General features: G+C 63.6%; 51 protein-coding genes and 1 pseudogene (1 of these 52 cut by a window edge). 14 read left to right on the top strand and 38 right to left on the bottom strand.

Annotated features, from left to right (window positions below):
- From dnaE to AC066Y_RS05165, 3 genes are all read right to left on the bottom strand, one after another.
- A protein-coding gene (gene dnaE / locus AC066Y_RS05175; RefSeq protein ID WP_478272930.1) for a DNA polymerase III subunit alpha crosses the window boundary here: on the bottom strand, positions 1-989 show its 5' end (the start). The gene continues 2,536 nt to the left of window position 1, outside the view; the window shows 989 of its 3,525 coding nt (coding positions 1-989); it begins with the start codon at positions 987-989; its stop codon lies beyond the left edge, outside the window.
- A 682-nt stretch (positions 990-1,671) separates the two neighbouring features.
- The gene (locus tag AC066Y_RS05170) at positions 1,672-1,929 is read right to left on the bottom strand and encodes a hypothetical protein (RefSeq protein ID WP_176531041.1); all 258 of its coding nucleotides are present in this window, start codon (positions 1,927-1,929) and stop codon (positions 1,672-1,674) included.
- 94 nt (positions 1,930-2,023) lie between these two features.
- Entirely contained in the window at positions 2,024-3,046 is a 1,023-nt protein-coding gene (locus tag AC066Y_RS05165; protein WP_478272929.1) for an IS1 family transposase, read from the bottom strand.
- Between the two features lie 84 nt (positions 3,047-3,130).
- Here AC066Y_RS05165 and AC066Y_RS05160 point away from each other — a divergent pair, with 84 nt between their 5' ends.
- Both AC066Y_RS05160 and AC066Y_RS05155 read left to right on the top strand, forming a co-directional pair.
- Entirely contained in the window at positions 3,131-4,267 is a 1,137-nt protein-coding gene (locus AC066Y_RS05160; protein WP_478272928.1) for a helix-turn-helix domain-containing protein, read from the top strand.
- A 19-nt stretch (positions 4,268-4,286) separates the two neighbouring features.
- Entirely contained in the window at positions 4,287-4,769 is a 483-nt protein-coding gene (locus AC066Y_RS05155; protein ID WP_478272927.1) for a hypothetical protein, read from the top strand.
- A 670-nt stretch (positions 4,770-5,439) separates the two neighbouring features.
- Here the strand turns inward: AC066Y_RS05155 and AC066Y_RS05150 are convergent.
- Positions 5,440-5,577, bottom strand: a complete 138-nt coding sequence (locus AC066Y_RS05150) for a hypothetical protein (protein ID WP_478272926.1) — start codon at positions 5,575-5,577, stop codon at positions 5,440-5,442.
- 188 nt (positions 5,578-5,765) lie between these two features.
- Positions 5,766-6,500, bottom strand: a complete 735-nt coding sequence (locus AC066Y_RS05145; protein ID WP_478272925.1) for an outer membrane protein — start codon at positions 6,498-6,500, stop codon at positions 5,766-5,768.
- A gap of 294 nt (positions 6,501-6,794) precedes the next feature.
- Here AC066Y_RS05145 and AC066Y_RS05140 point away from each other — a divergent pair, with 294 nt between their 5' ends.
- On the top strand, positions 6,795-7,091 hold the full coding sequence (locus tag AC066Y_RS05140; RefSeq protein ID WP_478272924.1) for a DUF3551 domain-containing protein: 297 nt from the start codon (positions 6,795-6,797) through the stop codon (positions 7,089-7,091).
- Positions 7,092-7,207: 116 nt separating this feature from the next.
- On the top strand, positions 7,208-7,489 hold the full coding sequence (locus AC066Y_RS05135; protein ID WP_478272923.1) for a DUF3551 domain-containing protein: 282 nt from the start codon (positions 7,208-7,210) through the stop codon (positions 7,487-7,489).
- A gap of 109 nt (positions 7,490-7,598) precedes the next feature.
- Here AC066Y_RS05135 and AC066Y_RS05130 read toward each other — a convergent pair whose 3' ends face one another.
- The 10 genes from AC066Y_RS05130 to AC066Y_RS05085 form a co-directional block, all read right to left on the bottom strand.
- A complete protein-coding gene (locus AC066Y_RS05130; RefSeq protein ID WP_478272922.1) occupies positions 7,599-8,297 on the bottom strand; it encodes an ABC transporter ATP-binding protein in 699 nt (232 codons plus the stop codon).
- 9 nt (positions 8,298-8,306) lie between these two features.
- Positions 8,307-9,587, bottom strand: coding sequence for a lipoprotein-releasing ABC transporter permease subunit (locus AC066Y_RS05125; RefSeq protein ID WP_092114619.1), 1,281 nt, complete (start codon positions 9,585-9,587; stop codon positions 8,307-8,309).
- A 72-nt stretch (positions 9,588-9,659) separates the two neighbouring features.
- Positions 9,660-10,979 (bottom strand): proline--tRNA ligase, encoded by a 1,320-nt coding sequence (gene proS, locus AC066Y_RS05120; RefSeq protein WP_478272921.1) that lies wholly within the window; start codon positions 10,977-10,979, stop codon positions 9,660-9,662.
- Between the two features lie 164 nt (positions 10,980-11,143).
- On the bottom strand, positions 11,144-12,721 hold the full coding sequence (locus tag AC066Y_RS05115; protein WP_478272920.1) for a copper resistance CopC/CopD family protein: 1,578 nt from the start codon (positions 12,719-12,721) through the stop codon (positions 11,144-11,146).
- Positions 12,722-12,724: 3 nt separating this feature from the next.
- Positions 12,725-13,252, bottom strand: a complete 528-nt coding sequence (locus AC066Y_RS05110; RefSeq protein ID WP_478272919.1) for a YcnI family copper-binding membrane protein — start codon at positions 13,250-13,252, stop codon at positions 12,725-12,727.
- Positions 13,253-13,259: 7 nt separating this feature from the next.
- Entirely contained in the window at positions 13,260-13,787 is a 528-nt protein-coding gene (locus AC066Y_RS05105; RefSeq protein ID WP_478272918.1) for a copper chaperone PCu(A)C, read from the bottom strand.
- 34 nt (positions 13,788-13,821) lie between these two features.
- Positions 13,822-14,319, bottom strand: a complete 498-nt coding sequence (locus tag AC066Y_RS05100) for a TlpA family protein disulfide reductase (protein WP_478272917.1) — start codon at positions 14,317-14,319, stop codon at positions 13,822-13,824.
- Positions 14,316-15,542 (bottom strand): sialidase family protein, encoded by a 1,227-nt coding sequence (locus AC066Y_RS05095; protein ID WP_478272916.1) that lies wholly within the window; start codon positions 15,540-15,542, stop codon positions 14,316-14,318. Before AC066Y_RS05095 ends, AC066Y_RS05100 begins: the two co-directional genes overlap by 4 nt.
- Before the next feature lie 11 nt (positions 15,543-15,553).
- Complete coding sequence (locus AC066Y_RS05090; protein ID WP_478272915.1) at positions 15,554-17,881, bottom strand: TonB-dependent receptor family protein; 2,328 nt, start codon at positions 17,879-17,881, stop codon at positions 15,554-15,556.
- Positions 17,882-18,025: 144 nt separating this feature from the next.
- Positions 18,026-18,646 carry a DUF2946 domain-containing protein gene (locus tag AC066Y_RS05085; protein ID WP_478272914.1) on the bottom strand — a complete coding sequence of 207 codons (621 nt, stop codon included), beginning with the start codon at positions 18,644-18,646 and terminating at the stop codon, positions 18,026-18,028.
- A 209-nt stretch (positions 18,647-18,855) separates the two neighbouring features.
- On the opposite strand from AC066Y_RS05085, the gene AC066Y_RS05080 reads away from it, so the two are divergent.
- The 7 genes from AC066Y_RS05080 to AC066Y_RS05050 all read left to right on the top strand — a co-directional run bounded on the left by AC066Y_RS05080 (position 18,856) and on the right by AC066Y_RS05050 (position 27,591).
- Complete coding sequence (locus AC066Y_RS05080) at positions 18,856-19,281, top strand: globin (RefSeq protein WP_478272913.1); 426 nt, start codon at positions 18,856-18,858, stop codon at positions 19,279-19,281.
- Positions 19,282-19,369: 88 nt separating this feature from the next.
- Positions 19,370-20,404 carry a sugar ABC transporter substrate-binding protein gene (locus tag AC066Y_RS05075; protein ID WP_478272912.1) on the top strand — a complete coding sequence of 345 codons (1,035 nt, stop codon included), beginning with the start codon at positions 19,370-19,372 and terminating at the stop codon, positions 20,402-20,404.
- 9 nt (positions 20,405-20,413) lie between these two features.
- Complete coding sequence (locus AC066Y_RS05070; RefSeq protein ID WP_478272911.1) at positions 20,414-21,916, top strand: sugar ABC transporter ATP-binding protein; 1,503 nt, start codon at positions 20,414-20,416, stop codon at positions 21,914-21,916.
- Between the two features lie 12 nt (positions 21,917-21,928).
- Positions 21,929-22,963: an ABC transporter permease gene (locus tag AC066Y_RS05065; protein WP_092125653.1), complete on the top strand. Its 1,035-nt coding sequence runs from the start codon at positions 21,929-21,931 to the stop codon at positions 22,961-22,963.
- A gap of 574 nt (positions 22,964-23,537) precedes the next feature.
- Complete coding sequence (locus AC066Y_RS05060) at positions 23,538-25,271, top strand: adenylate/guanylate cyclase domain-containing protein (RefSeq protein ID WP_478272910.1); 1,734 nt, start codon at positions 23,538-23,540, stop codon at positions 25,269-25,271.
- Positions 25,272-25,311: 40 nt separating this feature from the next.
- A complete protein-coding gene (locus AC066Y_RS05055; protein ID WP_478272909.1) occupies positions 25,312-26,139 on the top strand; it encodes a phosphatase PAP2 family protein in 828 nt (275 codons plus the stop codon).
- Positions 26,140-26,181: 42 nt separating this feature from the next.
- Positions 26,182-27,591, top strand: coding sequence for a S8 family peptidase (locus AC066Y_RS05050; protein ID WP_478272908.1), 1,410 nt, complete (start codon positions 26,182-26,184; stop codon positions 27,589-27,591).
- A 770-nt stretch (positions 27,592-28,361) separates the two neighbouring features.
- On the opposite strand, the gene mtnK is transcribed toward AC066Y_RS05050, so the two are convergent.
- Positions 28,362-29,666 carry an S-methyl-5-thioribose kinase gene (gene mtnK, locus AC066Y_RS05045; RefSeq protein WP_478272907.1) on the bottom strand — a complete coding sequence of 435 codons (1,305 nt, stop codon included), beginning with the start codon at positions 29,664-29,666 and terminating at the stop codon, positions 28,362-28,364.
- Between the two features lie 223 nt (positions 29,667-29,889).
- Here mtnK and AC066Y_RS05040 point away from each other — a divergent pair, with 223 nt between their 5' ends.
- A complete protein-coding gene (locus AC066Y_RS05040) occupies positions 29,890-31,182 on the top strand; it encodes a hypothetical protein (RefSeq protein WP_478272906.1) in 1,293 nt (430 codons plus the stop codon).
- 24 nt (positions 31,183-31,206) lie between these two features.
- Here the strand turns inward: AC066Y_RS05040 and AC066Y_RS05035 are convergent, their stop codons facing one another.
- The 20 genes from AC066Y_RS05035 to AC066Y_RS04940 all read right to left on the bottom strand — a co-directional run bounded on the left by AC066Y_RS05035 (position 31,207) and on the right by AC066Y_RS04940 (position 49,943).
- The gene (locus AC066Y_RS05035; protein ID WP_478272905.1) at positions 31,207-31,482 is read right to left on the bottom strand and encodes a DUF1467 family protein; all 276 of its coding nucleotides are present in this window, start codon (positions 31,480-31,482) and stop codon (positions 31,207-31,209) included.
- Between the two features lie 6 nt (positions 31,483-31,488).
- Positions 31,489-31,893 carry a methylmalonyl-CoA epimerase gene (gene mce, locus AC066Y_RS05030; protein WP_478272904.1) on the bottom strand — a complete coding sequence of 135 codons (405 nt, stop codon included), beginning with the start codon at positions 31,891-31,893 and terminating at the stop codon, positions 31,489-31,491.
- Between the two features lie 42 nt (positions 31,894-31,935).
- Entirely contained in the window at positions 31,936-33,606 is a 1,671-nt protein-coding gene (locus AC066Y_RS05025; RefSeq protein ID WP_478272903.1) for a ribonuclease J, read from the bottom strand.
- Positions 33,606-34,412: a biotin--[acetyl-CoA-carboxylase] ligase gene (locus AC066Y_RS05020; RefSeq protein ID WP_478272902.1), complete on the bottom strand. Its 807-nt coding sequence runs from the start codon at positions 34,410-34,412 to the stop codon at positions 33,606-33,608. The genes AC066Y_RS05025 and AC066Y_RS05020 overlap by 1 nt, the downstream gene beginning before the upstream one ends.
- Positions 34,413-34,557: 145 nt before the next feature.
- Positions 34,558-35,994 carry an NADH-quinone oxidoreductase subunit NuoN gene (gene nuoN, locus AC066Y_RS05015; RefSeq protein ID WP_478272901.1) on the bottom strand — a complete coding sequence of 479 codons (1,437 nt, stop codon included), beginning with the start codon at positions 35,992-35,994 and terminating at the stop codon, positions 34,558-34,560.
- A gap of 11 nt (positions 35,995-36,005) precedes the next feature.
- The gene (locus AC066Y_RS05010) at positions 36,006-37,520 is read right to left on the bottom strand and encodes an NADH-quinone oxidoreductase subunit M (protein ID WP_478272900.1); all 1,515 of its coding nucleotides are present in this window, start codon (positions 37,518-37,520) and stop codon (positions 36,006-36,008) included.
- A complete protein-coding gene (nuoL, locus tag AC066Y_RS05005; RefSeq protein WP_478272899.1) occupies positions 37,521-39,593 on the bottom strand; it encodes an NADH-quinone oxidoreductase subunit L in 2,073 nt (690 codons plus the stop codon).
- 7 nt (positions 39,594-39,600) lie between these two features.
- Positions 39,601-39,909 (bottom strand): NADH-quinone oxidoreductase subunit NuoK, encoded by a 309-nt coding sequence (gene nuoK, locus AC066Y_RS05000; RefSeq protein WP_027537255.1) that lies wholly within the window; start codon positions 39,907-39,909, stop codon positions 39,601-39,603.
- Positions 39,906-40,544 (bottom strand): NADH-quinone oxidoreductase subunit J, encoded by a 639-nt coding sequence (locus AC066Y_RS04995; RefSeq protein WP_478272898.1) that lies wholly within the window; start codon positions 40,542-40,544, stop codon positions 39,906-39,908. The genes nuoK and AC066Y_RS04995 overlap by 4 nt, the downstream gene beginning before the upstream one ends.
- A 9-nt stretch (positions 40,545-40,553) precedes the next feature.
- Positions 40,554-41,048, bottom strand: a complete 495-nt coding sequence (nuoI, locus tag AC066Y_RS04990) for an NADH-quinone oxidoreductase subunit NuoI (RefSeq protein ID WP_212314863.1) — start codon at positions 41,046-41,048, stop codon at positions 40,554-40,556.
- Positions 41,049-41,055: 7 nt separating this feature from the next.
- Complete coding sequence (gene nuoH / locus AC066Y_RS04985; RefSeq protein ID WP_478272897.1) at positions 41,056-42,126, bottom strand: NADH-quinone oxidoreductase subunit NuoH; 1,071 nt, start codon at positions 42,124-42,126, stop codon at positions 41,056-41,058.
- A 10-nt stretch (positions 42,127-42,136) separates the two neighbouring features.
- Positions 42,137-44,212, bottom strand: coding sequence for an NADH-quinone oxidoreductase subunit NuoG (nuoG, locus tag AC066Y_RS04980; protein WP_478272896.1), 2,076 nt, complete (start codon positions 44,210-44,212; stop codon positions 42,137-42,139).
- A gap of 9 nt (positions 44,213-44,221) precedes the next feature.
- Positions 44,222-45,547, bottom strand: coding sequence for an NADH-quinone oxidoreductase subunit NuoF (gene nuoF / locus AC066Y_RS04975; protein ID WP_223967242.1), 1,326 nt, complete (start codon positions 45,545-45,547; stop codon positions 44,222-44,224).
- Between the two features lie 19 nt (positions 45,548-45,566).
- Positions 45,567-45,791 carry a hypothetical protein gene (locus AC066Y_RS04970; protein ID WP_478272895.1) on the bottom strand — a complete coding sequence of 75 codons (225 nt, stop codon included), beginning with the start codon at positions 45,789-45,791 and terminating at the stop codon, positions 45,567-45,569.
- Positions 45,791-46,402, bottom strand: coding sequence for an NADH-quinone oxidoreductase subunit NuoE (nuoE, locus tag AC066Y_RS04965; protein WP_029080758.1), 612 nt, complete (start codon positions 46,400-46,402; stop codon positions 45,791-45,793). The genes AC066Y_RS04970 and nuoE overlap by 1 nt, the downstream gene beginning before the upstream one ends.
- 43 nt (positions 46,403-46,445) lie before the next feature.
- Positions 46,446-47,636 carry an NADH-quinone oxidoreductase subunit D gene (locus tag AC066Y_RS04960; RefSeq protein WP_478272894.1) on the bottom strand — a complete coding sequence of 397 codons (1,191 nt, stop codon included), beginning with the start codon at positions 47,634-47,636 and terminating at the stop codon, positions 46,446-46,448.
- A 2-nt stretch (positions 47,637-47,638) separates the two neighbouring features.
- Complete coding sequence (locus tag AC066Y_RS04955) at positions 47,639-48,256, bottom strand: NADH-quinone oxidoreductase subunit C (protein ID WP_092114646.1); 618 nt, start codon at positions 48,254-48,256, stop codon at positions 47,639-47,641.
- A 10-nt stretch (positions 48,257-48,266) separates the two neighbouring features.
- Positions 48,267-48,857, bottom strand: coding sequence for a NuoB/complex I 20 kDa subunit family protein (locus tag AC066Y_RS04950; protein ID WP_050402390.1), 591 nt, complete (start codon positions 48,855-48,857; stop codon positions 48,267-48,269).
- Positions 48,848-49,213, bottom strand: coding sequence for an NADH-quinone oxidoreductase subunit A (locus AC066Y_RS04945; RefSeq protein ID WP_018271860.1), 366 nt, complete (start codon positions 49,211-49,213; stop codon positions 48,848-48,850). Before AC066Y_RS04945 ends, AC066Y_RS04950 begins: the two co-directional genes overlap by 10 nt.
- Positions 49,214-49,427: 214 nt before the next feature.
- The gene (locus tag AC066Y_RS04940) at positions 49,428-49,943 is read right to left on the bottom strand and encodes a MarR family winged helix-turn-helix transcriptional regulator (protein ID WP_478272893.1); all 516 of its coding nucleotides are present in this window, start codon (positions 49,941-49,943) and stop codon (positions 49,428-49,430) included.
- Positions 49,944-50,075: 132 nt separating this feature from the next.
- On the opposite strand from AC066Y_RS04940, the gene AC066Y_RS04935 reads away from it, so the two are divergent.
- Entirely contained in the window at positions 50,076-51,266 is a 1,191-nt protein-coding gene (locus AC066Y_RS04935; RefSeq protein WP_478272892.1) for a Rieske 2Fe-2S domain-containing protein, read from the top strand.
- Between the two features lie 51 nt (positions 51,267-51,317).
- Positions 51,318-52,612, top strand: a pseudogene (locus tag AC066Y_RS04930) (spinster family MFS transporter).
- Here the strand turns inward: AC066Y_RS04930 and AC066Y_RS04925 are convergent.
- Together AC066Y_RS04925 and AC066Y_RS04920 are read right to left on the bottom strand one after the other, a co-directional pair.
- Entirely contained in the window at positions 52,609-53,427 is an 819-nt protein-coding gene (locus tag AC066Y_RS04925; protein WP_478272891.1) for an alpha/beta fold hydrolase, read from the bottom strand. The pseudogene AC066Y_RS04930 and the gene AC066Y_RS04925 overlap by 4 nt on opposite strands.
- 139 nt (positions 53,428-53,566) lie before the next feature.
- On the bottom strand, positions 53,567-57,058 hold the full coding sequence (locus AC066Y_RS04920; RefSeq protein ID WP_478272890.1) for an autotransporter family protein: 3,492 nt from the start codon (positions 57,056-57,058) through the stop codon (positions 53,567-53,569).
- Positions 57,059-57,418 lie beyond the last annotated feature (360 nt).

Below are 57,418 nucleotides of genomic sequence, written 5' to 3'. Positions count from 1 at the left end.
TCGGTCATGCCCGGCGAGAGACCGTGCACCCGCAGGCGGTTGGCGAGCCCCTCCTCGGCCTGGCGCTTCAGTTCGGCAGCCTCGTCGGCGGCCGCATCGGCACTGGCGGAGCCGCCGACCGTGAAGAACGGCAGGATCGGCTTGCGGGTCTTCGGCCGGAACGAGCAGCGCTCGGCGATCTCCACCGTCGAGGCCAGCGCCTCAGGAATATCGGCAAACAGCACCGCCATTTCCGCGCGGGTCTTGAAGCGGTGATCCGGGGTCAATTGCTCGCGGTTGGTCTCGGCGATCAAGTGGCCGCCGGCGATGCACAGCAGCGCATCATGCGATTCGTAGTCGTCACTGCTGGCGAAATACGGCTCGTTGGTCGCAACCAGCGGCAGGCCCTTGCTGTAGGCGAGATCGATCAGGCCGCCCTCGGTGCGGCGCTCCTTGTCGATGCCGTGGCGTTGCAATTCGATGTAGAGACGATCGCCGAACAGGCTCGCCAGGCGTTCGCAGCGGGTCGCGGCCAGTGCGGCCTGCTCGGCACGCAGCGCCAGCGCGATCGGCCCGTCGGGCCCCCCGGTCAGCGCGATCAGATCCTCGGCGTCGTCGGTGAGCCAGTCGAGCTTGATGTGCGGGGTCTGGTTGACCGGTGTCTCCAGGAACGCCCGCGAGTTCAGCCGCATCAGGCTGCGGTAGCCGCGCTCGCGGGCCGCCAGCAGCACGATTCGCGTCGGCCCCGTCGTCGCCAGGATGCTCCGCGTATTGGGGTCGACATCGCCGAAATCCACCGCCAGCTCGCAGCCGACGATCGGCTGGATGCCATAGCCGGCCATCTTGTCGGAGAATTCCAGCGCCCCGAACATGTTGTCGGTGTCGGTGAGCGCCAGCGCCGGCTGGCGGTCGGCCTTGGCGAGTTCGCCGAGCTTGGCGATCTTGATCGAGCCCTTCAGCAGCGAATAGGCGGAATGAACGTGAAGATGAACGAATCCGGCATTCGGCATGGCAGCTCGGGGGTCTCTTGAAGGCAGGGATGGCGCGAGGGCCCAAGTCGGAGCTCGAAAGCATCAGACCCGACTCGCATCCCCATCGTGGGGCCTCGGCCCTGCCAAGTCCACGCCGAACGCGGCGTGGCGCCAGGTCGTCCTGCTTTTCCCCAGAAGCAACCTATGCCCCTGTCCCTGCGGGCACATTTCAGAACTGGGTGATCAGCTGGGCCCAAACCGCGATCATCCCGACGAACAGCGTGATCGATGCCAGCGCTGCAGCTTCCTGCACGAAAATCTTCAACATGGCCGCTCTCCCTGAACTGGAACGTATGCAGAACATTGTTCCTTTTTTGTTCTCGGAGTCAAGCGGAGGTAGTGGGTCAGTTTGGAAACTGACCCCGAAAAAAAGTCCTTGGTTAATTGAGGAAACGGGGAGTGCTTAAACGGCGAACCAAGGTGACTTGACGCCTAAGCGGCGGTCCAAATATCCGACCGTCGATGCCGTCAAGAATTCACTTTGGCTCAGCCCGACTACTACGACGGACTTCGCGCCCACCGACAATTTCGTGAGCGTGTGGACTTTGCCCTTGCTGTCAGTGCTATACCCGCTCTGCGCCGTCCCCTGATGGGTGTCCCTTAGCCAAGCCATATAGGCTGCAAGGGTTGGGTGACCGCCAAACGGGTATGCCATTTCAAATTATGCGCAGAGAGCCATTTCGTATTCGAAACCGTCGCTCTTGCCCGATTTGTTGAAATCAGACTTCCGGTCCCAAAGTTCGAAAAAATGGGCAGGCGCAGCCGGGAGGCGCTCCAGCGGGGATTCTGCCTCAAGCGCAACTTCAATCCGTGAGCGAAGCGTATCCAAGTCATTCGCCTGCGCGCACACGTCATGCTCAAGGCATTGAGCAACCCAGAAGTCGCCATCCTTGAAAGTAACTATACGCAGCGTGCTCATTTTGTAGCTCCCGATGAGCGTCATTCATTTCAGAGCGCTCATAACACGTCAACCGGCGTTAAGTTTCTATAAATAGACAGTAAACCTGACCCAATCAACCGCTCTTCTTGTGATTTATGAGCCATTCTTGTGATTTCTCTTTGATCCAAGTCATTGCATCAGCCTCACTTTCGAAGCCGAAAACGGTATCGATATCGCCGCCACGCCATACGACGCTCACAGAATACCCTTTCCCGATGGCGTATCGACGCACGACGAATTGATACTCCGGCTTGAAGTTCGCCAGCTCCCACTGTTCCAGCATTGCAACAAGGTCGCCCATCTCCCAAAGCTTGTTGGTTACGCCAGCGGCCATTGCCGGCGTCACCTTGAGGGTCTGATGGATGCGCACGAAATTGTAGTACATCGTATGCAGCGCAATCGCTGCGGCGTGGTTCTCGACCTTCTTTGAGAAGGCGTTCGTCAATCGCGTGAACCGGCGCATGTGCATGCGCATGGTGAGGTTGCTGCGCTCAGCGTAGGACGTGCTGATGTGCTTCCATTCCGGGTTGCCGCTCTTAGGCTCTTTGCGAGCGCCAATGCACTTGGCGGGGCTGTAGCGGACTTCCGCCTCCGGGGCAGCGCCGTACAGCTTGATGAGCATGGCGTAGTCCACCTCGCCGCTAAACGCAGCGTCAACGGCTTGCAGGTAAGGCGCGTGCCCATCGCTCGTGATCTGGACGCGGTTGGCCAGCCTGCTTTCGAGATCGTGGGTGAACGTCATAGCGGCGTCCAGATCGCGAGCGCCGAGCAGCCAGCTCACAATCAGCTTCGTGTCGGCATCGATGGCGGTCCACGTCCAAACGTCTCCAGCGCTCGCTGGAGCGGCCTTGGCGCCCTTCACGTTCGCCGCCTTGGCGTAAACGAAGCTCCAGATTTCATCCATCTGGACGCGCTTGCAGGTCAGGTTCCGAAGCGTCTTATCCTGATAGGCGGCGCAGGCATGGCCCGCATCAACCAGAAGCTTGGCAACCGTGTTCTTGCTGGCCCCGGTCAGGCGGGTAATGGCGCGGATCGACTGCCCTTCGCACAGGAGGTGCAGGATTTGGGCGCGCGCCTTTCGGTCCAGCTTGTTCATAACCGGATATTACTCCGGCAGGAACTTTAGTCAAGCATAAAAGGTCAGTTTGCGATTTTTCGCAGGTTGGCATATGGTGGCTAAATGAGTCCTGATCCCAAGAATTTCCGCTCACCCGGCCAGTTCCTCCAGTCGCTGTTGATCCACCGAGGTTGGACACAGCGAACCCTTTCGGTGGTGCTCGATATTGGCGAAACGACCGTCAATAAGATCGCCAGCAACAAGCAGCCGATTGACGCTGACTTAGCCCTGATTCTCGAAGAGGTTTTTCGGGTTCCAGCCGAGGAATTTCTGGCACTCCAAAAGAATTTCGACCTCGCGCAGGCACGGATCGTTGCGAACCCGGACCCGGCTCGGGCGGTCCGCGCCATGCTGCTTGGCGACCTTCCTGTTGCTGAAATGATTAAGCGCGGTTGGATTGCGGCCGAGAACGTCAGAGATACCAAAAACGTCGAGGCCGGGCTGGTCCGGTTCTTTGGAGTGAACCGGATCGACGACATCGAAATACTGCCTCACGCCGCGAAGAAAACCGAAGTCAACACTCCTGCGACGCCCGCACAACTGGCTTGGCTATATCGGGTCAAGCAGATTGCTAGTGACATGCTGGTCGCCCCCTACTCTCCGCAGGCGCTTGTCGCAGCACTCGGCAAGTTACGAAAATTAATGATCGCAGCCGAAGAAATAGCGCGCGTTCCACGCATCATGATGGAGTGCGGAGTGCGGTTCGTTATTGTCGAGTCGCTCGCTTCGGCAAAGATCGATGGCGTTTGCTTTTGGCTGAATGAACGGTCTCCAGTCATCGCCATGTCGCTCCGCTATGATCGCATCGACAATTTTTGGTTCGTCCTTCGACATGAGATTGAGCATGTCCTCCAGGTACACGGAACAATGATTGATGCCGAACTGGAAGGTGAGCGCGCTGGCACAGGTGAAGGCGTTGCTGAGGAGGAGCGAGTTGCGAACGCCGCCGCGCAGGAGTTCTGCGTTCCAGCGAAATCCATGCACGATTTTGTAGTCCGGAAAGCCCCGTTCTTTGCAGAGCGAGACCTAATTGCCTTCGCACGTATATTGAAAATCCATCCCGGCATTGTGGCCGGGCAACTCCAACGCAAGACGGGCAGATATGATCGCTTCCGCGATCATCTCGTAAAAGTCCGCTCCATCATCTCGCCGAACGCAATCAAAGACGGCTGGGGCGATGTTGCTCCAGTTGGCATCTAACAGGACGGAACAGGACACTATGAGTAAGAGACAGGAACGTCAGCGTTTCCTCCGCCACTATAAAGAAGTGACGGGCGAGCAAGAAATCGACATGCATAAAGTGGCCGCTTTCGCCAAGGGCCACGGATGGAAGATGCCAACCCCTCCGTCCGACGTGGAAATGCTGGCAAAACTATTCGCCGATGATGCCCAAGCAGAGCGCAAGTACGACAAGCAAACCGGGAAGCCATATCGCGCGTATCAGGCCATTCCCGTACCCAGCGGACAGCTCAATCTCTTTGTCTATGTGGACACGGATGAGGCGACACGCTCCCAGATGATGAAATCAACAAATCATCGTCGAGAGCAGATAGTGACCGACGCTTATTCGTTGACGCTCGATCTGGATCACTGGCACAGCATCAACCCCGACGAAGAACAGATTGAACTCCCCCTCGATCTGACGTTTGACGTCGAACTCAGGAAGGCCGCCGACGACGAGGGCTCCGAAGAAACCGGCTAGCTTTTCTTCCAGCGAGCCTCTGCCGCCGCCCTTGCAATCTCGGCGCGTTGTTCCGGAGTAAGGGCGGCAGAGCGCGCAGGGCCGCCCTTTCGGCCGCCCGCCTTCGCGCGCTTTGTCAGGCCGCTTTCCGGGGCTGCCTCAACGTTCCCGGTCGCGATATCAATGATCCGCTTAGCGAGCTGGTTGGGGTCTCTAGGGCGTTTGGGGTGCTTCTCAGCGGTCATTTTCCTAACCTACTAAACCATCTGGCCATGCTTTCGTCCCAGACCCGCTTATGAGCCGCGAAGCATTCATCGGCCTTAGCTTGGTCGCCGGGATGGGCCTGTTCGCACGCAGCCCGCTCTTTGGCCTCGTCCCATTGGGAGCAGCCTCCGAGGGCGATTAGTACAACCAGCGGGAGCAGTTTTCGCATGTTCGCAATATGCGCCCGGAATCCCCCGCATACCAGTGGTCGACCCTGCCACAATCAAACTGACCCACTACCCAAGCGGAGGGTAGCGGGTCAGCTTGAAAGCTGACCGCGAAAGAAAGGGCTTGGTTAATCGAGGAAGGAGAGACCCGCTCAACCGCAGCGGGGTCTTTACCCCTTCCTCTGGCGTAGGATCACGGTCGGGCGTTTCGCCTGTGGCGATATCAATGATCCGCTTGGGGTCTCCAGGGCCCCTAGGGGTCATTTGTGCGACTTTTTGTGCGCCACGGCGATTTGGACGACATCATCGTCATCAGCATCGAAGGTCAAGTAACCAATGGCCATCCATCCGGCGCACACGCTGAAAATGATCAAAGCAGCTTTTAGCCACTGTCCCATGGGAGCAAATATGCTCCCAGAGCCGGTTATTTTCCATCCCCGCCGAACGACAATCAAACTGACCCACTACCCAAGCGAGCCCGGCAGAGCCCGTGCCGCCTTCACGGCCGATGGTTAATCCGCCAGGCCAACAAAAAACCCCGGGCCGAAGCCCGGGGTTTTCGATGCCGCTTGGATTAAGCGAGCGATCAGTAACGCGCGATGATCGGGCCACCGAACTTGTAGTTCAGACGGCCGAGGACCATGTCGGTGTCGCCACCGGTGTGGAAACCGGTCACGCCGACGCCAGCCGGGGTCACGAAGGTCGCACCGTGCGTGTCTTCGAAGATGTGGTTGTATTCGACGCCGAGCGACCAGCCCTGCGAGAAGGCGAATTCGAGGCCAACACCAACCGTCGGGCTCCAACGGGTGTCGTAGCCGGTCGAGGACGCCAGCGCGCCGCCGGGTGCCAGGAACTGATAGTTGCGATCGGTGACCGCAGCACCGCCCTTGGCGTACAGCAGGACGTTGTTCCAGGCGTAGCCGATCTGACCGGTGAACAGGCCGAACGCATCGGTCTTCGAGCGAACGGTGCCGCCCGGGACGAGCAGGTTGCCGGTGCTGCCGGAGAAGTCAGCCCAGTTGCCCTGAGCTTCCAGACCGAACACCCAGCCGCCGGTCTGCCAGCGGTAGCCGACCTGACCACCGACGGTGCCGCCGTTGGCATCGTAGCTGCCGGCCTGGCCGAAGCCGTCGACCGAACGGTTGTCGTGGCTCTGGCCCCAACCACCGTTGATACCGATGTAGAAGCCGGTCCAATCATACACAGCGGCAACCATGGGCGGCGGAGCCTTCGTGTAAGGGCGAGCCGCGAGGTCAGCCGCAGAGGCAGCGGTCGCGCTGAGCGCGAGCAGGCTGGCGGTGACAAGCAAAATCTTTTTCATTTTCCCGTTCCAACTTTTTCTACAGGCCCCCAAGGCCGCGAGACACCGTCATAGCAGTCCCCGTCGGAATTGCTGTAACTTCGCTGCAACAGGCAGGCCCAAACGACTTCGCTCAAATTTGAAGTTAATACTGCGTTACAAGCACTTCTTGGAACTTTTGCCACATAACTGCCGCACAATCTTCACAATTCAAAACTGCGTGCGCGGCTTCGCGCAACATCGTGTTGACCGGAACCGGCTTGTCCGATTTGGATCGTCGCCGAGATCGAATCTTCGCAGCGATAAGGAATGCACATGCGGACGATGATTCTTGCTGCTGCGGCGTCTGTGGTCGCGCTCGCTACGCTAGGTACGGCGCCCTCCCATGCCGTCGGCGTGCGCTACCCGTTCTGCATCCAGGGCGACCGCTATCCAGGTCTCAGCAACTGCTCCTATCCGTCCTATGAGGCGTGCCTCGCCACCGCCTCGGGCATCGGACAGAACTGCATCGCCAACCCCTATTATGCCGGCGACAACGACCCGCGCTCCTATTTGCACGTCGCCCCGCGCGACCGCCGTGAGGGCAATTTCTTCGACCTGTTCTTCCACTGACGCCCGCCCGGCGTCGCCGCCGCGGGAATGTGAGTTGATCGCTCCCGCACGCGGGGGACTGTTCGCACGGACGTTCGGCGCTAGCGTTGCCGGCGCCAGATCGATTGGAGCTTCTGATGCGAAACCTGATTCTGGCACTGTTTCCGGCGCTCTTGGCGCTGGGTACGATCGCAAGCACGCCAGCCAATGCCCAGAAATACGATTCGACATCGCCGGTCTGCAAGACGAACTACCGATGGGGCGGCGAGGATACCGACTGCGGCTACACGTCGCTGGAGCAGTGCCGCGCCTCGGCGTCCGGCCTCGCCGCGATGTGCATTACCAATCCGTATTATGCCGGGCCGCCGATCGATCGTCGGCCGAGCCAGTCTGGCAGACGGCTTCGCCCCGCTTATTGAGGGCTCAAAAGCCCTCTCCATTCCGACTGAAGCAGAGCGGAAAAAGCCCTAGAATCCTGTGCTTAGCGTATGTTCTTCACACGAACCGCGACCCACTTCGCGCGAAACGCTATTCGAGTTCGATGACCTGCCCGTTCGACAGTGACACCCGGCGATCCATCCGTGCGGCGAGATCCATGTTGTGGGTCGCGATCAGCATCGCGACCCGGGTCGCCTTCACGAGTTGCATCAGCGCGTTGAAGACGTGGTCGGCCGTCCCAGGATCCAGATTGCCGGTCGGCTCGTCCGCAAACAGCACCCGCGGTGCGTTCGCAACCGCGCGCGCGATCGCCACGCGTTGCTGCTCGCCGCCCGAGAGTTCGGCCGGACGATGGGTAATGCGGTCACCGAGCCCGAGATAGGCCAGGATCTCGGTCGCGCGTTTCACGGTTTCGGAGCGCTTGAGGCCACGAATCATCTGCGGCAGCATGACGTTCTCGAGCGCCGAGAACTCCGGCAGCAGCCGGTGCGACTGATAGACGAAGCCGATGTCGGAGCGGCGAATCTGCGTGCGGTCGACGTCGGACATCTGCGAGGTCGGCGTGCCCGCGACATAGACCTCGCCCTCATCGGGACTCTCCAGCAGGCCCGCGATGTGCAGCAGCGTCGACTTGCCGGATCCCGACGGCGCCACCAGCGCCACCGATTGACCGGGCCACAGCGCCAGCTTGGCGCCGTTCAGGACCGTCAGCGTCGCTTCGCCCTGCCTGTATTCCCGCTTGATATCATGAAGATAGACGACCGGTACGTCTTCCGCCCCCTCTGCCATGTGCGCTCCCTATTCGTACCGGAGCGCTTCGACCGGATCGAGGCGCGCGGCGCGCCACGACGGGTAGAGCGTCGCAAGGAAGGACAGCGTCAGCGCCATGATCACGACGGCGAGCGTCTCGCCGAAATCGACCTCAGCCGGCAGCTTGGAGAGGAAATACAATTCTGGCGAGAACAGCTCGGTGTTGGTGAGCCACGACAGGAACTGCCTGATCGATTCGATGTTCAGGCAGATCAGCATGCCGACCGCAAAGCCGGTCAGCGTTCCCACCACACCGATCGAGGCGCCGGTGATCAGGAAGATCCGCATGATCGAGCCTTGCGAGGCGCCCATCGTGCGCAGGATCGCGATGTCCTGGCCCTTGTCCTTCACCAGCATGATCAGCCCGGAGACGATGTTGAGCGCCGCGACCAGCACGATCATGGTCAGGATCAGGAACATCACGTTGCGTTCGACCTGCAGCGCGTTGAAGAACGTCGAGTTGCGCTGCCGCCAGTCGACCAGGAAGACCGGCCGGCCGGCCGCCTCCGTCACCAGCTTGCGGTAGGTGTCGATCTTGTCCGGATTGGTGGTGAACACCTCGATCGAGGACACGTCGTTGTTGCGGTTGAAATAGGCCTGCGCCTCCGCCAGCGGCATGAACACGAAAGTCGAATCGTATTCCGACATGCCGATCTCGAACACCGCCGTGATCTTGTAGGGCTTGATACGCGGCGTCGTGCCCATCGGCGTCACCGCGCCTTTCGGCGAAACCAGCGTGATCATGTCACCGGCATGCAGCGAGAGCTGATCGGCAAGCCGGCGGCCGATCGCAACCCCCTGCCCCTCGTCGAAGCCTTCGAGCGTGCCCTGCTTGATGTTCTTGGCGATCGAGGTGAGGTTGTTGAGATCGTCGGCGCGAATACCGCGGATGAAGACGCCGGCCGCGTTGAACGGCGATGAACCGAGCCCCTGTCCGTCCACGACGGGCGCGGCCAGACGGATGCCCTGCACCTGGCTGATGCGGTCGGCGACGTCCTTCCAGTCGGTCAGCGGCGATTCCAGTGGCTGCACCAGAAGGTGGCCGTTGAGGCCGAGGATCTTGTCGAGCAGCTCCTTGCGGAAGCCGTTCATGACGGCCATCACCACGATCAGCGTGGCAACGCCGAGCATGATGCCGAGGAACGAGAAGCCGGCGATGACCGAGATGAAGCCTTCCTTGCGGCGCGCGCGCAGATAGCGTCCGGACAGCAGCCATTCGAATGGCGCAAAGGGCGGGGTACGGACTGGCTCGTTCATGGTCTCATCCATCTCTCGATAATCCCATGATTCGGGTCAAATGTGGCCGGATTACCCCGCCGATAGATTCGGCGTGAATAAACTTTAACCCGCGAGCTTCGCGACCACGTCCGCGGGGCTCATGTTCTCGCGTGAACCGTCGCTGCGGCGCTTCACCTCGACCTTGCCTTCCGCGAGCCCCTTGGGCCCAACGAGAATCTGCCAGGGGATACCGATCAGATCGGCCGCGGCGAACTTGGCGCCGGCGCGCTGATCGGTGTCGTCGTAGAGCACATCGACGCCCTTCGCCGAGAGCTCGCGATAGAGCTGCTCGCAGGCACCGTCGACCGCGGCATCGCCCTGCTTGAGGTTGAGGATCGCGGCGCGGAACGGCGCGACCGCCTCGGGCCACTTGATGCCGGCATCATCGTGACAGGCCTCGATGATCGCGCCGACCAGGCGCGACACGCCGACACCGTAGGAGCCGCCATGGATCGGCACGTCGACGCCGTCAGGACCCGCCACCATCGCCTTCATGGTGTCGGAATATTTGGTGCCGAAATAGAAGATCTGGCCGACCTCGATGCCGCGGGTGTTCAGCCGCTTGGCTTCCGGCACCTCCTCCTCGAAGCGCGCAGCCTCGTGGACGTCCTCGGTCGCAGCATAGACCGAGGTCCACTGCTTGATGATGGGCGTCAGATCGCCGTCATAGTCGACGTCCTCGCCCGGCACCGGCAGGTCCAGCACATCGCGGTTGATGTAGACGCCGGATTCGCCGGTCTCCGCCAGCACGATGAATTCGTGGCTGAGGTCGCCGCCGATCGGACCGGTCTCGGCCCGCATCGGGATCGCCTTCAGGCCCATCCGCGCAAAGGTGCGCAAATAGGCCACGAACATCTTGTTGTAGGAGCGCCGCGCGCCGGCCTCGTCGAGGTCGAACGAATAGGCGTCCTTCATCAGGAATTCGCGGCCGCGCATCACGCCGAAGCGCGGACGCTGCTCGTCGCGGAACTTCCACTGGATGTGGTAGAGGTTGAGCGGCAGGTTCTTGTAGGACTTGACGTAGGAGCGGAAGATCTCCGTGATCATTTCCTCATTGGTCGGTCCGTACAACAGCTCTCGCTTGTGACGATCGAGGATGCGCAGCATCTCGGGGCCATAGGCGTCGTAGCGGCCGCTTTCACGCCAGAGATCGGCAAGCTGCAGCGTCGGCATCAAAAGCTCGAGCGCACCGGCGCGGTCCTGCTCCTCGCGAACGATCTGCTCGATCTTCTTCAGCACCCGGAAGCCGAGCGGCAGCCAGGCATAGATGCCGGCCGCCTCCTGCCGCATCATGCCCGCGCGCAGCATCAGCCGATGCGAGACGATCTCCGCCTCTTTCGGGTTTTCTTTCAGGATGGGCAGGAAAAACCGCGACAATCGCATGGCGTTACTCGGGAATCAGGAAAGCGTGGGAAGCGCAGCAGTGAAACCGGATCGGCTGTGAAAACACAAGGCCGCCAAATGACAAAAGCCCTTCAAATCAGGCTATTTTCCGCCATTTGAGCGATTTGCGTCCCTCCGGCGTGCCCGGCGCGCTGATCGTGCGTTTACCTGACCTCGAAATCGTCTTCCAGCGTCACTTTCCTGAAATCGGTCACCAGGGCGTCGATCTGCATGTGCCAGCGGCCCGGGACCGGCAACGGCACCTTCTTCACGTGCCAATAGCCGTCGGGACCCAGCGCGGCACTGCGTTCCAACGGCTCGATGCCGCGATCCGGCAGGCTCAGCGTCAGCATCGCCTCCTTGGCCGCGAACGGGCTCGCATCGCCGTTCATCAGCTGCAGCACGAAGTCATTCTGCCCGACCTTGCCCGGCGCGATCAGCACCTGGAACATCGCGGCATCGGTGTGGATGTGCACCGCGAGCGGAACGTCGTCCGACATTGCCAGCACGCGGGGCGGCGGCGTGAAGCGCCAGAGCGCGACGAGACCGAAGATCGCGATCATCAGCACGAACTCGAGCGCGATCGAGCGCTGCAGCGGCCGCGTGCGGTGAAATTCGCGCGCGATCGCCGGCGTGAACACCAGCCGGTTCAGCGCAGCGAGCGCGAGCAACAGCGATACCAGCACAAGTTTCGCCAGGAGGATGTTGCCGTATCCAGTGTCGATCAGTGCGCCAAAGCTTTCGAGCTGAACGACAGCGAGTGCCAGGCCGGACAAGGCGATCAACGCGACGACCGGTACCGCAAGCGTTGAAAAGCGCCCGAGCACCCGCAGCAGCGAATCCTTGCGCTGCCAGGCCAGCACGGCCACCGGCCCGAGCGCACCCATCCAGAAGGCGAGGCCAACGCCATGGATGAACAGCGCGGTCCGCGTCAGCCATTGCGGAGACGCGGTAGCGGCGTGGCCGCTGACCGAAAGCGACAGCCCGACACAGATCATTGCGACCGCGGTGGGGATCCAGGCCGCGCTGAACGACGGACTGCGCCAGGCGGTCGCCGCGATCAACATCGCAGCGATCGCGAGCAGCAGTGCAGGAAACAGGCTGGTGCCGGCGGCGCTGGCCCACGCCGCCCAGGTCAGGACGCCCGTGATCGGCAGGTTCAGCAGGTCGACGCCCTGCAAGCCAAGCGAGGCGACCGCGCCGATGAGGCCGATTGCCAGCGACCACATGATCAGCCGTTCGCCGGCCGGGCCCTGCCCGATCCAGGCGGCAAAGAACACGCCGCCGACGCCGGCAAACAGCCCGAGATAGAGCCCGAGCCGCGCCAGCCAGATCAGCACATGGAGCACGCCGTCGCCAGACGGCACCGCCGAGCCGGTGACGACGCCGATCGAGAACAAGAGCGAACCCGCAACCGGATGGCCGTCCTGCGACACCACGCGATAGCTGACCACCTGCGTGCCCTGAGGCAGGTCGGCCGGCAGGGTCACCATGACCGATTGATCGACGGCGCGGATCGCGACGTCGCGCGGCTTGCCCGCAGCGTCGAGCAGGCTGACCGCCGTTGGCGCCACCGCTTCGTTGAAGCGGAGCACCACTGTCTTCGGCGCCTCCGTCACCACGCTGCCATCCGCAGGTTCAGCGGCGATCAGGACGGCATGCGCATGGGCCGAGGTCGCAAGACACAGCGCCAACAGCAGCGCAGCCAGGCCTGTTACAACAAGACTTGCGACCGCCCGCACGGCTTACGACTTCGGCAGCAGCAAGACGCCGGGCGCCGGCGTCTTGCTGCCATGGTCGTGCCCGCCGCCCTGCCCCTCGGCCGGAACATCGATCCAGCGGCTGACGCCCTGTTCGCATTCCTGCACGACGGGAAAATACAACGTGGTGTTCGGCTTCAGCGTATCGGTGAGATACGTCTGCATCACGAACTCGTCGTAGTTCTGGTCGGAGAGCTTGCCATCGCTCCAGGCGACTTCCTTCACGCCTTCAGAGAGCTTGGCACCGTGATAGCCGTACTGGGTCGTATACTTGCCGGTCACCGTATCGAGGGTCCAGCCGGGCTTCGGCATCGGCTTGACCCCGATCACGCCTTCCGGAATCTGCACGCGGATCTTGATCGTCGCCGATCCGGCGCAGCCATGCGGCACGGCGAAAACCGCCTTGTAATACGAACCGACCGGCGCCTGCTTCCCTTCAAGCGTGATGTGAGCGACCGCCGGCGACGCTGCGAGCAGCGCCGCCGCGGCGATGAGGAGCGTGTGTGATCGCATGGCTCCCTCACATCTTCTTCATGTCCATGCGACCGGAATGGTCGCCATGGCCGGAGTGATCGCTGCCACCCGGCGCCTGCGCACCGACGGCCTGGACGTCCAGCGAGACCGAGACCTTGCCGGCCTTCTCGAATTCGAGCGTGACCGGCACCTTGTCGCCCTGCTTCAGCGGGTTCCTCAGGTCGAACATCATCAGGTGATAGCCGCCGGGTGCGAGCTTCACGGTCTTGCCCGGCTCGATGGTCAGTCCCTTGTCGAGCGCGCGCATCTTCATCACGCCGTTGTCCATCGACATTTCGTGGACCTCGATCTTGCCGGCGACGTCGGCCGAGCCAGACACCAGCCGGTCGGGCGTCGTCCCCTTGTTCTCGATCGTCAGATAGCCGCCGCCGATCTTGGCGCCGTTCGGCGTGGCGCGCGTCCACGCCTGGGTGATCACGAGGTCGCCGGCCTTGACGTCCTCCGCGCGTACGGACGTAGACACGAGCGCAGCAGTCAGCGTCGTGAGGGCGAGGATGCGAGAGAACGATTTCATGGTGACGGCTTCCTTTCAGATTGAAGTAGTTGTGTTATCGGATTGTTGCGGCCTGGGCCTCAGACCATTTGTTCAGATCGGCGATTTCGGCCGATCCTTCGATCGTCGTGATCGTTCCGTCACGAGCAATCAGCATGGTTCGCGGGATATCACCTTGCCACGCCGGATCGATCTCAAATCTCAATCGCTCAGCAAAGCCGTCGCCAAAAATCCAGTTCTCGGCGGAAGCGAGCCCGGCGTGGTCCAGCATCGATTGCGTCGCCTCCGGAAGGTTCGGAACCAAATCCGCGCTGATCGTGACGACGTCGACATCCGGATGATCTTTCATGAACTGGCCAAGCTGCGGCAGCTCGACCTTGCAGGGTCCGCAGGTCACTCCCCAGAAATGCACCAGGGTCGGATGGCCGGCGTGCGCATGCAGCAGCTTTTGCCAGCTGCCGCGTTCGAACGGCTTGGGTGCGCCCGCTTCAACCGCCAGCGCGGGCGACAACGCTGCGAGCAAGATCAAAGTCGCGAGGAAATGGCGCTTCATGGTTCGCCCTCGATCGCTTGAAAATGATAGCCGTCCGCCTTCGTCATCCACGACAGGTAGGCCTGCCGGCCGTCGGTGACGAGCAGCGGATGATCGGAACTGTCGCTGGTGTCAGCAATGACAGCGGGTTTCGACCAGCTCGCTCCGTCGTCGCGCGAGGTCATCAGGTTGATCGATGTCTTTTCGCCGTCGAACTCCTTCCACGCCATCACCAGCCCCTGCGGGCCCGCGATGACCTGCGGCCGTGACGGGCTCCTGTTCGGCTGACCAATCGGAAGCGGATCGGAGAAGGTTTTGCCGCCGTCGCGCGACCGCGCGTAGAACAATCCCTTGCGCGCCTTGCCGTTGGTGTACCACGTCACGTGATAGGTTCCCTCGCGCGAAATGGTCAGGCTCGGACCGTGATGCGGACATGCGGCGATCTGCCAGTCGTCGCGGCTCACCCGATGCACCTCGCCGGGCGTGGCCAGATCGGTGAACGTCACGATCGCATGGTCGCGCACACCGCCTTCGAAAATATTCCGGAACACGACCACCGGATGGCCGGCACCATCGAACGCTAGGGCGAGACGGCAGCATTCGCAGGTGTTGTCGGCCACGAGCCGCGCATCGGAATAGGTCGCGCCGCCATCTTTCGAGGTCGCGAAGAACAATCCGGCACCGTCATACTTCTCGCCGCGCTGCTGTGCCGGCACGCGATTGCGCTTGTCGAGCCAGACCGCGAACACGGCACCGGCTGGATCGAAGCCGATCGCCTCGAACCGCTGGCTCTCGTTGTTTGACGTGATCGGCTTCGGCGGATCGAAGCTACGCCCGCCATCGGTCGACCGCGTGGTCAGCACCTGCCCATTGAAGGCTTGATCGCGGAAGGTCGAGAAAGCCAACGCGAGCTCCCCCTTGGCGTCGATCGCAAGCTTCGGCCGGGCGTCCGGCCCCCAATCCAAATTGAGCCGCTCCCGGGTCACCTGCACTGGCGCGGAAAAGCTCTTGCCCTGATCCTTCGAGCTCGCGACGGAGATCTGACCTCCGGCCATCCATACGAGCCACAGCGTCCCGTCCGGCGCGAAGGCTGGCGTGACCTTGCTCGCGCAACGCAGGACGGTTTCCTCGCACGCCGCTTCGGAGGCGTGCTGATGGCTCATCTGCGCCACGGCAAGGTTCGGCAAGGCCGCAAGCATGACAGTTGCCAGCACCGTCAGAGTCGCAGGTTTGCGGTATGTCATCGATGCGCTCCTCACTTGAACGCAATCTTCATGCCCGCCACGAAAGCGCGCGGCGATCCGGCATAGATCGAGTTGGTCGAGTTCGCCAGTACGCTCGCGGGATTTTGAACGCCCGCCGCCGTCACCGAGTTGGCGATATTGTTCGCCGAGGCGATGTAGGTTCGATCGAACACGTTCCGCACCTCGAGATACAGATTCAGCGACTTGAAATAGTCGGAGATCAGATCCGTCGTGTAGTGAACGTTGAGGTTGACCAGCTCGTAACCCGGCGCCCGCAGCAGATTGGCGTTGTCCATGTAGAAGCCATCCTTCCACTGGACTTCGACGAACCCGCCGAGTCCCTGGAATGGACCCGACAATTGGTCGTAGCCCAACCGCGTCGTGAGCTCGTTCGGCGAGATGCCGGGAATTTTGTTGCCGGCACGATTGAAGCTGAAGACAGTGCCGTTCGTGATGTTCTCGACGTATTCCGTGTAGACCTCGTCGAGATAGGTGTAGGCGGCCGAGAACCGCCAGCCCGGCAGGAACTTCCAGTCGGCGGCCAGTTCGACGCCGCGATGTTCCGATCGCGGCGCGTTGAACGTGTAGGAGATGCCCGATAGCGGCGTTGCCTGCGAGACGAGCTCATCCTTGAAGAACTCGTAGAACCCGGTGACGCCTACCTTGAGCGCATTGTTTGGCGTCCAGTCGGCCCCGATGTCATAGCCCAGATTCTTCTGCGTCTGCAGCTGGGTGTTATTGCCCGAAGCGCCGCTCGGCAGGACGAAGAGATTGCTGACTTGCGGTGTGCCATAGCCGGTTGCTAGGCGGCCGCGGAATTGCCAGTCGCTGTTCAGCCGGTAGAGCAGCGCAAGCTCGGGCGCGGTATTCTGGAATTGCCGATCCGCCGTCGTGATTGCCGTGGTCATGGCCCCGGCTGGGCCGGTGTAGGTATAGGCGGTATTTCGCCCCGTGAGATTGGTGGTTTCCCAGCCGATACCGGCAACGGCCGTGAGCGCAGAAGTAAGCTTCAATTCCTCGCGCGCCCGCAGGCCGTAATTCGTCGTCGTGCTGAACAGATTGCTGGACAGACTCCCGAGCGTCGCATTTCCGCCCGGCATCACATTGCGCGTATCGCTTGAGGCGGTGAGCGTATTGTAGAAGCCGCCGAAATAGGCCGTCGAATCCATCCCGAAGATGTCACCGCGCCTGACGACGTCGCTCATGTAGTTGTAGGACGGGAAGTCACCGATTGCGCTCGTCGATCCCGTCGGTTGGCTGATGTTGCGGTCGTCGAACACGAACTGGTTGCGCCAGGTAGTCTGGTTGTCGAAATCGTGCTCCCAGCGGCCGCCGACGATGGTACGGCGATCGTCGCGCCCGAGGCCCGCCTGGACCGCGGTTTCCTTGTCGGTCCCTGCCGCCGAGTTGAAGCCGTTGTTGAACAGAGAGACGGTCCCACAGCCAGGAGCGGCCGTAGCGCCGGTGGTGCAGCCCTGCTGGAACGGGTTCTGGTTGAACTGATTGAGCGACGAGCGGATCGGCAGGCGCGCGGTCAGGTCATTGTTTATCAGCTTCACCGTGAAACGGTCGTCCGGGGTGACCTGCAGAGTGCCGAGGAAATTGACGGTCTGGGTATTGAACCAGCTGTTACCGATATAGCCGTCGCCGCGCGCGTCGCTGGCGAATAGCGAGCCTTCGAAATTGCCGACCTTCTTGCCCGCGGCCAGATAGTTGTTGAGATAGCCGAAGCTGCCGCCGTCGACGCCGTATTCGACGCCGTCGATGGTGCCGCCCGGCCGGGTCCGGAAGTTCAAGGCGCCGCCGGTCGCGTAATTGCCATAGAGCGCCGACGACGGCCCGCGGACCACGTCGATCGCGCCATAGGCATGGGGATCGATCAGGTCGCTGCGAGACAGGCCGTCCGGCTGGGTGACCGGAAAGCCGTCGTCGAAGATCACCAGATTGCGGATGCCGAAGCCATTGCGTGCATTCGACCCGCGGATCGAGATGCCGAAATCGCGCGGGCCGTTGCCCTGCTTGATCGAGATGCCCGGACTGTCCCGCAACACGTCCGCCACCGAGAAGGACGGCCGATTCTCAAACCGGCTGCGGTCGATGGTGGTTTGCGTCTGACCGGCGGGCCCCTGGTTCAGACTGTCCCGCGCCGCGCTGGGCGTAATGCGCTGCGCGCGCCCAGCCGCTGCCACGGCCAGGGGCGCCAGCGGCCTTGCGGGCCGCCGGGCGGCAACCGCGTGGATCTTCGGCTTGGATCTTGCCGGTTTCGGCCGCGCGGCCTGCGGCGCGACGACCGTGACGGACGGCAGGGTCGTCTGGGCCTCTGCCCAACTTGTAAGCATGGAAAGCCCGACGCCCAGCGTGAGCGCACTGGCTCCGGCCCGCGGATGAAATCGAAACATGGATGAATCCTGACACCGGCTCTGCGGCCGGCTTGCTCTAAGGCACTCGCCGGCGCGCGACGCGCATCGGCAGCGAGAACGTCGTCAGGAAAAAACCGGCGGCGCGCGGGCTTGCGCGGACAGGCGCGCCTGCGAACGATCGAAATCGCCGGCGAAGTCAAGCCAGGCGATGCGCGTTGAAGGCCGCTCGACGGCGTGAGCCGTCGTCTCCGGGCTATCAACGGGCGCACCGGTCTGCAGCACGCTGCATGCCGAGCAGCAACCGTCATGGGCATCATGACCGGTCTGATCACCCTGCCCGGCTCCGGAGCCGGCATTGCCATGGCAGATGGTGGCCGCCGCGAGCGGATCGGACGCGGCAAAGCTCGCCGCCCAGCAGGCCCCGATCGGTGCGAAAATCTGCACCAGCAGGGCAACCAGGACTATGGGCAGAAAAATCTTCAGCCGCCGGCGCATCGCAAAACCCATCCGGGACGGAACTAACCACCACAGCCGTCGGAAGTCGAGATCATCGACCTCGCTCGTTTCTTCCGGCTGGCGGAAATTGCCGGTCGCGACACTTGCGTCACGGCCACTCCACCGGCCTTTGTATCCCCTTACCCCGTCACGTGTTTTCAGCTCACTTTCGCAACTGCCGGTGGCACCATCCCAATCATTTCGCAAATTGCTCGAAATTTGAACAATCGTTGCCGAAAATGATGACAAGGCTGGAAAGATAGTCTACCAATTCGGGCTCAGGCCAGCCGCGAGGTGTGTCCTGGTGGTCCAAGTCTCGGGAGGAGCCCGACGCGCACAAGCAGCGTCACCCCATCAATCAAGATCAAACCGAATTTTTGGGGCAAATAGGGTCGACACAATTTTTGGAGCAGGGCTTGGAGCCCTGCTCTTTTTTTATGTGATGATCACAAAGCGCTATGACTCCATCATCGAATCCAATCGAACGCAGTTTTGAACTCGCAGCAGCGGCTTGCGATGATCTGACGCCGTTGGTGTACCAGCGCTTGTTTCGCGAACATCCCGAGGCGCAGGCGATGTTTCGCACCGAAGGCAGCGAGCCGGTGAAAGGCTCGATGCTGGCGCTCGCGATCGAAGCCATCCTCGATTTCGCGGGCGAGCGCCGCGGACATTTTCGCCTGATCGAATCCGAGGTGTTCTCGCATGATGCCTACGGGACGCCGCGCGAATTGTTCGTCGCATTCTTCGCCGTGATCGCGGACTGCTTGCGCGACATTCTCGGTGAGCAATGGTCTGACGAGATCGATGCTGCGTGGCACAAGCTGCTTCGCGACATCGGGGCCGTCGTGCTGCAACAGAAACATCTCGTGGACGCGAAGGCGTAGCGTCACCGTTCCGATTGTGACACACTCCCTTTATCCGCGGCGCGTGCAACTGACGCCGACGGTCAGAAAAACGAAGAGGGAGCAAACAATGCCAGGGACCGACAAGGGGATGGACAAGGCGCCGACGACGCGGCGCGACCTTTTGCAAATGGCGGCGGCAGGCGGAGCTGCGGCCGGCCTGTTCGGCGGAATGAGCGTGACGTCCGCGCTCGCAGCCGAAATGGGACGTTCGGAAAAACCGCTGAAGGCCGCGTTCTCCAACGCCGGACTGCAGGCGACATGGTGCGCGCAGGGCAAGCAGGCCGCCGAATTCTGGGGCAAGCTGTTCAATGTCGAGGTCACCTGGTTCGACGGCCAACTCGATGCCGTCAAGCAGCGCGCCGCGATCGACAACATGGCCTCGCAGAAATGGGACTTCGTCGCGATCCAGGCGTTCGGCATCGGCACGCTGACCCAGCCGGTGCAGAAGATGATCGACGCCGGCACCCCCGTGATCGACATGGACACGCTGATCGCGCCACTCGACCAGATCAACGTCCATTCGTTCCTCGCCCCCGATAACGAGTTCATGGGCGCCTCGGTGACGCAGGCGCTGTGCAACGCGATCGGCGGCAAGGGCAAGGTCATCATGACCCAGGGCGCGCTCGGCCACACCGGCGCGCAAGGCCGCGCCAAGGGCTTCAACTCCGTCGTCAAGCAGTTCCCGAACATCGAGGTGCTGGATACCCAGCCCGCCGACTGGGACGTCTCCAAGACCGCCCGGCTCTGGGAAACCTATCTGACAAAGTATCCGCAGATCGACGCCGCCTTCTTCCACAATGACGACATGGCGCTTGCCGCCGCCAACATCATGAAGGCGCACAACCGCAACAACATCCTGATCGGCGGCGTCGACGCCATGCCGCCGGCGATCCAGGCGGTCAGCGAAGGCCGCATGTTCGCAACCGTCCGCAATCCGTCCTGCCGCATCCACGGCGGCGCGATCGTGGCGGGCGTCGCCGCCGTGGTCGGCGGCGAGAAGAGCGGCCAGGGCATTCCGAAGAACGTCGTGACCGACGGTCCCGTCGTGACCAAGGCCAATGCCGCCGGCATGCAATGGATGGAGGATCACTTCCTGATCTGAGCGGCCCGCATGTCGCAGGGACGCTCCCCGATCCTCGAGTTGAACCAGATCACGAAGGCCTTCGGCGGTGTCGAAGCCCTTCGTGGGGTCGACTTCGCGCTGCACGCCGGCGAGATCCACGGTCTCGTCGGCGAGAACGGCGCCGGAAAAAGCACGCTGATGAAGATCATCGCCGGCGTGCACCCGGAGTTCTCCGGCCGTTTCGTGCTCGACGGCAAGGAAACCCGGTTCCGCTCCACCCGCGACGCCCATGCCGCCGGCATCGGCATGGTGCATCAGGAGCTCAGCGTCGCGCCTGATCTGACCGTCGCCGAGAACGTCTTCCTCGGCAACCAGCCGACCAACCGCCTCGGCTTCGTGCAATGGCGGCGGATGGCGCGCGAGGCCGGCGAGCAGCTGTCCCGGTTCGGCATCGACGTCGATCCGATGACGCGGCTCGGCGACCTGCCGATCGGCCTGCAGCAGCTGATCGAGATCGCCCGCGTGCTGTTTTCCGGCGCGCGCATCATCATCCTGGACGAGCCGACATCCGCGCTCTCCCCGCCCGAGGTCGAACGCCTGTTCACGACGCTGCACAGGCTCCGCGACGAAGGCACCAGCATCGTCTTCATCTCGCATTTCATCGAGGACATCTTGCGGGTGTCCGACGTGGTGACCGTGTTCCGCAACGGGCGGAAGATCGCCGAGACCGCGTCCGCGGACACCACCAAGGGCGCGCTGATCGAAGCCATGATCGGCCGCGGCGGCGAGGCGCTGGAGCACAGCTACACCGATGACCTGATGCTCCCGCAACCGGGTGGCGGTTCGACGGTCCTGAAGGTCAATCAGCTCTCGCTCCGCCGCAGCCTGCAGGACGTCTCGTTCGAGGCCCGCGCCGGCGAAGTGCTCGGCATCTACGGCTTCATGGGCTGCGGCCAATTGGAGCTGTCGCGGATTCTGTTCGGCAAGCTGAGACCCGACGGCGGAACGCTTGTTGTCGATGGCTCCGCCAAGACATTCCGCAGCACCGCGGCGGCGCGGCGGGCCGGCGTTGCGCTGGTGCCGGAGAGCCGCCGCGCCATGCTGTTCCACCAGGAGCCGGTCTACAAGAACATCTCGATCAGCATCCTCGAGCGGATCTCGGCGCTGCTGCTCAAGCCGGTGCGCGAGCGCGCAATCGCCCAGCGCCAGGTCGAGCAGCTGCAGATCAGGCCGCCGGTGGTCGGCCTCGATCTCGGCATGCTCTCCGGCGGCAACCAGCAGAAGGTGGCGCTGGCGAAATGGCTCACCTACCCGCCGCGCCTGCTGGTGCTGTGCGAGCCGACCCGCGGCATGGATGTCGGCGCCAAGAACGACGTGATCAACATCGTGCGCGACCTCCGCGCCAAGGGACTGGCGATCATCGTGCTGTCGACCGAGCCGGAAACGGTGCTGTCGCTGGCCGACCGGATCCTGGTGCTGAAGCGCGGCGCGGTGGTGCGTGAATTCGCGGGCGAAGCGGTCAGCAAGGATCGGCTGCTCGAGGCGGCCTAATGGAGTGGGATGATGGCGAGCAGTGACAGCGCGACGAGCCCGGCCGATCACAAGCGGCCGCGCGGGCTGGCGCCGTTCCTGCGCTCGCAGATGCGCAACATCGCGCCTTTCCTGACGCTGATCTTCCTCAGCGGCTTCTTCGCGATCGCCAGTCCGTCGTTTGCGACCATCGACAATCTCGGCAATATCCTGACCCAGGTGTCGGTCACCGGCATCATCGCTGTCGGCCTCACCTTCGTGATCCTGTGCGCCGAGATCGACCTGTCGATCGCCAGCATCGCCAACGTCACCGGCATTGCGGTGGCGTACTTCACGCTGCAGGAATCCTACGTCAACATCGCCAATGTCCCGATGCCGGGCTTTGCCGCGATCCTGCTGGCGCTGGCGCTGTGCGCGCTGCTCGGCCTCGTCAACGCGCTGGGCCTGACCGTGATCGGCATCCCCTCCTTCATCATGACGCTGGCCATGATGCAGATCGCGGCCGGCGTCTCGGCACTCCTGGTGCGCGGCCAGATCGCCTACAAGGTGCCGCCGCTGATCACGACGCTCGGCTCGGGCTCGATCGGCGGCATCCCCTGGATCGTGATCGTCGCCGCGGTGATGCTGCTCGGCGGCCATCTGGTGCTGACCTACACGCGCTTCGGCCGCTACGTCTACATGGTCGGCGGCAACCGCGAGGCTGCGGAGTTTGCCGGCCTCAATGTCAAGCTCATCCTCGGCAGCGTGATGGTGATCTCGGCGGTCTGCTCGGGGATCGGCGGCATGCTCGGCGTCGCGCATTTCGGCAGCGCGCAGCAGAACGAGTTCGACACTTATCTCCTGGATTCGATCGCGGCCGTTGTGGTGGGCGGCACCAGCCTGTTCGGTGGCCGCGGCGGCATCGGCAACACCATCGTCGGCCTGTTCGTGCTCGGCGTGCTCAACAACGGCCTCGACCACGTCAACATCGACAGCTTCCTGAAGATCCTGATCCGCGGCCTGATCCTGCTCGCGGCCCTGATCATCAACGTCTACGCGCAGCGGCTGCGCGAGCAGGCGGCGGAGTGATGATTGAGCCGAGCAAATAGCTCTCCCTCTTCTCGTCGTCCCGGCGAAGGCCGGGACCCATAACCACAGGGTTGTGTTGTTGGAAACAAGCCGTGGCCCCAGCGTCACGCAACAATTCGCATTTGTGGTAATGGGTCCCGGCCTTCGCCGGGACGACAGCAAATATGTGGCGCGGCTGGTGAACCATACATCCGCGTTCTCGCGACATGATCTGCCCGAGCTTTGCTCTTTCGGCGTCCACCGCATCTCGACCCACGTTCGTGACGACCGCGAAGCGTCCCTCGATCGGGTGAGACGGGCGGATTCATATATTGAGTTGCTCTTCTGATAAAGCGAAATATTTTTGCTACGGGGCTTGCGCCGTCGGGCAACTCAGTGGCATGGGCGCCCTCAGCGAACCCCAAGCCGCCGACCGCGCGCAAGCACGGTCGATTTGTCCTGGAATGCAGGGCGTTCGGCGAGCGCTGTCAATGGCGTCAAGTCATGCTATGCTGATCATGTTCGGCAACGTCGCGGGGCAATAGCGGTGATCCATCCGGGGGTCAGTACTGGGGAATCTCCGCCGAAGAGGCGCGTGCTCGCTATTCTGGCTGCTGATGTCGTCGGGTATGCTCGCCTCACCGAGGTGGCGGAGGAAGCCACGCACGTCCGCCTCCGCGCGCTTCGCTTTGGCGTGATCAACCCGTGCATTGTCACCTACCGCGGCAAGATCGTGAAGAATACGGGTGACGGCTTTCTCGCCTCGTTCGATTCCTCGCTTGATGCCGCGCGGTGCGCGGTCGCCTTGCAGCATGAAGTGGCCGCGGTGCAGAGCCGAGAAGGACATGATCGGAAGATACAATTCCGGATGGGTCTGAACGTTGCACAGACCATCGTCGAATCGGAGGACATTTTCGGAAAGGGCGTCAACATAGCGGCGAGGCTCGAGCAGTCAGCGCCCGCTGGCGGCGTCATAATTTCAGATGAGATGTTCCAGGAGATCAAGGACCGGCTCGAGGTAGCTGTCGAAGACCTTGGCTTGCTCCGGCTCAAGCACCTTTCGCGACCCGTCCACGCTTACTCTCTCCTGCTGCCGGAGGCCGAGCGATTGCCGCCAAGCCGGGCGAGCCGCCAGGCCAAGGTGCCCTTCATCGCGGTGCTGCCGTTTCGTACGCAAGGAGAAAACCCGGAGGACGATTACTTCGGCGATGGGACGGCCGACGAGATCGTTGTGGCGCTTCAGAGCATCCGTGGCCTGTTCGTCATTTCAAGCACATCCACATTTCCCTATCGTACAGGACCGATCGACAGCCAAAGGATCGGCCAAGAACTCGGCGTCCGGTATGTCTTGAGCGGCAGCATCCGCCGAGCCGACAAGCAGCTTCGCATTGGAGTGGAGTTGACGGACGTCGAAGCCGGCGTCGTGCTGTGGGCAGATCACTATGACGGTGATGTCTCCGAGCTGTTTGAATTTCAGAGCCGCATTGCGACGCGCATCGTGTGGAGTATCGCCCCTCAGGTCCGCGAGGCAGAGCTGAAGCGAGCGCTCCGCAAGCGTTCGGACAATCTTAATGCTTACGAATTGCTCATGAAGGCGATCGACTTCATGTATCGCATGAATTTCTTCGACTTCGGCCGAGCGGGCGAGCTGTTGCAGGCCGCAATCGCTTTGGATCCGAATTATGCGACCCCCTATGCCTATGCCGCGCTTTGGCACATTCACAATGTCGCGCAAGGCTGGGGCGCCGAGGGGGGCCCCGACGCGGCGGAAGCGGCGCGCCTCGCCGCCGCAGCGGTCGATCGTGCGCCAGCCGACGGCTTCGCGTTGGCCGTTCTTGGGCACACCAAAGCACTTTTATTCAAAGACTATGATGCGGCGCTCGACCTCTTTGATAGAGCATTGAGCGCGTCGCCCGGAAATGCTATGGCTTGGACGCTTAGCAGCGGCGTGTATGGCTACCTTGAGGAGGGGCAATCGGCGATCACGCGCGCTGAACAGGGATTGCGTCTATCGCCGGCCGACACACAGGCATATTTTTACCTGATGTTCCTCGGCCAAGCGCACTATATCAGTGGCAATTTCGATGAGGCGGTCGTCTGGGCACGCAAGACCGCAGCTTTAAACGGACGGCTATCCGCCAACTTGCGTGTCCTGGCAGCGGCTTATGTTGCGAGTGGCCGAGGCGCAGAAGCGCGGGCCGTCGCCAAGACTCTTCTTGAGATACAACCTCGATTCCAACTTTCGGCCTACAGTGAGCGGTGCCCATTCAGAGTAGGTCTGCGGGAGCGCTTCATCGATCATTTGCGGCAGGCAGGTTTTCCAGACTGAAGTCGTCGTGCATTGGACAGCGAACTATAGGAGGCCCGTGATGGGGGGCAATTGGTTCGGAGGCAATTGGTTCGGCGGAAACTGGACAGGTGGCTCGGGCGGCAGCAATGCAACGCCCGTTTATGCCATGCGGGCTGACCGGCCCCTTGCCGAGATCGCGATACCACGGGCGTACAACGCGAAGTTCACGGAAGCGGAATGGGATCCGGATTTGCGCGCCACGGCGATCCTGCCCGAATTCCTGGCGCAGCAGATCGGAGGCCAGCACTGGCAGGCGGCGGTCGCGCTACCACCCCCCACCTACCCGGTCACGACGCAGATGATCGACGAACTCCTTGTGCTGGCGGTCGCGGAGCGACCCGAAGCGCTGGGCGAAATCGTGGAGGAAGATCAGAATTTTCAACTGCGCTGGCTGCAGCTTCTCAACATCAATGCCGCATCCTACCCACACACGTTCCTGCTGATGAAGATCATGGCTCGGATCGGCGAGTTCACGATGGTCCAGCTCAAGCTCCAGTATTCGAACATGGCTGGTGCTGGCCCCCCACCCTATTGGTACCAGCCGCGACCAAACCAGGTCTGCCCGACACTGTATCCGCCGGTCGCGGTCCCGGGGCATCCAGCCTATCCGGCCGGGCATGCGCTCATCGGCACGCTCACGTCCGCATGCCTTGCTGACCTGCTGCCTCAATACAGCCAGGCATTGAGCGCGTTGGCTGCGCGAGTCGCGATGAACCGGATGATCGCGGGATTGCATTATCGCGAGGACATTGATGCAGGCGCCAGGGCAGCGCTCGCCTTGAAACCCTTCCTCACGGCTTGCCCGTTCTATGCGGCCACGTTCGCGCTCGCGCAGACCGAATGGTAGCGAGATCGCGTCCAACCTGAACCACTGGACCGGGAGGCAGCCATGAAAGCTTGGGAATTGCCCACCGGCTATGTACGGGTGCTGGTGCAGCGCAATCAGCACGACACGCTGGTCCAGGCTGCGAATGACATGTTGGAGGGCCGGAGCCCAGCCGAGCAAATGCGGGTTTACGCCGACGCGAACGCGAAGCACGACTTTGTTGTCGACACTGAATTCGGCGCCGTGCCGATCTGGGACGGCGCCGACCGCCGACCGGCGATCTCTGTCAACGACAGGGGCAAAAAGGCGCGCTCGCTCCTCGCGCTCGATAAATCGAGGAAATTCCTGATCCGAGCCTACGTTGCTCCCGCGAGCCTCGCGAAATCGAATTTCAACGATGGCGAGCCGGTCTGGTCCGACCCGGATCTAAGCGGCAACTATGCCTTACCGCCCGCAAACCAGGCCACAGGCGACACCCACCAGGTTCGGCAGGACCTCGACACGACGACGCTGCAGGACAACGGACTTTATGGTGGAGGCGTTGCCGTCGCCATCGTCGATACCGGCATCTGCAGACCGCACCTTGCCAAGCGGCTTGGCTTCAACCCGGCCCTTGATGTCGGCAATTCCTGGACGCCACCGACCCTGGCGACGACGCCGGGCCTCAATCGCATCGGACATGGCACGATGTGTGCCTATGGCGTGCTCGCGATTGCCCCGAACGTGACGCTGCTCGACTATCCGTTGCTGCTTGGGCGGCCGGCCGGGGAGCACACCGTCAGCGCAACGATCGGGGAAATGATCCGTGGCTATTTGATCCTGATCTGGCGCTGGGCGATCATCGGCACCATTTCGCAGAGCGCGCTGGTGGTCAACAACAGTTGGGGCATCTTTCATCCGAGCCTCGACGAATTTCCGCCCAACGATCCCAGGCGCTACATCGACAATCCCAATCACCCCTTCGCATTTTACGTCTGGTTGCTAACGGCATTCGGGGCTGACGTGGTTTTCGCAGCCGGCAATTGCGGGAACGGGTGCCCGAGCGCTGTATGTCTGCAGCGCACGGCGGGAATGATCATGGGCGCCAACGCATACACCGAAGTGCTGACGCTCGCCGGTTGCGACATTCACGACGCGCGCGTCTGTTATTCCTCGCAAGGACCTTGTATCGCGGGCATGCCTCCGCAAAAGCCGGACATCACTGCCTACACACAGTTTCTCGGCTCGAAGGTGCTACGGGGCCCGCGCGGCTTCGAGCCGGACACCGGAACGTCTACATCATGCGCCATCGCTTCCGGGTGCATCGCTGCGCTGCGAACCCGCCAGCCACCGACGGCGACGGATCCGGCAGCCATGATTGCAGTATTGCAGGCGACGGCGTTGCCTGCGGGTGGCGCCGTGCCCAATTACGATTACGGCTATGGCGTCGTTCGGCCGGTGGCGGCGGGGCGGAGCCTCGGCATTATCCCATGACCCGCAAATGGCCCGCAGAGCCCGCATCAGACGTCAGTGCTGTTCGCTCATGAGACATGTCGAGGCCGACGGGCCGAACGTCCGCTCATGGTCACTACCGCACCCATACGCTGCAGCAACTGCAATGACATTTTCGAACCAGCCCAGCCCGGCCGGCGCTAACCTCCGCCGGGCAGCGGAGGGTTCCTCTCTTGCCAGCGGCGACGGCGCATCGCGATATGACCGGGAGGGTTAGCAGGAAAATCGCCCTTGCGGCCGGGCTTGTTCTAAGTCAGGCCGCGGAAGCAGCACCGCCCGATAACCCAAATCCTGCGCTTGCCCCATGGTTCGAGAGCCTGAAGCAACCAGGCACCGGTGCGTCGTGCTGCTCCATTGCGGATTGCCGGACGGTAGAGTTCCGACAGGACCGAGACGGCTACGAAGTCCTAATCGATGGTCGCTGGAAGTTGTCGGCGCCATTCTGGCTGCGGGTCCCACCGAACAGGATCATCGATAGAACCGACAACCCGACGAACCGCGCCGTGGTCTGTTTCACGCCTGAGGCCGGCATTCTCTGTTTCGTGCGTCCGGCCGAAAGCTAGTCCATGCCGCTGCGGCTCGATCTTAGTTCCTCAGCGGCAGGCTTCGAGGGGTGACAAAGGTCGTACCAACGAACACCGCGACCGCCTGGGATAACCTCTCATGCTCCGCGGAACGGCTCGCCGAACGTTCCTTGCCCATCCTCGTGGATGCGAATTCGACTTGCCGCACACGACGATCGATGCTCCTGGTTATCTCGCAAAATCCGGCTGCCAGTGGCGCAGCTCGCGCGCCGCGTAGGTGACCGTCCCGATCGTCGTGTAGGACGCCGCCTCCAGCATCATGTTGCGCGCGAGCTTGAGGGCCCGTGCCTCGCAGATCGCGCGCTGCTTCTCGTCCGCGATCCATTCGAAATCGATGTTGTGCGCGAGGCCAAGGATGCGCCGGATGGTCTTGGCCGCGGCAAAGCCGACCGTGTCCTGGAACAGCCGCGCCATGTAGGCCTGCCGTTCGGCCTCCAGCCGCGCCGCGCCGGCCTCGCCCGCGAACAGCGACACCGGATAGCCGTCGCCATCAGCCTCGCTGCGCCACAGCGCGAGAAACTTGCGCGAAAATTCGCTCCAGGCGCCCTCGATGGTTTCCAGGAGCCAGGCCTCGAATGACGCGCGCTCGCCCGGCGTGCGCTCATGGCCGGCGGAGGCCAGATAGGCCATCAGGAGATTGCCGATGACGGCGCCGATGTCGAAGCCCATCGGACCGTAGAAGGCGAATTCGGGATCGATCACCTTGGTCTCGCCGTCGGTCACCATGATCGAACCGGTGTGCAGGTCGCCGTGCAGCAACGCCTCCGGGCTCGCCATGAATTTCAGCTTGAGCCTGCTAATCGCGACATGCAGTTCGAGATCCTCGCGGAACGCCTCAGCCGTCGCGTCGAGATATGGCGCGGTCCAGCGGTTCTGCTCGGCGATGCGATAGGGGTCGGTGAAGATCAGGTCCTCGGTGATCTTGCAGAGCGCGTGGTTGCCGGCGAAATCGGCGATCCCCTGCTTCTTTTCCGCGGCCGACAGCGCCAGATCGGACGTGAAGAACAGCGTCTGCGCCAGGAAGGTCGAGATATCCTCGACAAAGCGCGGATAACGCGTGGCCGCAATTAAGCCCTTGCGCATGATGATGTGCGGCTCAAGCAATTGCATCGCGGTGAGCGCAAGCGGCGCGTCATGATGCAGCACCGCCGGCACGAGTTTTGGCGCCAGCCGCGCCTGATGCACCAGCGCCAGATGCTCGTAATGCGCCCGCGACAACGGCAGCGGCCAGCTCTCGCCGACCAACCGCACGTAAGGCAGCGCTTGCTTGACGGCGATGCCGCCGCTGTTGCCCTTGACGATGAAGACGAGGTTGAGATTGCCGTCACCGACCTCGTTGATCGACCAGTCGGCCGGCGCTCCGCCGAGTTGGGTGACGATGGCGGGAAGGCTCGCGAGATAGTCGCGCAGATCGGCCTCCCGCAGGATTCGATAGGCGCTCTGGGCGGAGCCCGGCTGTGCCTGCAGCTTCATCGTGGTCGCCTCCCCAATACTTGAGCCCGAGCCATTGGCCGCTCGTTGTGCTATTCCGGGCACGCTGCCGCAAGGGCTGACGGTCCGGTTCGACGCCCACAATCGCAGGCGACGGGACGCGCCGCAATGCTCCAGACGAAGTCCCTAAAGCCACGGATCGATCAGACCCCATCCGGCCGGCGTTGTTTCAGAACGTACGATGTACTTCCGAGTGGAGGACGCGATGCTCGTCGCCGTATTCTCGGTATTCGCGGCCAGCCGCAAGGACCCGCTCGTCGATATGGCCGAGCAAGTCCACGCAGGCTTCCTTGCCGCCGGGTTGGGCGAGCCGACGGTACGTCTCAGGCTGTCCGATCCCCCGCTCACCGCCGAGATCGCCGCCGTGCGAGCGATCGCGGGGACGAAGCGCATTTCCAGTATCGCCAGGGTGGTCAAGCGCTGGCCGGAATTGGAGCGCTTCGTGCGGACGACCGGCTCGGTTGGCCCTAGTAAGGCGGAAGCGCGGGTGCTGTCGAACGTGACCGAAACCGGCGCCGTCGAGGCGATCGACTTCGCGATCCTCAAGGAGATCGCACGGGGCGTTCCGAAGTCATTTCCATGCCACGCCATCGACCTGCATTTCTCGGTGCCCGGCTTTTCCGACGGTCCGCAATTGCCCGCTCAGCCTGACCTTCAGACGCTCCGGGGCCTGATGCGCGCCGGCGTCGACATCGGCGCAGGGCACCCGACCTCGCCCGGCATCAGCGTGCACGACAAGTGGTGGGTGAACGGGCGGCAGCGGTCGCTCGCCGCGCTGCGCATTGTCGAAGCCGATCCGCAGGCGAAGAAATTGCCGGCGACGCCGGCCGATGTCGTAACCCTGCTGTCAGCCTGCGGCAAGGTCCGAAAGACAATCCAAGTGCCAATGGTCGCGACACCCGCCGCCACGGCGGCTGCCGTGTCCCCCGGCGGCTTGACTCCGGACATGGACGACGCCATCCGCACGGTCGTGCGTGGTTGTCGGGCGAGGATGACCGAACTGCTCGACACCCTTCCGCACGATCTGCCGGATCAGGTCGGGAGCGCGGCTGCGACACCCCCCGACGGGGGCCCGAGCGCCGGCCCCAAGAAGCCCGATCTGGTTCGGGCCTTCGCACCGCTCGGCTACGATTGCCGCGGCGGCGAGAGTGGATCATTTAGGCTGCAGCGGCGCACGCCGGGCAATCTCACTGTCAGGCTCCAGGTCGATGTCGGCAGTTGGAACAGTTCGGTCACGGCCTTCATGCAGGTGATCGGCATGGTGAACGGACATGGCTTCAAGGCCACGCTGCCGCTCCACGCCTCGCGCCACGCGGTCCGCGGCGAAGTGAGAGGGATCGAGTTGCCGAGCCAGTTTTCGATCGGCAGCGCCGAGCGGTGGACGCAAATCGTCGACAATCTGGCAACGCTCGTCGCAGCGCTTGATCGCAGCTTCGTGCCCGAGGTCGAGGCAATCTCGGGCCCTTCACCCGAATGGTTTCGGCCGGAGCAAACCTAACCGCGCCGTCACGAGCCCAGTGCGCTAGAACGGCATCCCCATCAGCTTCGACAGCCGCTCGATCGAGAGATATCCGGCATAATAGGCCCACATCGCAATCGCGAAGATCACGGCCGAGATCAGCGTGGTCCACAGCAGCTTGCTGCTCATCCGCGCCAGGATCGGCGCGCCGGGATCGGTGCCGGGCGCGCCGACGCCGTCCTCATGCTGGCTGCGTATCCCGAACGGCAGCGTCAGGAACAGCACGAGCCACCAAAGGACGAAGTAGATCGCAAGCCCGGTGGAGATCTGGTACGCCATGTGGGCTCAGGCCTGTTCGATCTCGACCAAGGCGCCGGAAAAGTCCTTGGGGTGGAAGAACAGCACCGGCTTGCCGTGCGCGCCGATCTTCGGCTGGCCGTCGCCCAGCACCCGCGCGCCCTCGGCGATCATGCGGTCGCGGGCCGCGATGATGTCGGGCACGTCGTAGCAGACATGGTGGATGCCGCCGTCGGCGTTGCGCTCGACGAACTTCGCGATCGGCGAGGCCTCGCCGAGCGGCTCGATGAACTCGATCTTGGTGTTGGGGAGCGTCACGAACACGGTGGTGACGCCATGCTCCGGCAGCGGCACCGCATCGGAAATCTCGGCATTGAAGGCCGTGCCGTAGATCTTGGCGGCCTGCTTGGCGTCCTTGACCGCGATGGCGACGTGATTGAGGCGGCCCAGCATATCTCTCTCCCTTTGTCGTTGCGCACGCCTTAAAGGCGTGTGTCAGACCGTCAGAACGTGCACGACGCAGATCGGCTTCTTGCCCCACTGCTCGTTCAGCGCGGCCCGCACCGCACGGCGCACCGATTCCCCGAGTGCGTCCGGATCGCGGCGCCGCGGCCGGGGCAGGCCCTCGATCGTCGATACCACGACATCGAACACGATGTCGTCGAACAATTCGCCCGCGGCGTTTTTCTCCGGCATGCCGACGAGATCAACCTCGGGATCGTCGACCATCTCGCCCTGCGCGGTCATGGCGACGGCGACGAAGGCGCAGCCGGCAAAACCCATCCGCCGCCGCTCGACCACGGCGCGCGACTTGGAATCCTCAAGGATGGTTCCGTCCTTGTAGAGTCGCCCCGACGGCACTTCGCCGACGATGCCGGGATCGCCGGGCCCGAGCTTGACGAGGTGGCCGTTGCGGCAGGTCAGGACCTTCGGGACACCCGCGGCGCGCGCCAACTTGGCGTGCTCGGCGAGATGCAGCGCCTCGCCATGCACGGGGATCAGGAGCTGCGGCCGCACCCAGGAGATCATGTCGCGCAGCTCGTCGCGGCGCGGATGGCCGGAGACGTGCACCAGATGCTCGCGGTCGGTGATGATTTCGACGCCCTGCGTCACCAGCCCGTTGATGATGCCGCCGACCGCCTTCTCGTTGCCGGGAATGGTGCGGGAGGAGAAGATCACGGTGTCGCCCCTGTTCAGGGTCACCTGCGGGTGGTCGTTGTTGGCGATCCGCGCCAGCGCGGCGCGGGGTTCGCCTTGGCTGCCTGTGCACAGCGCCAGCACCTTGTCGGGCGGGAAATGGCCGTAATAGTCGGTGCTGCGGAACTTGTGCGAGCCGTCGAGATAGCCGCATTCGCGCGCGACCTGCACCACACGCTCCATGGCGCGGCCGACCACGACGACCTCGCGATCGGCGGCGTTCGCGGCGTCCGCCACCGCCCTCACGCGGGCGACATTGGAGGCGAAAGTCGTGACCGCGACCCGGCCCTTGGCTGCCTTGACGAGCTTCTTGATGGTGGCGGCAACCTCGGTCTCCGAGGGCGAGCGCCCGTCACGCACCGCGTTGGTGGAATCGCCGACCAGCGCCAGCACCCCTTCGTCACCGAGCTCGCGCAGCCGCCGCTCGTCGGTCGGCAGGCCGATGATCGGGGTCGGATCGATCTTCCAGTCGCCGGTATGCAGCACGGTGCCGACATCAGTCTTGATCGCCAGCGCGTGCGATTCCGGAATCGAATGCGCGACCGGGATGAACTCGACATTGAACGGACCGATGTCGACCCGCCCGCCCGACGGGATCACCGTGATCGGGATCTTGGGCGGATTGCGCTCGGCGGCGCATTTGGCCTCGAACAGCGCCGCGCTGAACTGCGTCGCGTAGATCTTGCAGCCGAGCTTCGGCCAGAGATCGATGATCGCGCCGAAATGGTCCTCATGGGCGTGCGTCAGCACCAAGCCCATCAGATTGTTGCGCTCCTTCTCGAGAAAACGCACATCCGGCATGATCAAGTCGATACCCGGCAAATGCTCCTCGTCGCCGAAGGAGACGCCGAGATCGACCGCGAGAAACGAGCGCTGGTGGCGGTTGCCAAGCCCATAGATCGACAAATTCATGCCGATCTCGCCGACACCGCCGAGCGGTGCAAAGGTAAGCTCGTCAGGTCGCGCCATCAGTTGGTCCTCACTGTGGCTGCGGTGCCGAAATAGACCTCGCCGGCCGTGACGGGCAAGCGCTGCCCGGCCGCGGTGCGGACGATCAGGCAGCCGGTGTCGTCGATGGTGTCAAAGGTACCTTCAACGGTCGTCGTGCCGGTCTGGACCGCGACTCTGTCGCCGAGGCCGGCTGCGCGCTCCAGCCACAGCCTGCGGATCTCCGGAAAGCCGCGGCCATCGTCCCAGATGCCGCGAAACTCGACCCAAGCATCCGACAATGCCAAAAACAGCTCTTCCGCACCGATCTGGATGCCGAGCGCAGCAAGCGATACCGCAGGCGTCGGCGTGCCCTCGGGCGCCGCAACGACGTTGGTGCCGATGCCGACGACGACTGCAAGCCGGTCGCCGATCGCCTCGGCCTCCAGCAGGATGCCCGAGAGCTTCTTGCCGTTGGCCAGCACGTCGTTCGGCCATTTCAGGGTGAATTTCGGGCTGTCCGGCCCGAGCCGCAGCGCCGCCTCGATGCTGACCTTCCGCAACGCGGCTTCGAGCGACAGCCCAGCGGCAAAGCCGAGCGTCGCGGCAACCGCCGGCTGAACGTCGGTCACCTCGAGAATGCTGCTGGCCAGATTGCCGCGCGGTGCGACCCAGACCCGCTGACGGCGTCCGCGGCCAGCGGTCTGCTCCGGCGTCACGAACCACATCGGCCCGCGCTCGCCATCGCGCGCGCGCAGCATCGCCTCGGCATTGGTCGAGCCGATCTGATCGAAGGCGGCGAGCTTATAGCCCGCCGCAATGGCCCGGGGTCCGAGCGTGAAGGTCATAGTGAGGTTATGCGCATGATCAGATCCGAAAGCCAGCGTCCTGTTTTCGGGATCATGTGCGTCAGGACCGCGCGACGCGGCCCTGAGTTGTTTCTTTGACGCGTTTTCTTCACGCGAACCGGTGTCCACTTCGCTCGAAAACGCTTTAGAACAGCGACTTCGCCGCCGCCGTGGCCACGCTCACCAGCGGTCCCGGATAGGCGAAGAAGAAGATATTGAAGATGCCTGCGACCGCCAGCACGGTGCGCAGCTCGACGCGGACAGGGTCGAGCTTGCCGAGCGGCTGGTCGAAATACATCACCTTGACGATCGACAGATAATAGAACGCGCCCACCACGCTGGTGAGCACGCCGATCACCGCGAGCGTGAACAGGTTGGCCTTGATCGCGGCGACGAACACGTACCATTTGCCGAAGAAGCCGGCGAGCGGCGGCACGCCAGCCAGTGAGAACAGCAACATCGCGAAGACGAAGGCGATCAGCGGGTTGGTGCGGGACAGGCCGGCGAAATCACTGATCTGCTCCAGCGCCTGGCCGTTGCGCTTCATGGCAAGGATGATCGAGAAGGTGCCGAGCGTCATCGCGACATAGATCGCGATGTAGATCAAGACGCCCTGCGCTCCCTCGACCGTGCCGGCGGCGAGGCCGACCAGCGCAAAGCCCATATGGCCGATCGAGGAATAGGCCATCAGCCGCTTGATGTTGGACTGGCCGATCGCGGCGAACGAGCCCAGCGCCATCGAGGCGATCGCCACGAACACCAGGATCTGCTGCCACTGGGTGACGATGCCCGGGAAGGCGGTCAGCGTCGCACGAGTGAACACGGCGAGCGCGGCGACCTTCGGGGCGGAGGCGAAGAACGCCGTCACCGGCGTCGGCGCGCCCTCGTAGACGTCGGGCGTCCACATATGGAACGGCACCGCCGAGACCTTGAAGCAGAGGCCGGCGAGCAGAAACACCAGGCCGAACACGATGCCGATACTGCCGGTGGTCGCGGCCGCCGCGATGCCGGCGAAGCTGACGGTGCCTGTGAAGCCGTAGATCAGCGAGGCGCCGTAGAGCAGCATGCCCGACGACAGCGCGCCGAGCACGAAATACTTCAGGCCGGCCTCGCTCGACTTGGCATTGTCGCGCTGGCTGGCGGCAACGACGTAAAGCGCAAGGCTCATCAGCTCGAGGCCGAGATAGAGCGAAATCAGGTCGCCGGCCGAGATCAGCACCATCATGCCGAGCGTCGACAGCAGCACCAGGATCGAGAACTCGAAATTGCGGGTCGATGGCTGGGACAGGTACTCGGTCGACAGGATCAACGTTGCCGCCGAGGCGATCAAAGCGAGGATCTTCAGGAAGCGGGCGAAGTCGTCGACGATGAAGCTGCCGCCGAAGGTGACGAGCTTGCCGGCCGGCAGCCAGAGCTCCAGCACGCCGGTCAGCACCAGCAGGCACACCGCGAGCGCGGTGATCAGCCGGGTCGTCCCCTGCCCGCGATAGGCTCCGATCATCAACAGAGCCATGGCGCCGACCGCGAGCACCAGCTCCGGCAGCACCGGCTGCAACTGATAACCTGCACTGGAAAAGCTCATGGGCTAAGGCCTTACTGCGTAACCAGCGCGGCTGCCTTCACGGCAGTCACGGCGGTGTTGTAATTGTTGACGAGCTGCTGGACCGAGGCGGCAGACATGTCGAGCACCGGCTTCGGATAGACGCCGAACAGGATGGTCAGCGCGATCAGCGGGAACAGCGTCACGCATTCGCGGAAGGTCAGATCCTTGATCGACATCAGCGACGGCTTGACCAGCGCGCCGAACACCACCTTGCGGTAGAGCCAGAGCGCGTAGCAGGCCGACAGGATCACGCCCGTGGTGGCAAAGAACGCCGTCGGCAGCGAGATCTTGAAGGTGCCGAGCAGCGTCATGAATTCACCGACGAAGCCGCTCGTGCCCGGCAGACCGACATTGGCCATTGTGAAGACCATGAAGGTCATCGCATAGAGCGGCATCCGGTTGACGAGGCCGCCATAGGCCGCGATCTCGCGGGTGTGCATGCGGTCGTAGACGATGCCGACGCAGAGGAACAGCGCGCCGGAGACGATGCCGTGCGAGATCATCTGGAACATGCCGCCGGCGACGCCCTGCGTGGTCACCGCGAAGATACCCATGGTGACGAAGCCCATATGCGCGACGGACGAGTACGCGATCAGCTTCTTCATGTCCTCCTGCATCATCGCCACCAGCGATGTGTAGATGATGGCGATGACGGAAAGCGTGAACACGAACGGCGCGAAGTCGTGCGAGGCCAGCGGGAACATCGGCAGCGAGAAGCGCAGGAAGCCGTAGCCGCCCATCTTCAGCAGGATCGCGGCCAGGATCACCGAGCCCGCCGTCGGCGCCTCGACATGCGCGTCAGGCAGCCAGGTGTGCACCGGCCACATCGGCATTTTCACCGCGAACGAGGCGAAGAAGGCGAGCCACGCCCAGGTCTGCATCGAGCGCGGCACCGCGGTGTGCATCAGGGTCGGGATGTCGGTGGTGCCGGCGTTCCAGTACAGCGCCATGATGGCGAGCAGCATCAGCACCGAGCCGAGGAATGTATAGAGGAAGAACTTGAACGAGGCGTAGACCCGGCGCGGACCGCCCCAGACGCCGATGATCAGGAACATCGGGATCAGGCCGCCCTCGAAGAACAGATAGAACAGCACGAGGTCGAGCGCCGAGAAGGTGCCGACCATCAGCGTTTCCAGGATCAGGAACGCCATCATGTACTCGCTGACGCGCTGCGTCACCGACTTCCAGCTCGCGATGATGCAGAGCGGCATGATCGCGGTGGTCAGGATGATCAGCGGCAGCGAGATGCCGTCGATGCCCATGTGATAGGTGATGCCGGTGGCGAGCCAGGACGTCTTCTCGACGAACTGGAAGTCGGTCTGCGCGGGATCGAAGCGTGCGACCAGGATCAGCGACACCGCGAAGGTGATCAACGTGGTCCACAGCGCGATCCAGCGCGCCGTGCGGCTGGCGGCCTCGTCGCCGCCCCGCGCCAGCAGGTAGACCAGGATCGCGCCGACCACCGGCAGGAAGGTCGTCACGGAAAGGATGGGCCAGGTTGTCATTTACTGGCCTCCCAAGCCGAACATGAACCAGGTGATCAATCCGGCGGCCCCGATCAGCATCGCGAAGGCGTAGTGATAGAGGTAGCCGGTCTGCAATTTCACGACGTTGCGGGTGACGTCGAGCACGCGGGCCGAGACGCCGTCCGGACCGAAGCCGTCGATGACGAAGCCGTCGCCCTTCTTCCACAGCGTATAGCCGAGCCACTTCGCCGGGCGCACGAAGATCCAGTCGTACAGCTCGTCGAAGTACCATTTGTTGAGCAGGAACTGGTACAGCATCGGCTGCTGGTTCGCGAGTTCGACCGGCAGATACGGCCTGCGGATGTAGAACAGGTACGAGACGAACAGGCCGAGCGCCATCATCACGGTGGGCAGCGGCGCGAGCCAGCTCGGCATGTGCTCCATATCCTCGAGGATGTGCGGGTTCATCTTCACGGATTCGCGGAAGAACTCCTCGACGCCGTGCGGGCTGGCGAACACTTCCTTGAACGGCAGACCCGCCAGGATCGAGCCGGCGGCGAGCACGCCGATCGGCACCAGCATCCACACCGGGCTCTCATGCGCGGCCTCATAGTGCTTCTGGTCGTGCGGCTCGCCGAAGAACGTCTTGAAGATCAGACGCCAGGAGTAGAACGAGGTCAGGCCAGCAGCCACGATCGTCAAGAGATAGGCGTAGGTCGCGAACGGGTTGTGCGCGGCGTAGGCCGCCTCGATGATCGCGTCCTTGGAGAAGTAGCCGGCAAACAGCGGGAAGCCGGTCAGCGCCAGGGTGCCGATGCACATCACCGCGAAGGTGTACGGGATCTTGCGCCACAGGCCGCCCATGTTGCGGATGTCCTGCTCGTGGTGCATCGCGTAGATCACGGAGCCCGAGCCCAAGAACAGCAGCGCCTTGAAGAAGGCGTGCGTGAACAGATGGAACATGCCGACCGAATAGGCCCCCGCTCCCATCGCCACGAACATGTAGCCGAGCTGCGAACAGGTCGAGTAGGCGACGATGCGCTTGATGTCGTTCTGCACGAGGCCGATCGTGGCGGCGAAGAACGCCGTGGTCGCACCGAAGAACATCACCACCGCCTGCGCGGTCGGCGACAGCTCGAACAGCGGCGACAGCCGCGCCACCATGAAGACGCCGGCGGTGACCATGGTCGCGGCGTGGATCAGCGCCGACACCGGGGTCGGGCCTTCCATCGCGTCCGGCAACCAGGTGTGCAGCAGGAACTGGGCCGACTTGCCCATCGCGCCCATGAACAGCAGCAGGCAGGTCAGCGTCAGCGCATTCACCTGCCAGCCGAAGAAGTCGGTGGTCTTGCCGGTCAACCCCGGCGCGGCGTGGAAGATGGTCTCGAAATCGGTCGAGCCGACCAGCGCGAAAATCGCGAAGATGCCGAGCGCGAAGCCGAAGTCGCCGACCCGGTTGACCACGAAGGCCTTGATCGCCGCGGCATTGGCCGACGGCTTCTGGTACCAGAAGCCGATCAGCAGGTAGCTTGCGAGACCGACGCCCTCCCAGCCGAAAAACAGCTGCACGAGGTTGTCCGACGTCACCAGCATCAGCATCGCGAAGGTGAACAGCGAGAGGTAGCCGAAGAAGCGCGGCCGGTACGGATCCTCATCCATGTATCCGATGGAATAGAGGTGGACCAGCGCGGACACGGTGTTGACCACGACCAGCATCACCGCCGTCAGGGTGTCGACCCGCAGCGACCAGGCCACCTGCAAATCGCCGGACGTGATGAACGGCAGCAGCTGGACGCGGGCGTCATGGTGCATGAAGCCGACGTCAACCAGCGCGAACCACGACAGCGCTGCCGAGACGAACAAGAGGCCCGTCGTGATCAGCTCGGCTAGCCGCGATCCGGCCGCCGCCGGCTCGGCGACGTGGTGGTCATCGTGACCATGGTCGTCATGGCTGTGATCATCGTGCGCCGCTGAGGCATGGGCGTCGCCATGCGCGTCGTCGTGATGGTCGACGGTGTCGCCGCTTGGGCAGCGCGCATGCGCGCCGACCAGCGAGATGATCCCCGCGAGAATGGCTCCCAGCAGAGGCAGAAATACGATTGCCTGTATCATCGCCGGATTAGCCCTTCATCAGATTGACGTCTTCAACCGCGATCGAACCGCGGTTGCGGAAATACACCACCAGCACGGCAAGGCCGATCGCGGCCTCGGCGGCGGCCACCGTCAGCACCAGCAGCGCGAACACCTGGCCGACGATGTCGCCGAGAAAGGTCGAGAACGCCACCAGGTTGATGTTGACCGAGAGCAGGATCAGCTCGATCGACATCAGGATGACGATGATGTTCTTGCGGTTAAGGAAGATGCCGAGGATCCCGAGCGTGAACAGGATCGCGCCGACCGCCAGATAGTGCCCCAGCCCGATCGTCATTTCACCCACTCCGCCGCGTCCGCATCCTGCAGGCCCTGCCCCGACGCCACCTTGCGCATCGCCATCGCCATGTCGGGCGTGCGCGCATTCTGCACGTTGATGTTCTGCCGCTTGACGTTCGCCTTGTGGCGCAGCGTCAGCACGATGGCACCGATCATCGCGACCAGGAGCACCATGCCGGCGAGCTGAAAGTAATGGATGTACTTCGTGTAGAGCACGAGGCCGAGCGCCTCGGTGTTGCTGACATTGGTCGGGATAGCCGCCGTGATCGTTTTGGTCACGGACGGGTTGATCACCCAGGCGCCGACCACCAGCAGCAGCTCGAACAGGAAGATGCCGCCGATCACGATGCCGACCGGCAGGTACTGCATGAAGCCCTCGCGCAGTTCGACGAAGTCGACGTCGAGCATCATGATCACGAACAGGAACAGCACCGCGACGGCGCCGACATAGACCACGATCAGCATCATGCCGAGGAACTCGGCGCCCATCAGGATGAACAGGCCCGAGGCGTTGACGAACGCCAGGATCAGATACAGCACCGAGTGCACGGGATTGCGCGAGACAATCACCATGACCGCCGAGGCCACGCAGGCCGCGGCAAACAGATAGAAGAACAGCGCCGGAAGGATCATGCCCTCACCTCACCGGTACGGCGCGTCGAGCGCGATCGACTTCGCAAGCTCGCGCTCCCAGCGGTCGCCATTGGCGAGCAGCTTCGCCTTGTCATAGTAGAGTTCCTCGCGGGTCTCGGTCGCGAATTCGAAATTCGGTCCCTCGACGATGGCGTCCACCGGGCATGCCTCCTGGCACAGGCCGCAATAGATGCACTTCACCATGTCGATGTCGTAGCGCACCGTGCGGCGGGTGCCGTCGTTGCGGCGCGGGCCGGCCTCGATCGTGATCGCCTGCGCCGGACAGATCGCCTCGCACAGCTTGCAGGCGATGCAGCGCTCCTCGCCGTTCGGATAGCGGCGCAGCGCGTGCTCGCCACGGAACCGCGGCGAGATCGGCCCCTTCTCGAAGGGATAGTTCAGCGTCGGCTTCGGCTTGAAGAAATACCGCATGGCGAGAACGAACGCCGAGACGAATTCCGAGAGCAGAAGCGAGCGAGCTGTTGCGTTGACGTTGACACTCATGACGACCTCACTTCGGCGCGATGCCGGCGAACTGCAGCACACCGGCCACGATCACCACCATCGCCAGCGACAGCGGCAGGAAAACCTTCCAGCCGAGCCGCATCAGTTGATCGTAGCGGTAGCGCGGCACGATCGCCTTCGCCATCGCGAACATGAAGAACATGAAGAACACCTTCAGGGCGAACCAGACGATGCCCGGAACCCAGGTGAACGGCGGCAGGTTGACCGGCGGCAGCCAGCCGCCCAGGAACAGGATCGAGGCCAGCGCGCACATCGTGGTGATCGCGACATACTCGCCGAGCATGAACAGGAGATACGGGGTCGAGCCGTATTCGGTCATGAAGCCGGCGACGAGCTCGGACTCCGCTTCGACCAGGTCGAACGGCGGACGGTTGGTCTCCGCCAGCGCCGAGACGTAGAACACCACGAACATCGGGAACAGCGGCCACACATACCAGTTCAGGATGGTGAGCTGCGGCAGGCCGATCAGGTGCGCGAGCCCGCGCGAGTTCTGCGCCTCGACCACCGCCGACAGGTTCAGCGAGCCGACGCAGAGCAACACGGTGATGATGACGAAGCCGATCGAGACTTCATAGGACACCATCTGCGCCGCCGAGCGCAGCGCGGCCAGGAACGGGTACTTCGAGTTCGACGACCAGCCGGCCATGATGATGCCGTAGATCGACAAGGACGAGATCGCGAAGATGTAGAGAACGCCGACATTGATGTCGGAAATCACCCAGCCGAGATTGAACGGGATCACGGCCCAGGCGGCCAGCGCCAGGATGCACGAGACCAGCGGCGCCAGCAGGAACACGCCCTTGTTGGAGCCGGACGGAATCACCGGCTCCTTCAGCACGAATTTCAGCAGGTCGGCGAAGGATTGCAGCAATCCGAACGGGCCGACCACGTTGGGGCCGCGGCGGATCTGCACCGCCGCCCAGATCTTGCGGTCGGCGAGCAGGATGTAGGCAATCGCGATCAGCAGCACGACGAGCAGCAACAGGCTTTCCGCGACCATGATGATCAGCGGCCAGAGGAAGCCGGTCCAGAACGCGCTTGCGAAGAATTCAGCCATCAGGTCACGCTCACTCCGCTGCCGTCAGCATTCGGCCCGACGCCAGCCGCGAGCATTCCGCCATCACGGCAGAGGCCCGCGCGATCGGGTTGGTCAGATAGAAATCCTCGACGGTCGGCTTGAATGCCACCTTGTCGACGCTGCCGCCCTTGCCGGCCAGCGCCTTGACGTCGTCGGCCTTGCCGGCCTCGATCTGGTCGAGCCGCATCAGATGCGGGTAGGTCTTGAACATCGCCTGCCGCAGCGCCTGCAGCGAGTCGAACGGCAGCTTCTTGCCCAGCACGTCGGACAGCGCGCGGATGATCGCCCAGTCTTCGCGGGCTTCACCCGGCGGGAACGCGGCACGGTTGGCGATCTGCGCCCGGCCCTCGGTGTTGACGTAGATGCCGGACTTCTCGGTATAGGCGGCGCCCGGCAGGATGACGTCGGCGCGGTGCGCGCCCTGGTCACCATGGGTGCCGATATAAACCACGAAGGTGCCATCCGGCGCCTTGATCTCATCGGCACCGAGCAGGAACAGCACGTCGAGTGTGCCGAAGGTCGTCATCTGCGCCGTGGTCAGGCCACCGGCCGAAGGCGAGAAGCCGATATCGAGCGCGCCGGCGCGCGAGGCGGTGTCCTGCAGCACGGCGAAGCCGTTCCAGCCGTCCTTCAGCGCACCGACATCGATGGCAAGCTTGGCCGCCTGCGCCAGCACCGCCGCGCCGTCATGCCTGGTGTAGGCGCCGGGGCCAACCAGGATGATCGGGTTCTTGGCGTTCTTCAGCACGTCGGCAAAGGAGTGCTTGCCGGCCACGAGATCGGCCAGCGTGTCGGTGCCCGCACCGAGATAGTCGTGGTCGTAGGTGAAATCGGCCTTGGCGCCGATCATGCCGACCTTGAGCCCGCCGGTGCGCCAGCGCTTGCGGATCCGCGCGTTCAGCACCGCCGCCTCCTTGCGCGGATGCGAGCCGATGATCAGGATCGCGTCGGCCTGGTCGATGCCGGCAATGGTCGGGTTGAAGATGTAGGAGCCGCGGCCGGCCTTGGCGTCGAACGCGTCGCCGCCCTGCACTGCCAGGTTGACCGAGCCGAACTTCGCGAGCAGCTCCTTCAGCGCATACATATCATCGACCGCGGCGAGATCGCCCGCGATCGCGCCGATTCGCTTGCCGTCGGTCCGGCCGACCTTGGCGGCGATGGCGGCAAAGGCTTCCTGCCAGGTCGCCGGCTTGAGCTGGCCGTTCTCGCGCACATACGGACGGTCGAGGCGCTGCGTGCGCAGGCCGTCGACGACGTGGCGGGTCTTGTCTGAGATCCACTCCTCGTTCACCGCCTCGTTGATGCGCGGCAGGATGCGCATCACCTCGCGGCCGCGGGTGTCGACCCGGATCGCGGAGCCGACGCCGTCCATGACGTCGACCGACTGCGTCTTGCCGAGCTCCCAGGGGCGCGCCGCAAAAGCATAGGGCTTCGACGTCAGCGCACCGACCGGGCAGATGTCGACGAGATTGCCCTGCAATTCGGAGCTTAGCGCCTGCTCGAGATAGGTGGTGATCTCCATGTCCTCGCCGCGACCGGTCGCGCCCATTTCCGGCGCGCCGCAGACTTCGGCGGAGAAGCGGACGCAGCGCGTGCACTGGATGCAGCGGTTCATCGAGGTCTTGACCAGCGCGCCGAGATACTTGTCCTCGACCGCGCGCTTGTTCTCGGCGAAACGGCTGGTGTCGACGCCGTAGCCCATCGCCTGGTCCTGCAGATCGCACTCGCCGCCCTGGTCGCAGATCGGGCAGTCCAGCGGATGGTTGATCAGCAGGAATTCCATCACGCCTTCGCGCGCCTTCTTGACCATCGGCGAACGGGTCGAGATTTCCGGCGGCTCACCCTTGGGACCCGGACGGCAGTCACGCACGGCCCAGGCGCAGCTTGCGACCGGCTTCGGGCCGCCCTTCACCTCGACCAGGCACATCCGGCAATTGCCGGCGATCGACAGCCGCTCGTGATAGCAGAAGCGCGGAATCTCGGCGCCGGCCTCCTCGCACGCCTGCAACAGCGTGTACTCCGGCGGCACATCGATCTCTTTGCCATCGACGATGATCTTGCTCATGTCTCTTCTCTACTCCGCCGCGACCATGTGGACGGGATCACGAACGCCCTGATCGTCGAGATCGGCCTTGTGCGAATACTGATCGATGCGCTCTTCTATCTCGTGACGGAAGTGCGCAATCAGACCCTGGATCGGCCACGCCGCGGCGTCGCCGAGCGCGCAGATGGTGTGGCCCTCGACCTGCTTGGTGACTTCGAGCAGCATGTCGATCTCGCGCTTGTGGGCGCGGCCGTCGGCCATGCGGGTCAAGACGCGCCACATCCAGCCGGTGCCCTCGCGGCACGGCGTGCACTGGCCGCAGCTCTCATGCTTGTAGAAATACGAGATGCGCGCGATCGCCCGGATCAGGTCGGTCGACTTGTCCATCACGATCACGGCCGCGGTGCCGAGACCCGAGCGCAGCTTGCTCAAACTGTCGAAATCCATCGGCGTGTCGATGATCTGGTCGGCCGGAACCATGCGCACCGACGAGCCGCCGGGGATCACGGCCTTCAGGTTGTCCCAGCCGCCGCGAATGCCGCCGCAATGCTTCTCGATCAGCTCGCGGAACGGAATGCCCATCGCCTCTTCGACGTTGCAGGGCCGCTCGACGTGACCGGAGATGCAGAACAGCTTGGTGCCGACATTGTTCGGCCGGCCGATGGCGGCGAACCAGGCGGCGCCGCGGCGCAGGATGTCGGGCGCGACCGCAATCGACTCGACGTTGTTGACGGTGGTCGGGCAGCCATAGAGGCCGACATTGGCCGGGAACGGCGGCTTCAGCCGCGGCTGGCCCTTCTTGCCCTCGAGGCTCTCGAGCAGCGCGGTTTCTTCGCCGCAGATATAGGCGCCAGCGCCGTGCGCGACATAGATGTCGAATGGCCAGCCGTTGATGTTGTCCTTGCCGACCAGCTTGGCCTCATAGGCCTGGTCGATCGCAGCCTGCAGCCGCTCGCGTTCGCGGATGAACTCGCCGCGGATGTAGATGTAGCAGGCATGTGCGCCCATCGCGAAGCTCGCGAGCAGGCAGCCTTCGACCAGGAGATGCGGATCGTGCCGCATGATCTCGCGGTCCTTGCAGGTGCCGGGCTCCGACTCGTCCGCATTGACGACGAGATAGCTCGGACGGCCGTCCTTGGACTCCTTCGGCATGAAGGACCACTTCATGCCGGTCGGGAAGCCCGCACCGCCGCGGCCGCGCAGGCCCGAGGCCTTCATCTCGTTGATGATCCAGTCGCGGCCCTTGTCGATGATTCCCTTGGTGCCATCCCAGGCGCCTCTGCGGCGCGCGCCCTCGAGGCCCCAATCATGGAGGCCGTAGAGGTTCTTGAAGATGCGGTCCTTGTCGTCGAGCATGCTCAAAACTTTCCGAACATCACCGATTAGCTTGCGAATAAGCGAGCCCGGCAGCGCAGCCACCGAACACGATGGCCCACAACAGGCTGGATTCCAGCGTCGCGCTCAGCCCGTAGCGTTGCAGCAGGAACATGAAGCCGGCCGCGACGGCGGCATGCAGGGCGATCGTGCGCCAGGCCTTCATCGCAGCGCCCCTTCCCACCTTGTCTTCCTGCCCGTTTGCCTGCACCTGAAGGCCCCCCATCAGGTGGTTTCCTTCAGCGTCGTCGGCCCGCCTGCGGGCGCCGAGAACTGACGGTCGACCTGCGGGCCCGGCTTCGGCGGATTGCCGGCGGCAAAGCCGTCGAGCACCTTGCCGAAGCTTTCCTTGGTCAGGTCCTCATAGGTGTCCTTCCAGATCAGCACCATCGGCGCGTTCACGCAGGCCCCTAGGCACTCGACCTCTTCCCACGAGAAGTTGCCGTCCTTCGACAGCTGAAAGGGATCGTGATGGATGCGATGCTGGCACACCTCGATCAGGTCGGCAGCGCCGCGCAGCCGGCACGGCGTGGTGCCGCAGACCTGGACGTGCGCCTTCTTGCCGACCGGTGAGAGCTGGAACATGGTGTAGAAGGTCGCGATCTCCAGCATGCGGATATGCGGCATCTCGAGCAGGTCGGCGACGGCGCGGATCGCCGCTTCCGAGACCCAACCGTCATGCTGCTCCTGCACACGCCACAGAATCGCGATCGCAGCCGAAGCCTGACGGCCCGGCGGATATTTCTCGATCTGCTTCTTGGCCCAGGCGAGATTCTCGTCCGTGAACGTGAAGCTCGCGGGCTGCAATTCCTTCGGGGCAAGGCGGCGGACGGACATCGATCAAACTCTCAATTAGCGCGCGGTGCGGATGCGGACATCATCACCGGTCGACCTCGCCGAACACGATGTCCAGCGAGCCAAGGATGGCGGAAACGTCGGCCAGCAGATGGCCCTTGCAGATGTGATCCATCGCCTGCAGATGGGCGAAGCCCGGCGCGCGGATCTTGCACTTGTAGGGCTTGTTGGTGCCGTCGGCGACGAGATAGACGCCGAACTCGCCCTTCGGCGCCTCGACCGCGGCGTAGACTTCGCCGGCCGGCACGTGCACGCCCTCGGTGTAGAGCTTGAAGTGATGGATCAGCGCTTCCATCGAGCGCTTCATCTCGCCCCGGCGCGGCGGCGCGATCTTGTTGTCCTCGACCACGACCGGGCCTTGCCCGTCCGCAGCCTTCAGCTTCTGGATGCACTGCTTCATGATACGCACCGACTGGCGCATCTCTTCCATGCGGATCAGGTAGCGGTCGTAGCAGTCGCCGTTCTTGCCGATCGGAATGTCGAAATCCATCTCGGCGTAGCACTCGTAGGGCTGCGACTTGCGCAGGTCCCAGGCCGCGCCCGAGCCGCGCACCATCACGCCGGAGAAGCCCCACTCCCAGGCCTCCTTCAGCGGCACCACGCCGATGTCGACGTTGCGCTGCTTGAAGATGCGGTTGCCGGTCAACAGCGTGTCGAGGTCGTCGACGACCTTGAGGAACGGATCGCACCACGCCTCAATATCGTCGATCAGCTTCGGCGGCAGATCCTGGTGCACGCCGCCGACCCGGAAGAACGCCGCGTGCATGCGCGAGCCCGAGGCGCGCTCGTAGAACACCATCAGCTTCTCGCGCTCTTCGAAGCCCCACAGCGGCGGGGTGAGCGCGCCGACGTCCATCGCCTGAGTGGTGACGTTGAGCAGATGCGACAGAATGCGGCCGATCTCACTATACAGCACCCGGATCAGCTGGCCGCGGCGCGGCACCGTGATGCCGAGCAGCTTTTCCGCCGCGAGGCAGAACGCATGCTCCTGGTTCATCGGCGCGACGTAGTCGAGCCGGTCGAAATACGGGATCGCCTGCAGGTAGGTCTTGTGCTCGATCAGCTTCTCGGTGCCGCGGTGAAGCAGGCCGATATGCGGATCGACGCGCTCGACGACTTCGCCATCCAATTCGAGCACCAAACGAAGCACGCCGTGGGCGGCCGGATGCTGCGGCCCAAAGTTGATGGTGAAATTGCGAAGATTCTGTTCGTTCATGATCAGGCCTTCGGTTCCGCCTTCGCCTTTTCGTCACCCGGCAAGGGGTAATCGGCCCCTTCCCACGGAGACAGGAAATCGAACTTGCGGAATTCCTGGTTGAGCCGGACCGGCTCGTACAGCACCCGCTTCTCCTGGTCGTCGTAGCGAACCTCGACGAAGCCGGTCAGCGGGAAATCCTTGCGCAGCGGATGGCCGTCGAAGCCGTAATCCGTCAGCAGGCGGCGCATGTCGGGGTGGCCGATGAAGATCACGCCGTAGAGATCGTAGGTCTCGCGCTCGAACCAGTCGGCGCCGGGGAAGACGCCGATGATCGACGGCACCTGCGTGGTCTCGTCGGCCTGGCCGCGTACTCGGATGCGTGTGTTCAGCGTCGGCGACAGCAGATGATAGACGACATCGAAGCGCTTTTCGCGGCTCGGATAGTCGACCGCGGTCGCGTCGGTGAAGTTGACGAAGCGGCAGTTCGGATCGTCACGCAGAAAAGTGACGACGTCCACGATTCTGCCAATCTCGACGTCGATAGTGAGTTGATTGAACGCGACCGAGTGCGCCGTGGCGGCGCCCGGAAGCGCGCTCACGATCGTCTGCCCAAGGGCGTCGAGCTTGCCGTCGTCCATGCCTGAAACCTTAGCGTTCGATAGTGCCGATACGGCGAATCTTCTTCTGCAGCAGCAGCACGCCGTAGAGCAGCGCTTCCGCCGTGGGCGGACAGCCCGGCACATAGATGTCGATCGGCACGATGCGGTCGCAACCACGCACCACCGAGTACGAATAGTGGTAGTAGCCGCCGCCGTTGGCGCAGGAGCCCATCGAGATGACGTAGCGCGGCTCCGGCATCTGGTCGTAGACCTTGCGCAGCGCGGGTGCCATCTTGTTGGTCAGGGTGCCCGCAACGATCATCACGTCGGACTGCCGCGGCGAGGCGCGCGGCGCAAAGCCGAAGCGCTCGACGTCGTAGCGCGGCATCGAGACCTGCATCATCTCGACCGCGCAGCAGGCGAGACCGAACGTCATCCACATCAGGGAGCCGGTCCGCGCCCAGGTGATGAGGTCGTCGGCTGCAGCGACGAAGAAACCCTTGTCGGACAGCTCGTGATTGACCTCGAGAAAAAACGGATCATTGGCGCCGACCGGCTTGCCGGTCGACGGATCGAGAATGCCTCTCGGAGCTTGCGCAATCGCCGGCTGCGAGGATGCGGCGGTGGGGCTCAATCCCATTCGAGCGCGCCTTTCTTCCATTCATACGCGAACCCGACCGTCAGTACGGCCAGGAACACCATCATCGACCAGAAGCCGGTCGCGCCCAGTTTTCCGAACGCCACGGCCCACGGGAACAGAAACGCCACTTCGAGATCGAAGATGATGAAGAGGATCGCCACCAGATAGAAGCGGACGTCGAACTTCATGCGGGCGTCGTCAAAAGCGTTGAATCCGCATTCATAAGCGGACAGCTTTTCCGGATCCGGCGACTGGAACGCGACCAGGAACGGCGCGATCAGGAGAGCCAGCCCGATCAGGCTCGCGACCCCGATAAAGACCACAAGTGGGAGATAATTCTGCAGGATGCCGGTCATCGGCGAGGCCTTCTTGCTGCGGTTTCGGACGTGCCGCAGATTCGTTGATTGGAATTGTTCTTGAGGCTTTAGCGCAGCGCAACAGGGGGCGCAAGACAAGCTATTTTGACGCTTTTACCGCCCCTTGCCGCGGGCTGATGGCCTCATCGGGCGGATGCGCTGCCTCAATGGGCAACGCTGCGCCGGCCACCCGGTGCCCTGCGCTCTCCCCATATCAGCCCAGCTCCCGCTCGGCAGCGAGCATCTCGGCGGCGGTCAGCGTCAGCCGGTCGAGATGTCCGAGCAGCAACTCAAGATCCTGTGGACCAAGCTGTTCCAGCAGGCGCCGGTTTCGCTCCTGCGCCCCGGCCACAATGGCGTCATGGGCGGCGAGCCCCGCTTTGGTGAGGGAGACAAGTGTTTCCCGATTGTCACGCGGGTTGGCGGCCTTGGCGACCAGCTTGCGCGCGACGAGCTCGGCGAGCGCCCGGCTGATCTGGCCCTTGTCCATGCCGACGGCTTCGGCAAGCCGCACCACGCTCATCGGTGGCCGCCGGCCGAGCGAGGCAACCAGGCCGAACTCGACCGAGGACAGGCCGGTCAGCCGCTTGTAGCGCAGCAGCGCACCGCGCCTGAGCAGATTCGCCAGCACCATCAGCCGCGACGACATCATCGCGGTGATCGGCGCCAGCTCGGCATCCACCACCGCTTCCGGCGGCAAGGCCCTCGCAGTCCAGAGCTTCTCGGTCATCGCCAACCTCTGCCAACAATGCCTGCCGCTGCCAAGTTAATCGATATCGTTGACATTGTCATCGATCTATCATTGACTTCGTCAACGATACAGCGACCGCCGGCAAGAATCCGGCGGCCGGAGGAAACCAGCATGACCATCACTCAGCGGGACCGCGATCTCGGCACGGCCTATGCGATGAAACCGTCCACCACCCGGGCCGAGCTCACCTCGGTCATCCGCGGCTCACCGATGGGTGAGCTGCTGCGCCGCTACTGGCACCCGATCGGGCTCGTAGGCGACGCCACCGATATCCCCAGAAAAGTCCGTGCGCTCGGCGAAGACCTGATCCTCTTCCGCGACCGGCATGGCCGGGTGGGCCTCTTGCATGCGCGCTGCTGCCATCGCGGCACCACACTCTATTACGGCAAGGTCGAGGAAGACGGCATCCGCTGCTGCTACCACGGCTGGAAGTTCGACACCGAGGGCCGCTGCCTCGAACAGCCTTGCGAGCCCGAAGGCGGCCTGTTCAAGGACAAGGTGCGCCAGCCCTGGTATCCGGTGCAGGAACGCTACGGCCTGATCTTCGCCTATATGGGCTCGGCAGATAAGAAGCCGGTGCTGCCGCGCTACGAGTGCCTGGAGAATATGGACGATGGCGAATTCGTCGAGGCCGACGATTCCTCGATCGGCGGCGGCGGGCCAGCCGTGATCCCCTGCAACTGGCTACAGCATTTCGAGAACGTCGCCGACCCCTATCATGTGCCGGTGCTGCACGGCTCGTTCTCGGGACCGCAATTCACCACCATGATGGCCTCGATGCCCGAGGTGACATTCGAGATGTCACCGCGCGGCGTCGCGGTGCGCTCGATCCGCCAGCAGGATGACGGCAAGGTATTCTATCGCGTCACCGAGGCCGCCCTCCCCACGCTCCGCGTCGTGCCCAATCCGCGGGTCGCGCAATTCGTCCGCGTCGAATCGATCGGCTGGACCCTGCCGATCGACGACACCTCGTTCCGCATCTATGTCGCCGGCCGCGTCAAGCAGTCAGGCGATATCGGCCGCATGCGCTCGAAGTTCAACGGCAAGTTCTGGTGGGACATGACGGAGCAGGAGCACCAGCAATTCCCCGGCGACTACGAGGCCCAGGTCGGCCAGGGGCCGGTGACGATTCATTCGGAAGAGCATTTCGGCCAGAGCGACCGCGGCGTCCTGATGATCCGCCGGATGCTTTCCGACCAGCTCGAGGCCGTGGCCGCCGGCCGCGACCCAATCGGCGTGTCGTTCGATGCCAGTGCCGGGCCAGTCGAATTCGAGGCAGGGAATTACATCCGCGAGGCGTAAGGCCCGCGCAGGCAAACAAGAAAAGACAAGAGATCATCGGGGGAGGACGTCATGGTCGATGTCGCACCGCAGGCGGCTGCGCAGGCGCAAGTCAGCGCCAGGCCTGCTGCCCGCCGCTATTACGTCCTCGGCCTGCTCACCATCATCTACGCCCTCAACTTCCTCGACCGCACGATCTTCAACGTCCTGATCGAGCCAATCAAGAAGGAGTTCGCGCTCAGCGACACCACAATGGGCCTGCTGGCCGGGTTCGGCTTCGTGCTGTTCTACTCGCTGCTCGGCATTCCGATTGCGCGGATGGCCGATCGCCTCAACCGCCGCAACATCGTAGCATTGGCCTTCGCGTTCTGGAGCGCGATGACCTATCTCTGCGGCCTGGCCTCCAGCGTCGCGACGCTGGCACTGGCGCGGATCGGCGTCGGCATCGGGGAGTCCGCAGGCACGCCAGCCTCGCAATCGATGATCGCCGATCTGTTCGACAAGAACGAGCGTCCGCGCGCGCTCGGCATCTACGCGATCGGCACCTATCTCGGCGTCTTCCTCGGCTATTTCATCGGCGGTTATGTCAATCAGCACTATGGCTGGCGGATGGCCTTCTTCACCGCGGGCCTGCCCGGCATCGCGCTCGCCGGGGTGCTGTGGCTGACGATCTCCGAGCCGAAGCGCGGTGCGATGGCCGAGACCTTCAAGGCCGAGCCGATCTGGCCGACGCTGGGCTTCCTGATCTCGCAGCCGAGCTTCGTCATCGTGCTGGTCGGCTTCTGCCTCACGACCTACACCAACTACGCCACTGCGGTGTGGATCCCGCCGTTCCTGGCGCGCATCCATCATCTGACCAGCGCCGAGATCGGCACCTATGCCGGCACCTTCAAGGGTCTCGCCGGCATGGCGGGCACGCTGATCGGCGGCCTCGTGGTGGCGCAGATCGGCCGCCGCGACGATCGCTGGAAGCTGTGGGCGCCGGCGATCATGTCCGGCCTCGCCGGTCCCGTCTTCGCATTGTCATGCTGACGCAAAGCTTCACGCTGATGGTCGCGACGCTCGCGCTGACCTCGTTCATGGTCGGCTTCCATCTCGGCCCGATCTTTGCGATCGCCCAGACGGTCGCAAAGCCCAGCATGCGGGCGCTGGCTTCGGCGATCGTGCTGCTCACCGCGACCTGCTTCGGCCAGGGCGTTGGCCCCCTCGCCGTCGGCATGATCAACGACACCCTGAAGGGCGGCGCGTACGGTACGGATGCGGTTCGCTACTCGCTGCTGTCGGCCGCGGTGACGACGACGCTGGGCGCACTGCTGTTCGTTTGGGCGGCGCGCTGGATCCATGCCGATATCGCGCGCGCCAGCTAAGCGTCCATGAAGGCCAGCAGGTCGGCCATCAGGCGCGCACTGTGCGTGAGCGGCAGAGCGTGCGGCGCGCCTTCATAGACGGCGAGTTTGCTGCCCTTGATCAGCGCCGCCGTCTTCGCGCCGGTCAGCTCGAGCGGCGCGCTGGCATCCTTGTCGCCGTGCACGATCAGCGTCGGGCGATCGATACCTTTGGCCGCGGCGCGCAGGTCGGCAAAGGAGATGGTCTTGCGGCAGGCCAGCGCGACCGGTAGCGGCACGCTCAGCATCATCTCCCTGATCCAGGCCCGCGTCGCCTCGGGCGTGTCGGGCATGAAGAACGGCGCCTCGTTCTCGCCCATCCATCTCGGGAAGTCCTGCGCGATCGCGGCATTCTGCGCCTCGACCATCGCCCTCGGCACCGCGATCGGATTGTCCTCGGTCTGGACGATGGACGGTGTGGTCGGCGCCACCAGGACCAGCCGCGCTACGCGACCGGCGCCGTGACGCGCCAGATAGTTCACCGCCTCGATCGATCCCATCGAATGCGCGACGATCGTGACGTCGTGGAGATCGTGCTGCTCGATCACGGCAGCGACGTCGTCGGTCAGCGTGTCGAGATCGTATCCCGTCATCGGCATGTCGGAACGGCCGTGGCCGCGCCGATCCGGCGCGACGCAACGAAAACCCTTGGCGTTCAGCGCCACGATCTGGCTGCCCCAGACGCCGGAATTGAACGTCCAGGCGGCAAGCAGCAGCACCGGTTTGCCCGAGCCCCAATCCTGCACGAACAGTTTTGTGCCGTCGCTCGCGGTCGCATAAAGCGGTTGGCTGGCCATGATATGTTTCCCTTTGCGGATCGATCGGCAACATCGCCGCCGATGCACCGACCATCGCAAAGGGAGATCGCGCGCGCGATTACGCCTCAGGTAATCACGCGCGTGATGCCAAGCTTACGGAAACGGAAACGCGCCCGTCTCACCACTGATACCGCACCACGCCCTTGCCGGCGTAGCTCGAGGTGACGTTGGAGAACTCCCCCTCGAACGTCGCGGCCGCCGACCAGCCGTTTCGCCAGTTCATCTCGAGCGAGGCCGTGGTCAGCGCGGAGTCGCTTGCCTGCGCCGCGCCGTTGACGACGAAGCTGGTGCCCGGCAGCGCCTGGAAGGTCGCGGCAGCCGAGCGGCTGGGGTCGTAGTCATGGGCCCAGGCGAAGCGCGTGCGCAGCGTCAGGATGCCGTCCTGCACGGGGAAGGACTTGTCGGTGCGGAGGCCGAGCTCGCTGCGCGTATCGGTCAGGCTCTTGCCGCCATAGGTCAGCGCAAACGTCGACAGACCCGAGATCACCCGCTCGGCGTAACCAGGCAGCTCGAATGTCGTGAACTGGCCGGCGGCGTAAGGCGTGATACCGACGCCGCCGATCCACGGCGCGACGAAACGATAGCCGCCCTCGAGCCGCCCCGAATACGCATTGGCATTGAACTCGGCGCGAAGCTGGTCGATGCCTGCGGCCGCCACGGTGCGGTTGGTGGTGATGTCCTGCCAGCCATAGGCGAGCGCGGCGGAGATATAGGCCGCACCTTCGATGTGGCGGACATAGGCGCCGGCCTGGAACAGATCGGACCGGCCGCTGCCGCTGCCCGCGACCGAGAAGCTGGTGCCGCCGCCGGCGATCGCAAATCCCGCAACGGTGTTCGGCGAGAACAGATAATCGGCGCCGACCGCCGTGCCGTAAACGCTGCTGGTGGTGTCGTTCGACCCGACAATGGCGTTGCCGCTGGTGGATTGCGAACCGCCGAAGCCGGCGGCCCAGACGTTCCAGCGCGGCACGAACGGCACCGGCGGCGCCTTGGTGAACATCGCGAATGCGTCGGTCTTTTTTGTCGCGGCATAGGCGCTCGCTTCGGCCTCTTCCGCATAGCCCGTTGCGCCCGGCATCGAACCGGCCGCGCCGGTACGGTTCGTGAAGGGATCGGTGAGCAGCCCCATGAACAGGTTCATGGCATCGAACGTCGTCTGCTGCGAGCCGCTCGCCAATTCGCCGGACGCCTGGGTCAGCCCCGCTGGCGTGAGCGTGCCATAGGCCATCGGAATGCCGCCGGTCGCATTGAAGTAGTTGACCAGCGTGTTGCCGACGGCCCGCTGATTGCCGGAGAGGCCGCCGCCGAAATTGGGTGTCGGTGTCGGCGTGAAATCCAGCGCGAGATTCAGAAAAACATTGTCGGCGTCGTAGCTCAGGCTCGATTTGAATCCGCTCGGCAAATTGGTGTTGACCGGTCCGTTGAACGTGCCGTTCACGCCGCCGGCGGCATTCACGATGGTGTACTGCTTGGCGACATAAGTGCCCGCCGCAAAGTTCGCATTCACGATCGCGCCGCCCAGGGTTGCGGTCCCCGTCACGTTGGTGCGGTCGGCATTGGCAGGCGAAACCTCGACCAGATAGCTCGACGCTGCCGTGAAAACGAGATTGCCCCGAACGGTCAGGAGTCCGATCGAATTGCCCGGCGAGAGCGTGCCACCGGCGTTGATGGTGGTGTCGCCGACCGTGCCGTTGCCGCCGAGTGTGCCGCCGGCATTCACCGTGGTCGAAGATACGATTGAGCCATCTACCGCTAGCGTACCGCCGTTCACGGTGGTCGGACCGGTATAGGTGTTGGCACCGGAGAGCGTGAAGGTGCCGGTGCCAATCTTCGTAAGACCCAGCGTCAGATTCAGAGATGCACCGTTCGAAATCGTTCCCGAGAACGTGGTCGACGAGTTGTCGGCACCGGACGTCAGGATCACCTGGCCGCCCGCGATTGGACTGAGCACCTTGCCCGCGCCCGCGAGCGAACCAATCGTCTCGTCATTTGCGATGCCCAGAGTCGCACCACTGGCGACCGTCACGGCTGACGTATCGGGAATCGCGTTGCCGTTACCGACATCCAACGTTCCGGCGTTGATGATGGTCGCCCCGTCATAAATGTTTGTTCCGTTCAACACCAGGGTGCCTATGCCGATCTTGGTCAAGCCCCCAGAGCCGCCAATGGCAGAGGAGATTGACAGAACATCGAAAGGACCACCGTTAGCGACGTCGAACGTGCCGCCGCCGCTATTCAAGGTAATGGCGCGGGTCGGCGAAAGCACAAGTGATCCGACACCTGCGTATTGCAAAGTACCACCGTTGAAGGTGAGCGCGCTGCTTGCCGCCGCGAGATTGGCATCGGTCGAGATCGCCAGCGTCCCCTGGTTGATGCTCCAGGGCGTGAGGGCTGTCGTCGAGCCGGTCAGCGTCCAGGTGCCGGTGCCGGTCTTCACGAAGCCCGCAAAACCCTGATACTGCGCAGCCGACCCGATCGTGGCCACGTCGAAGCTCGCATTACCCACGCCACCCAAGCGCAACGTGTCGCTGCCGGTGCCGGCCACGTTGCCAATGATGGTCGAGCCTGCTTGCAGTTCGAGCATGTTGCTGCCGCCGGTAAAGGTGATGGCGTTGGCGCGAATGCCGCCTGCGCCCGATATCCCGCCTGCAACGGTGCCGCTGTTGATGACAGTGAGATTGGCACCGACAATGCCGGCACCACCTGTCCCTGCCGTACCTGCAATCGCAATAGCACCGCTACCTGCGGCGCCTCCGACACTGCCATTGCCGCCCTGGATAAACCCATTATTGACGAGCACGGCTGGCACACCGGCGCCGAGAACCCCCACGCCCCCCGATCCGCCATTGCCGCCGTTGCCGCCAGTAGGTCCGGTGCCACCCACCCCTCCGACCCCGCCGAGACCTCCTTGAATCGTACCGGTGTTGGTGAAGACTGCCCCGGGCCCCCCAAGCCTCAGGCCAGCCCCGCCACCGCCACCACCGCCGCCGCCACCGCCCGACGCCGAGGCGTTGCCGCCGCTGCCACCCGTTCCACCGGTGCCGCCCGTCAGCGTAGAGCCGTTCGAGCTTGCGGCAGGTCCTGTCACGACGAGGGCGTTCCCGCCCGATCCGCCGCCGCCACCACCTCCGCCGTCAGGGCCGGGACCGCCGCTGGTGTTGCCGCCGCTGCCTCCGGTCAGGCCTGTCCCGCCGACGATCGGCGCAACATTCTGGATGAAGGGGACTGACAACCCGTTGGCGCCGCCGGCGCCGCCCGCGCCACCATTGCCGCCCGATGCGCTGCCGGAGGTATCTCCAAGCCCGCCCTGGCCGCCCGGTGCGCTTCCGGCGCCACCGCCTCCGCCACCTCCGCCGCCGCTGGCGGTGCCGGCAGCCGCATTGGTGCCCGATGCTCCCGCCAGGCCGTCCGCTCCGCCTGCGCCGCCGATACCGACCAGATTCGGGGGATTGCCATGATGGGCATTGCCTCCCGTGCCGCCATCAGCGAACGCCGGCGCGAGCGGCGACCAGCAAAGCAGAGAGATCAGTGCAAGCGATGTAGCACCGGCCGATATCGACGTCAGGCTGCATCTAGAGGACCGCCGTGCTCGGACCTCCGCACGTTTCATTTTGCCGACTGGATCGCTCGGCTCTGTGGCACACTCAGACACACAGGAACGATTGAAGAGGGTCCCAGCGCAATAGCATGCACGGGTTCGAAAGCGTTCAACAAGGGACACGCGCATGGCATTCCAACTCGGGCCGCGCACAGCGCGGCCACTGAAAATCACAGCGGCAGGTTGTATCCCCTGAGACATCCTGCCGCTTGACAAAAAACAAAAATGGAACCGAAAGCGCGAGGATGTGCCTTCTTTGCCACAAAGCGAGACCCGCACAATTTTCCGCGCCCGCGCAACACGTTCGCGTGCAGCCTTGCCGGTATCCTTGCGAAGGCATGCCGACCGTGCATCGCGTTACTGGCATGATCG

The sequence above is a fragment of the Bradyrhizobium sp. USDA3010 genome, from assembly GCF_056429065.1.
Note: the sequence above shows the minus strand (reverse complement) of the source record. Positions and strands in the feature narration are given on the sequence as shown.

Excerpts from the sequence above, each read along its gene's own strand:
- AC066Y_RS05170 (WP_176531041.1), bottom strand. The coding sequence starts at position 1,929 with ATGAGCACGCTGCGTATAGTTACTTTCAAGGATGGCGACTTCTGGGTT.
- AC066Y_RS05165 (WP_478272929.1), bottom strand. The coding sequence starts at position 3,046 with ATGAACAAGCTGGACCGAAAGGCGCGCGCCCAAATCCTGCACCTCCTG.
- AC066Y_RS05160 (WP_478272928.1), top strand. The coding sequence starts at position 3,131 with ATGAGTCCTGATCCCAAGAATTTCCGCTCACCCGGCCAGTTCCTCCAG.
- AC066Y_RS05155 (WP_478272927.1), top strand. The coding sequence starts at position 4,287 with ATGAGTAAGAGACAGGAACGTCAGCGTTTCCTCCGCCACTATAAAGAA.
- AC066Y_RS05150 (WP_478272926.1), bottom strand. The coding sequence starts at position 5,577 with ATGGGACAGTGGCTAAAAGCTGCTTTGATCATTTTCAGCGTGTGCGCC.
- AC066Y_RS05145 (WP_478272925.1), bottom strand. The coding sequence starts at position 6,500 with ATGAAAAAGATTTTGCTTGTCACCGCCAGCCTGCTCGCGCTCAGCGCG.
- AC066Y_RS05140 (WP_478272924.1), top strand. The coding sequence starts at position 6,795 with ATGCGGACGATGATTCTTGCTGCTGCGGCGTCTGTGGTCGCGCTCGCT.
- AC066Y_RS05135 (WP_478272923.1), top strand. The coding sequence starts at position 7,208 with ATGCGAAACCTGATTCTGGCACTGTTTCCGGCGCTCTTGGCGCTGGGT.
- AC066Y_RS05130 (WP_478272922.1), bottom strand. The coding sequence starts at position 8,297 with ATGGCAGAGGGGGCGGAAGACGTACCGGTCGTCTATCTTCATGATATC.
- AC066Y_RS05125 (WP_092114619.1), bottom strand. The coding sequence starts at position 9,587 with ATGGATGAGACCATGAACGAGCCAGTCCGTACCCCGCCCTTTGCGCCA.
- proS (WP_478272921.1), bottom strand. The coding sequence starts at position 10,979 with ATGCGATTGTCGCGGTTTTTCCTGCCCATCCTGAAAGAAAACCCGAAA.
- AC066Y_RS05110 (WP_478272919.1), bottom strand. The coding sequence starts at position 13,252 with ATGCGATCACACACGCTCCTCATCGCCGCGGCGGCGCTGCTCGCAGCG.
- AC066Y_RS05105 (WP_478272918.1), bottom strand. The coding sequence starts at position 13,787 with ATGAAATCGTTCTCTCGCATCCTCGCCCTCACGACGCTGACTGCTGCG.
- AC066Y_RS05100 (WP_478272917.1), bottom strand. The coding sequence starts at position 14,319 with ATGAAGCGCCATTTCCTCGCGACTTTGATCTTGCTCGCAGCGTTGTCG.
- AC066Y_RS05095 (WP_478272916.1), bottom strand. The coding sequence starts at position 15,542 with ATGACATACCGCAAACCTGCGACTCTGACGGTGCTGGCAACTGTCATG.
- AC066Y_RS05090 (WP_478272915.1), bottom strand. The coding sequence starts at position 17,881 with ATGCTTACAAGTTGGGCAGAGGCCCAGACGACCCTGCCGTCCGTCACG.
- AC066Y_RS05080 (WP_478272913.1), top strand. The coding sequence starts at position 18,856 with ATGACTCCATCATCGAATCCAATCGAACGCAGTTTTGAACTCGCAGCA.
- AC066Y_RS05075 (WP_478272912.1), top strand. The coding sequence starts at position 19,370 with ATGCCAGGGACCGACAAGGGGATGGACAAGGCGCCGACGACGCGGCGC.
- AC066Y_RS05070 (WP_478272911.1), top strand. The coding sequence starts at position 20,414 with ATGTCGCAGGGACGCTCCCCGATCCTCGAGTTGAACCAGATCACGAAG.
- AC066Y_RS05065 (WP_092125653.1), top strand. The coding sequence starts at position 21,929 with ATGGCGAGCAGTGACAGCGCGACGAGCCCGGCCGATCACAAGCGGCCG.
- AC066Y_RS05055 (WP_478272909.1), top strand. The coding sequence starts at position 25,312 with ATGGGGGGCAATTGGTTCGGAGGCAATTGGTTCGGCGGAAACTGGACA.
- AC066Y_RS05050 (WP_478272908.1), top strand. The coding sequence starts at position 26,182 with ATGAAAGCTTGGGAATTGCCCACCGGCTATGTACGGGTGCTGGTGCAG.
- mtnK (WP_478272907.1), bottom strand. The coding sequence starts at position 29,666 with ATGAAGCTGCAGGCACAGCCGGGCTCCGCCCAGAGCGCCTATCGAATC.
- AC066Y_RS05040 (WP_478272906.1), top strand. The coding sequence starts at position 29,890 with ATGCTCGTCGCCGTATTCTCGGTATTCGCGGCCAGCCGCAAGGACCCG.
- AC066Y_RS05035 (WP_478272905.1), bottom strand. The coding sequence starts at position 31,482 with ATGGCGTACCAGATCTCCACCGGGCTTGCGATCTACTTCGTCCTTTGG.
- mce (WP_478272904.1), bottom strand. The coding sequence starts at position 31,893 with ATGCTGGGCCGCCTCAATCACGTCGCCATCGCGGTCAAGGACGCCAAG.
- AC066Y_RS05025 (WP_478272903.1), bottom strand. The coding sequence starts at position 33,606 with ATGGCGCGACCTGACGAGCTTACCTTTGCACCGCTCGGCGGTGTCGGC.
- AC066Y_RS05020 (WP_478272902.1), bottom strand. The coding sequence starts at position 34,412 with ATGACCTTCACGCTCGGACCCCGGGCCATTGCGGCGGGCTATAAGCTC.
- nuoN (WP_478272901.1), bottom strand. The coding sequence starts at position 35,994 with ATGAGCTTTTCCAGTGCAGGTTATCAGTTGCAGCCGGTGCTGCCGGAG.
- AC066Y_RS05010 (WP_478272900.1), bottom strand. The coding sequence starts at position 37,520 with ATGACAACCTGGCCCATCCTTTCCGTGACGACCTTCCTGCCGGTGGTC.
- nuoL (WP_478272899.1), bottom strand. The coding sequence starts at position 39,593 with ATGATACAGGCAATCGTATTTCTGCCTCTGCTGGGAGCCATTCTCGCG.
- nuoK (WP_027537255.1), bottom strand. The coding sequence starts at position 39,909 with ATGACGATCGGGCTGGGGCACTATCTGGCGGTCGGCGCGATCCTGTTC.
- AC066Y_RS04995 (WP_478272898.1), bottom strand. The coding sequence starts at position 40,544 with ATGATCCTTCCGGCGCTGTTCTTCTATCTGTTTGCCGCGGCCTGCGTG.
- nuoI (WP_212314863.1), bottom strand. The coding sequence starts at position 41,048 with ATGAGTGTCAACGTCAACGCAACAGCTCGCTCGCTTCTGCTCTCGGAA.
- nuoH (WP_478272897.1), bottom strand. The coding sequence starts at position 42,126 with ATGGCTGAATTCTTCGCAAGCGCGTTCTGGACCGGCTTCCTCTGGCCG.
- nuoG (WP_478272896.1), bottom strand. The coding sequence starts at position 44,212 with ATGAGCAAGATCATCGTCGATGGCAAAGAGATCGATGTGCCGCCGGAG.
- nuoF (WP_223967242.1), bottom strand. The coding sequence starts at position 45,547 with ATGCTCGACGACAAGGACCGCATCTTCAAGAACCTCTACGGCCTCCAT.
- AC066Y_RS04970 (WP_478272895.1), bottom strand. The coding sequence starts at position 45,791 with ATGGGGGGCCTTCAGGTGCAGGCAAACGGGCAGGAAGACAAGGTGGGA.
- nuoE (WP_029080758.1), bottom strand. The coding sequence starts at position 46,402 with ATGTCCGTCCGCCGCCTTGCCCCGAAGGAATTGCAGCCCGCGAGCTTC.
- AC066Y_RS04960 (WP_478272894.1), bottom strand. The coding sequence starts at position 47,636 with ATGAACGAACAGAATCTTCGCAATTTCACCATCAACTTTGGGCCGCAG.
- AC066Y_RS04955 (WP_092114646.1), bottom strand. The coding sequence starts at position 48,256 with ATGGACGACGGCAAGCTCGACGCCCTTGGGCAGACGATCGTGAGCGCG.
- AC066Y_RS04950 (WP_050402390.1), bottom strand. The coding sequence starts at position 48,857 with ATGGGATTGAGCCCCACCGCCGCATCCTCGCAGCCGGCGATTGCGCAA.
- AC066Y_RS04945 (WP_018271860.1), bottom strand. The coding sequence starts at position 49,213 with ATGACCGGCATCCTGCAGAATTATCTCCCACTTGTGGTCTTTATCGGG.
- AC066Y_RS04940 (WP_478272893.1), bottom strand. The coding sequence starts at position 49,943 with ATGACCGAGAAGCTCTGGACTGCGAGGGCCTTGCCGCCGGAAGCGGTG.
- AC066Y_RS04935 (WP_478272892.1), top strand. The coding sequence starts at position 50,076 with ATGACCATCACTCAGCGGGACCGCGATCTCGGCACGGCCTATGCGATG.
- AC066Y_RS04925 (WP_478272891.1), bottom strand. The coding sequence starts at position 53,427 with ATGGCCAGCCAACCGCTTTATGCGACCGCGAGCGACGGCACAAAACTG.
- AC066Y_RS04920 (WP_478272890.1), bottom strand. The coding sequence starts at position 57,058 with ATGAAACGTGCGGAGGTCCGAGCACGGCGGTCCTCTAGATGCAGCCTG.